48 protein-coding genes and 1 other annotated feature (2 of these 49 only partly in view) are annotated in these 57,671 nt (G+C 40.8%); of the genes, 9 read left to right on the top strand and 39 right to left on the bottom strand.

Annotated elements, in window-relative coordinates; all coding sequences use genetic code 11:
* The 18 genes from G585_RS16675 to G585_RS0100955 all read right to left on the bottom strand — a co-directional run.
* Positions 1–834, bottom strand: the 5' portion of a protein-coding gene (locus G585_RS16675; RefSeq protein WP_022772352.1) for a bifunctional metallophosphatase/5'-nucleotidase. The gene continues 696 nt to the left of window position 1, outside the view; only the first 834 of its 1,530 coding nucleotides appear in the window; its start codon is at positions 832–834; its stop codon lies off the left edge, out of view.
* Positions 835–849: 15 nt separating this feature from the next.
* Positions 850–1,503 carry a ribulose-phosphate 3-epimerase gene (rpe, locus tag G585_RS0101035; RefSeq protein WP_022772351.1) on the bottom strand — a complete coding sequence of 218 codons (654 nt, stop codon included), beginning with the start codon at positions 1,501–1,503 and terminating at the stop codon, positions 850–852.
* The gene (locus tag G585_RS0101030) at positions 1,503–2,444 is read right to left on the bottom strand and encodes a transketolase family protein (protein WP_022772350.1); all 942 of its coding nucleotides are present in this window, start codon (positions 2,442–2,444) and stop codon (positions 1,503–1,505) included. Before G585_RS0101030 ends, rpe begins: the two co-directional genes overlap by 1 nt.
* Positions 2,441–3,268 carry a transketolase gene (locus G585_RS0101025; RefSeq protein ID WP_022772348.1) on the bottom strand — a complete coding sequence of 276 codons (828 nt, stop codon included), beginning with the start codon at positions 3,266–3,268 and terminating at the stop codon, positions 2,441–2,443. The genes G585_RS0101030 and G585_RS0101025 overlap by 4 nt, the downstream gene beginning before the upstream one ends.
* A 40-nt stretch (positions 3,269–3,308) precedes the next feature.
* Positions 3,309–4,004, bottom strand: a complete 696-nt coding sequence (locus G585_RS0101020; RefSeq protein WP_022772347.1) for an L-ribulose-5-phosphate 4-epimerase — start codon at positions 4,002–4,004, stop codon at positions 3,309–3,311.
* 84 nt (positions 4,005–4,088) lie between these two features.
* A complete protein-coding gene (locus G585_RS0101015; RefSeq protein WP_022772346.1) occupies positions 4,089–5,684 on the bottom strand; it encodes a xylulokinase in 1,596 nt (531 codons plus the stop codon).
* A gap of 101 nt (positions 5,685–5,785) precedes the next feature.
* Entirely contained in the window at positions 5,786–7,117 is a 1,332-nt protein-coding gene (locus G585_RS16670; protein WP_022772345.1) for a carboxylesterase family protein, read from the bottom strand.
* The gene (locus G585_RS0101005; protein ID WP_022772344.1) at positions 7,114–8,565 is read right to left on the bottom strand and encodes an MFS transporter; all 1,452 of its coding nucleotides are present in this window, start codon (positions 8,563–8,565) and stop codon (positions 7,114–7,116) included. The genes G585_RS16670 and G585_RS0101005 overlap by 4 nt, the downstream gene beginning before the upstream one ends.
* 5 nt (positions 8,566–8,570) lie before the next feature.
* Positions 8,571–9,398, bottom strand: coding sequence for a DNA-3-methyladenine glycosylase family protein (locus tag G585_RS0101000; protein WP_022772342.1), 828 nt, complete (start codon positions 9,396–9,398; stop codon positions 8,571–8,573).
* Between the two features lie 18 nt (positions 9,399–9,416).
* Positions 9,417–9,863: a restriction endonuclease gene (locus tag G585_RS0100995; protein ID WP_022772341.1), complete on the bottom strand. Its 447-nt coding sequence runs from the start codon at positions 9,861–9,863 to the stop codon at positions 9,417–9,419.
* On the bottom strand, positions 9,863–10,951 hold the full coding sequence (locus G585_RS0100990) for a PTS transporter subunit IIC (protein WP_022772340.1): 1,089 nt from the start codon (positions 10,949–10,951) through the stop codon (positions 9,863–9,865). The genes G585_RS0100995 and G585_RS0100990 overlap by 1 nt, the downstream gene beginning before the upstream one ends.
* Before the next feature lie 129 nt (positions 10,952–11,080).
* A complete protein-coding gene (locus tag G585_RS0100985; protein ID WP_022772339.1) occupies positions 11,081–12,850 on the bottom strand; it encodes a class I adenylate-forming enzyme family protein in 1,770 nt (589 codons plus the stop codon).
* A 325-nt stretch (positions 12,851–13,175) separates the two neighbouring features.
* Positions 13,176–13,790, bottom strand: a complete 615-nt coding sequence (locus tag G585_RS0100980) for a helix-turn-helix domain-containing protein (protein ID WP_022772337.1) — start codon at positions 13,788–13,790, stop codon at positions 13,176–13,178.
* A 259-nt stretch (positions 13,791–14,049) separates the two neighbouring features.
* Positions 14,050–15,576 carry a 23S rRNA (uracil(1939)-C(5))-methyltransferase RlmD gene (gene rlmD, locus G585_RS16665; RefSeq protein WP_022772336.1) on the bottom strand — a complete coding sequence of 509 codons (1,527 nt, stop codon included), beginning with the start codon at positions 15,574–15,576 and terminating at the stop codon, positions 14,050–14,052.
* A gap of 4 nt (positions 15,577–15,580) precedes the next feature.
* Positions 15,581–16,075: a tRNA (cytidine(34)-2'-O)-methyltransferase gene (locus tag G585_RS0100970; RefSeq protein ID WP_022772335.1), complete on the bottom strand. Its 495-nt coding sequence runs from the start codon at positions 16,073–16,075 to the stop codon at positions 15,581–15,583.
* Positions 16,076–16,080: 5 nt separating this feature from the next.
* Positions 16,081–17,517 carry a HAMP domain-containing sensor histidine kinase gene (locus G585_RS0100965; RefSeq protein WP_022772334.1) on the bottom strand — a complete coding sequence of 479 codons (1,437 nt, stop codon included), beginning with the start codon at positions 17,515–17,517 and terminating at the stop codon, positions 16,081–16,083.
* The gene (locus tag G585_RS0100960) at positions 17,518–18,219 is read right to left on the bottom strand and encodes a response regulator transcription factor (protein ID WP_022772332.1); all 702 of its coding nucleotides are present in this window, start codon (positions 18,217–18,219) and stop codon (positions 17,518–17,520) included.
* A 16-nt stretch (positions 18,220–18,235) separates the two neighbouring features.
* A complete protein-coding gene (locus G585_RS0100955; RefSeq protein WP_022772331.1) occupies positions 18,236–20,635 on the bottom strand; it encodes an endonuclease MutS2 in 2,400 nt (799 codons plus the stop codon).
* Between the two features lie 133 nt (positions 20,636–20,768).
* Here G585_RS0100955 and G585_RS16660 point away from each other — a divergent pair, with 133 nt between their 5' ends.
* Both G585_RS16660 and G585_RS0100945 read left to right on the top strand, forming a co-directional pair.
* Positions 20,769–22,118 carry a S1C family serine protease gene (locus tag G585_RS16660; RefSeq protein ID WP_022772330.1) on the top strand — a complete coding sequence of 450 codons (1,350 nt, stop codon included), beginning with the start codon at positions 20,769–20,771 and terminating at the stop codon, positions 22,116–22,118.
* 28 nt (positions 22,119–22,146) lie between these two features.
* On the top strand, positions 22,147–23,091 hold the full coding sequence (locus tag G585_RS0100945) for a 3'-5' exoribonuclease YhaM family protein (RefSeq protein WP_022772328.1): 945 nt from the start codon (positions 22,147–22,149) through the stop codon (positions 23,089–23,091).
* Between the two features lie 48 nt (positions 23,092–23,139).
* On the opposite strand, the gene G585_RS0100940 is transcribed toward G585_RS0100945, so the two are convergent.
* From G585_RS0100940 to G585_RS16655, 5 genes are read right to left on the bottom strand one after another with little or no spacing between them, the layout of a single operon-like run.
* A complete protein-coding gene (locus tag G585_RS0100940; RefSeq protein ID WP_022772327.1) occupies positions 23,140–24,057 on the bottom strand; it encodes an ArsR/SmtB family transcription factor in 918 nt (305 codons plus the stop codon).
* A 30-nt stretch (positions 24,058–24,087) separates the two neighbouring features.
* A complete protein-coding gene (locus G585_RS0100935; RefSeq protein WP_022772326.1) occupies positions 24,088–25,248 on the bottom strand; it encodes a pyridoxal phosphate-dependent aminotransferase in 1,161 nt (386 codons plus the stop codon).
* On the bottom strand, positions 25,245–25,733 hold the full coding sequence (locus G585_RS0100930) for an Lrp/AsnC family transcriptional regulator (RefSeq protein WP_022772324.1): 489 nt from the start codon (positions 25,731–25,733) through the stop codon (positions 25,245–25,247). The genes G585_RS0100935 and G585_RS0100930 overlap by 4 nt, the downstream gene beginning before the upstream one ends.
* A 26-nt stretch (positions 25,734–25,759) precedes the next feature.
* The gene (locus G585_RS0100925; RefSeq protein ID WP_196802871.1) at positions 25,760–26,698 is read right to left on the bottom strand and encodes an AIR synthase-related protein; all 939 of its coding nucleotides are present in this window, start codon (positions 26,696–26,698) and stop codon (positions 25,760–25,762) included.
* 44 nt (positions 26,699–26,742) lie between these two features.
* The gene (locus G585_RS16655; protein WP_022772322.1) at positions 26,743–28,350 is read right to left on the bottom strand and encodes a VanW family protein; all 1,608 of its coding nucleotides are present in this window, start codon (positions 28,348–28,350) and stop codon (positions 26,743–26,745) included.
* Between the two features lie 67 nt (positions 28,351–28,417).
* Here G585_RS16655 and G585_RS16650 point away from each other — a divergent pair, with 67 nt between their 5' ends.
* The 3 genes from G585_RS16650 (at position 28,418) to galT (ending at position 32,023) form a co-directional block, all read left to right on the top strand.
* Entirely contained in the window at positions 28,418–29,077 is a 660-nt protein-coding gene (locus G585_RS16650) for a hypothetical protein (protein ID WP_022772320.1), read from the top strand.
* A 155-nt stretch (positions 29,078–29,232) separates the two neighbouring features.
* Positions 29,233–30,414 (top strand): galactokinase, encoded by a 1,182-nt coding sequence (locus G585_RS0100910; RefSeq protein ID WP_022772319.1) that lies wholly within the window; start codon positions 29,233–29,235, stop codon positions 30,412–30,414.
* Positions 30,415–30,487: 73 nt separating this feature from the next.
* On the top strand, positions 30,488–32,023 hold the full coding sequence (gene galT / locus G585_RS0100905; RefSeq protein WP_022772318.1) for a UDP-glucose--hexose-1-phosphate uridylyltransferase: 1,536 nt from the start codon (positions 30,488–30,490) through the stop codon (positions 32,021–32,023).
* A gap of 186 nt (positions 32,024–32,209) precedes the next feature.
* On the opposite strand, the gene G585_RS0100900 is transcribed toward galT, so the two are convergent.
* Complete coding sequence (locus G585_RS0100900) at positions 32,210–33,082, bottom strand: glycosyltransferase family 2 protein (RefSeq protein ID WP_022772317.1); 873 nt, start codon at positions 33,080–33,082, stop codon at positions 32,210–32,212.
* Between the two features lie 190 nt (positions 33,083–33,272).
* On the opposite strand from G585_RS0100900, the gene G585_RS0100895 reads away from it, so the two are divergent.
* Positions 33,273–33,494 carry a hypothetical protein gene (locus G585_RS0100895; protein ID WP_022772315.1) on the top strand — a complete coding sequence of 74 codons (222 nt, stop codon included), beginning with the start codon at positions 33,273–33,275 and terminating at the stop codon, positions 33,492–33,494.
* Here G585_RS0100895 and G585_RS16645 read toward each other — a convergent pair.
* The 3 genes from G585_RS16645 to G585_RS18625 all read right to left on the bottom strand — a co-directional run bounded on the left by G585_RS16645 (position 33,488) and on the right by G585_RS18625 (position 37,815).
* Positions 33,488–35,338, bottom strand: a complete 1,851-nt coding sequence (locus tag G585_RS16645) for a helix-turn-helix domain-containing protein (RefSeq protein WP_022772314.1) — start codon at positions 35,336–35,338, stop codon at positions 33,488–33,490. The two genes, G585_RS0100895 and G585_RS16645, sit on opposite strands and share 7 nt — an antisense overlap.
* An 80-nt stretch (positions 35,339–35,418) precedes the next feature.
* Positions 35,419–36,579 (bottom strand): toxic anion resistance protein, encoded by a 1,161-nt coding sequence (locus G585_RS0100885; RefSeq protein ID WP_022772313.1) that lies wholly within the window; start codon positions 36,577–36,579, stop codon positions 35,419–35,421.
* Positions 36,580–36,645: 66 nt separating this feature from the next.
* Positions 36,646–37,815, bottom strand: a complete 1,170-nt coding sequence (locus G585_RS18625) for a 5-bromo-4-chloroindolyl phosphate hydrolysis family protein (protein ID WP_022772312.1) — start codon at positions 37,813–37,815, stop codon at positions 36,646–36,648.
* Positions 37,816–37,954: 139 nt separating this feature from the next.
* Between G585_RS18625 and G585_RS0100875 the strand changes: the two genes are divergently transcribed.
* Positions 37,955–38,869 carry an AraC family transcriptional regulator gene (locus tag G585_RS0100875; RefSeq protein WP_022772310.1) on the top strand — a complete coding sequence of 305 codons (915 nt, stop codon included), beginning with the start codon at positions 37,955–37,957 and terminating at the stop codon, positions 38,867–38,869.
* Here the strand turns inward: G585_RS0100875 and G585_RS0100870 are convergent.
* From G585_RS0100870 to G585_RS0100825, 10 genes are all read right to left on the bottom strand, one after another.
* Entirely contained in the window at positions 38,866–40,320 is a 1,455-nt protein-coding gene (locus G585_RS0100870; protein WP_022772309.1) for an Mbeg1-like protein, read from the bottom strand. The genes G585_RS0100875 and G585_RS0100870 overlap by 4 nt on opposite strands.
* 14 nt (positions 40,321–40,334) lie before the next feature.
* Positions 40,335–41,000 (bottom strand): hypothetical protein, encoded by a 666-nt coding sequence (locus tag G585_RS0100865; RefSeq protein WP_022772308.1) that lies wholly within the window; start codon positions 40,998–41,000, stop codon positions 40,335–40,337.
* A gap of 12 nt (positions 41,001–41,012) precedes the next feature.
* Positions 41,013–42,467: an EAL domain-containing protein gene (locus G585_RS0100860; RefSeq protein ID WP_196802870.1), complete on the bottom strand. Its 1,455-nt coding sequence runs from the start codon at positions 42,465–42,467 to the stop codon at positions 41,013–41,015.
* A 518-nt stretch (positions 42,468–42,985) separates the two neighbouring features.
* Entirely contained in the window at positions 42,986–45,457 is a 2,472-nt protein-coding gene (locus tag G585_RS0100855) for a glycogen/starch/alpha-glucan phosphorylase (RefSeq protein WP_022772305.1), read from the bottom strand.
* Between the two features lie 172 nt (positions 45,458–45,629).
* On the bottom strand, positions 45,630–47,645 hold the full coding sequence (locus G585_RS19815) for a flagellin N-terminal helical domain-containing protein (RefSeq protein ID WP_022772304.1): 2,016 nt from the start codon (positions 47,643–47,645) through the stop codon (positions 45,630–45,632).
* The gene (locus tag G585_RS0100845; RefSeq protein WP_022772302.1) at positions 47,636–48,010 is read right to left on the bottom strand and encodes a hypothetical protein; all 375 of its coding nucleotides are present in this window, start codon (positions 48,008–48,010) and stop codon (positions 47,636–47,638) included. The genes G585_RS19815 and G585_RS0100845 overlap by 10 nt, the downstream gene beginning before the upstream one ends.
* Positions 48,011–48,028: 18 nt before the next feature.
* A complete protein-coding gene (locus G585_RS19650; RefSeq protein WP_022772301.1) occupies positions 48,029–49,360 on the bottom strand; it encodes a flagellin N-terminal helical domain-containing protein in 1,332 nt (443 codons plus the stop codon).
* A 458-nt stretch (positions 49,361–49,818) separates the two neighbouring features.
* On the bottom strand, positions 49,819–50,304 hold the full coding sequence (locus G585_RS18615) for a helix-turn-helix transcriptional regulator (protein ID WP_022772300.1): 486 nt from the start codon (positions 50,302–50,304) through the stop codon (positions 49,819–49,821).
* A gap of 146 nt (positions 50,305–50,450) precedes the next feature.
* Positions 50,451–51,257 (bottom strand): hypothetical protein, encoded by an 807-nt coding sequence (locus G585_RS0100830; protein WP_022772298.1) that lies wholly within the window; start codon positions 51,255–51,257, stop codon positions 50,451–50,453.
* 3 nt (positions 51,258–51,260) lie between these two features.
* A complete protein-coding gene (locus G585_RS0100825) occupies positions 51,261–51,803 on the bottom strand; it encodes a helix-turn-helix domain-containing protein (RefSeq protein ID WP_022772297.1) in 543 nt (180 codons plus the stop codon).
* 139 nt (positions 51,804–51,942) lie between these two features.
* On the opposite strand from G585_RS0100825, the gene G585_RS0100820 reads away from it, so the two are divergent.
* Positions 51,943–52,401 (top strand): DUF3592 domain-containing protein, encoded by a 459-nt coding sequence (locus tag G585_RS0100820; protein WP_022772296.1) that lies wholly within the window; start codon positions 51,943–51,945, stop codon positions 52,399–52,401.
* A gap of 69 nt (positions 52,402–52,470) precedes the next feature.
* Here the strand turns inward: G585_RS0100820 and ileS are convergent, their stop codons facing one another.
* Both ileS and G585_RS0100810 read right to left on the bottom strand, forming a co-directional pair.
* The gene (ileS, locus tag G585_RS0100815) at positions 52,471–55,662 is read right to left on the bottom strand and encodes an isoleucine--tRNA ligase (RefSeq protein WP_022772295.1); all 3,192 of its coding nucleotides are present in this window, start codon (positions 55,660–55,662) and stop codon (positions 52,471–52,473) included.
* A gap of 133 nt (positions 55,663–55,795) precedes the next feature.
* Positions 55,796–56,032: a binding site (T-box leader), on the bottom strand.
* Between the two features lie 55 nt (positions 56,033–56,087).
* Entirely contained in the window at positions 56,088–56,774 is a 687-nt protein-coding gene (locus G585_RS0100810; protein WP_022772293.1) for an MIP/aquaporin family protein, read from the bottom strand.
* 207 nt (positions 56,775–56,981) lie between these two features.
* On the opposite strand from G585_RS0100810, the gene G585_RS0100805 reads away from it, so the two are divergent.
* Positions 56,982–57,671, top strand: partial view of a glycoside hydrolase family 28 protein gene (locus tag G585_RS0100805; RefSeq protein ID WP_022772292.1) — the 5' end (the start) only. Its footprint extends 876 nt past the window's final position; only the first 690 of its 1,566 coding nucleotides appear in the window; it begins with the start codon at positions 56,982–56,984; its stop codon lies beyond the right edge, outside the window.

Here is a 57,671-nt window from a genome sequence, read left to right as displayed (position 1 = left end):
CTCAGCATATTTTGCATCAGGTTCTTTTACCGGAACAAGCCTTGATGTGATATCCCAGGCTCCATCCTTCCTGTCAGCAAAAACCTCGCAGTACTTCATAGCCTTTGCTGGTGGCTGAACGCCGTAACTTCCATCTATGCTAATACCCTCGACAGCCATATGCTGATGGCCTGTAAGAACAATGTCAAAGCCAAGCTCTCTCATGATCTTGCATGCCTGATTCTCTGTTGTATCAGATAAAAGCTCTCCGGATGAAAGATCTTCCTCGAAGCCTCCGTGGTAAATGCAAACTGTTATGTCGCATTTATCCTTCATTATTTCAAGTTCATTTTTTACTGCCTCAACAGGATCAGAAACTACAAGCTCTGTAAGGTGGTCCTTCTGCTCCCAGACATTAACGTATCCTGTAACAGCTCCTGTGATTCCGACTTTGGTGCCATCCTCAAGTGTATGAATCACATGTTTCTTTATTCCAAGGGCATCTCTCTTATCCTCTACATTTGCAGAAATAAGTGTTGCATTCATAGCAGTAACAAAATCGAGGATAGCATCATAACCAAAATTAAAGTCATGATTGCCAAGTGTATAGTAATCAAGCCCCATAGCGTTAAAGCCTTCTGCTGCAGGGTTGAAATCGTATTCGTCCTTATGCTCCAAATAATAGGAAAGAAGAGGTGTTCCCTGAAGAGAATCTCCGCCATCCAAAACAAGTGTATTTCCGTCTTTGGAAATTTGTGCAGCTATGCAAAAAAGCCCCGCATTCTCGGGGCAATTGGTAGCGTAGTTAATTGGATACACATGTCCATGTGTATCAGATGTAAAAATGATGTGCATTAATTAAAAATCCTTTCATCTGCCTATTATAGCTTTGAAGTTACTTATATTCTCTGTTATGTTTCCTTTGAATATACTTGATCCAGCTACAATAACATTCGCTCCAGCGTCTATAACTTCCTTTAAATTGTCACAATTGATCCCGCCATCAACTTCCAGATCAGTTGAAAGACCTTTTTCATCTAACATCTGTCTGGTTGCGCGGATCTTATCCATTGTTTCAGCAATAAATTTCTGTCCACCAAAACCTGGTTCAACAGTCATTATAAGAATCATTTCAACCTTGTCAAGATATGGAATGAGTTCATGGGCTGAAGTGCCTGGTTTTATGGATAATCCGGCTTTTTTACCATATTTATGGATTTCATCAATTACTGCCTGTGGATTTGAGGTGGCCTCAAGATGGAAAGTTATAAGGTCTGCTCCGGAATCTACAAAATCCTTTATATACCTGATAGGATCTGTGATCATAAGATGCACATCAAAGACTTTGTCAGTTACCTTTCTTATACTTTTGATAACCGGCATACCATAGGAAATGGATGGCACAAATGTGCCATCCATAACATCAATATGAATATACTCTGCTCCGGCCTTGTCAGCTTCTGTGATCTGCTGTCCAAGCACGGTAAAATCTGCAGATAAAATTGAAGGGCTTAAAATTATCATTACTTAAGGAATTCCTTTACTGATGCGTATACACCCTCGCCGTCAAGTCCATACTTATGAACAAGTTCTGAAGCTGTTCCTGACTCGCCGAATGTATCCTGCATTCCGAGTTTCTTTACAGGAGTAGGTGCAAGTTCAGAAAGTGCATCGCATACAGCGCTTCCAAGTCCGCCTATAACGGAGTGTTCCTCAACTGTTACAACTTTGCCTGTCTTCTTGGCAGATGCTGCTACAAGCTCTTTATCAAGAGGCTTGATTGTGCAGATATTGATTACTTCTGCTGAAATACCGTCTTTAGCAAGCATTTCTGCTGCACTTAAAGCTGAATCTACGCAAATTCCTGTAGCTACTATTGTAACATCTTTTCCTTCTCTGACAACATTTCCTTTTCCAATTTCAAATTTGTAATCAGGTCTGTCATTAATGATGCTGCATGCAGCACGGCCAAATCTGATATAAACAGGGCCTTCATGCTCAACTGCTGCACGTACGCAAGCCTTTGCTTCAATGTCATCAGCAGGGCACATAACAACCATTCCAGGAATAACGCTCATAAGAGCGAAATCTTCGTTACACTGATGGCTGGCTCCGTCCTCACCAACTGTGATTCCGGCATGTGTTCCACCAATCTTTACGTTAAGATGAGGATATCCTACTGAGTTACGAACCTGCTCAAATGCACGTCCTGCTGCGAACATTGCAAAAGAACTAACGAAAGGAATCTTTCCTGTTGTTGCAAGTCCTGCTGCGATACCCATCATGTTGCACTCTGCAATACCACAATCAATGTGTCTTTCAGGGAATTTCTTCTGGAAAACTGCTGTCTTTGTAGAAGCTGCAAGGTCAGCATCTAAAACTACAAGGTTAGGATACTCATCACCGAGTTCTGCAAGAGCATTACCATAACTCTCTCTTGTTGCTATTTTCTTTACATCGCTCATAGTGCTGCACCTGTCCTTTCTAATTCTTCCATAGCAAGCTTAAACTCTTCATCGTTAGGAGCTTTGCCATGCCAGCCTACCTGATTCTCCATAAATGAAACGCCCTTGCCCTTAACTGTGTGAGCAATGATAGCTGTAGGCTGTCCCTTTGTATTCTTAGCTTCTTCAAAAGCTTTTCTTATTTCATCAAAATTATGACCATCAATGTTGATTACATGGAAGTTAAATGCTTTAAACTTCTCATCGATAGGATAAGGAGAACATACCTTATCAATAGGTCCATCAATCTGTAATCCGTTGTTATCTACGATTACGCAGAGGTTATCAAGCTTTCTGAATCCGGCAAACATAGCTGCTTCCCAAACCTGTCCCTCTTCAAGCTCTCCATCACCAAGGAGTGTGTATACACGGAATGACTTGTTATCAAGCTTAGCTGAAAGAGCCATACCACAAGCTGCTGAGATTCCCTGTCCAAGAGATCCGCTGCTCATGTCAAGACCTGGAAGATACTGCATACTTGGATGTCCCTGAAGTCTTGAACCAAGCTTACGAAGAGTTGTAAGCTCCTCCTTAGGGAAATATCCTCTCTCTGCCATTACTGAGTAAAGGCCAGGAGCACAATGTCCCTTTGAGAGAACGAAACGATCGCGGTCAGCATTCTTTGTGTCCTTAGGATCGATATTCATTTCTTCGAAGTAAAGATAAGTAAAAATATCTGTTGATGACAGAGATCCGCCCGGATGTCCTGCCCCAGCTGCATGAAGTGCTGTGATAACACTTTTTCTGACTTCATTAGCTGTTTTTTGAAGTTCCTGATTGGTCATAATTATTTTTCCTTTCTATTTTTCTGCCCTCGCTAAGTGATTACTTTTGCCCATAATAAGCATTGGCGCCGTGTTTACGGTAATAATGCTTATCCTGAAGTTCTTGCGGAGCTGGCTTCACTTCCGGATTAATAGTTTCGCACCTATAGGCCATTTTTGCAACCTCTTCTGTAACTACTGCGTTATGAACTGCTTCATGCGCATCCTTGCCCCAGGTAAATACACCGTGGTTTTTGCAAAGAACTGCAGGTACAGCCACAGGGTCTTTTCCCATGCGCTCAAACTCATTCACAATAAGATGTCCTGTGTTCTCTTCGTAAGCAGATTCGATTTCTTCCTTAGTAAGGCATCTTACACATGGTATCTCACCATAGAAATAATCCGCATGAGTTGTTCCGTAGCAGGGAATGCTTCTTCCTGCCTGAGCCCAGCTTGTAGCATAGGATGAATGCGTGTGAACAACACCGCCTACTTCCTTAAATGCTTTGTAGATCTCAACATGTGTAGGTGTATCGGATGATGGGTTTAATTTTCCCTCAACCTTATTACCATTAAGATCCATAACAACCATGTCGTCAGGAGTCATGGTGTCATAGTCAACGCCGCTTGGCTTGATAACAAAGAGACCGCTCTCTCTGTCAATCGCACTTACATTTCCCCAGGTAAAAGTCACAAGTCCATATTTAGGTAACAAAATATTTGCTTCATAAACTTTTTTCTTTAATTCTTCTAACATTTTTCTACGCTCCAATGTTTATTCTATTATCAGACCGCTAATTAATCTTCGTAATTATTGCGATAGGCTTATCAATTTATAACATTACTTTAATGAATCAACTGCTGCTCTCTCTATAGCCAGACCTGCGCTGTAGTCCTTCATAAAATCATCAAAGCCTGCTACATCTCCTTTATTTGGTTCGCAGGTCTCAACTTTTCCACTTGCAAATACCTTATCAGAAAGATATTTCTCAAGAGTCTCACCATCCTTTTTCTGCATCATGAAGCCTGCAAGGATTGCCTGTCCCCAAGGACCACCCTCTCCTGCTGTCTCCATAAGCTTGATAGGAGTATTGAGCGCTGCTGCCATTACTCTGTCGCCAACGCCTCTAACCTTGAAGAATCCGCCCTGTCCAAAGAAGAAGTCTGCCTTAACATTTTCTTCCTTCATAAGGATGTCATTTCCTGACTTTAGAGCACCAAGTGCAGTATAAAGATGTGTTCTCATAAAGTTAGAAAGGTTGAACTTATCATCAGGTCTTCTTACAAACAGAGGTCTTCCCTCATTAAAGCCTGTAATACTCTCACCTGAGAAGTAGTTGTAAGCAAGAAGTCCGCCGCAGTCAGCGTCGCCTTCCATAGCCTTGCGGTAAAGTGTTCCATATAAAGTATCATCATCGATGTCTTTTCCGATTGCTCCTGCAAACTCTCTAAACAGAGATACCCATGCGTTGAGATCAGATGTGCAGTTGTTGCAGTGAACCATTGCAACCTGCTCTCCTGATGGTGTTGTAACAAGGTCAAGCTCAGGATATGCCTTTGAAAGGTCATGCTCCAAAACAACCATTGAAAATACTGAAGTTCCAGCAGAAATATTACCTGTTCTAACTCCAACTGAGTTGGTTGCTACCATTCCTGTTCCGGCATCTCCTTCAGGAGGACAAACCGGGATACCAGCCTTCAAATCTCCTGATGGATCCAGCTTTTTGGCACCTTCTTCTGAAAGAACACCAGCTCTTTCACCTGCAGGAAGTGACTTTGGAAGGATGTCAGAAAGTTTCCAGTCAAAAGAGTATGGTGCTACCAGTTCATCAAACTGCTCAACCATCTTTTTGTTGTAATCGCATGTTTTTGAATCAATAGGGAACATTCCGGAAGCATCGCCAACTCCAAGAACTTTTTCTCCTGTGAGCTGCCAATGAATATATCCGGCAAGAGTTGTAAAGAAATTAACTTTTGAAACGTGCTCTTCCTTATTAAGAATAGCCTGATAGAGGTGGGCAATGCTCCATCTCTGTGGAATATGATATCCGAAAACCTCTGTAAGTTTGTCAGAAGCTTCCTCTGTTATTGTATTTCTCCATGTTCTGAATGGCACAAGAAGGTTTCCCTCTCTATCAAATGCCATATAACCATGCATCATGGCAGAAAAGCCCATAGCCCCCACGCTTGTAAGCTTAATGCCATATTTCTTTTCAACATCATCTTTAAGACCCTTATAGCAATCCTGAAGGCCGCCCCAGATATCATCAAGTGTATATGTCCAGATTCCGTTGTCCAGCCTGTTCTCCCAGCCATGTGAGCCGGATGCTATTGGATTATAATTTTCATCTGTTAAAACAGCTTTGATTCTTGTAGAGCCGAACTCGATTCCAAGAAAAGTCTTCCCCTCTTCAATAAGCTTTTTTACTTCACCCATACCTTTTCTCCTTTTACCCCATTCTTTTACTTATATAACTAATATTTTAGTTTTTGGTAAACACAAGATAATTATATACAGATTCGCTCTTTTGTGTACACTTATTTTGGATCTCCCCTAAAGGTATTTCGAATCAGCAAAACAGGATTCGCCCGCTTCATTCTAAAGCCACCACTGGAGATATATAGGGGCTTTCCGCCTTTTTTCCAAATCGGTCTCCCCTCTCCGTTGGGATTACCGGTTCTTACAAATGCTGCCACGTAATCTATAATCAGTTCTGACGCAGCCTTATCCTTCTCGCCATAAGGTCGGAAGCTCTTATCAAGAGTTCCAAAGAAATACCTCAGATCCGAAGAATGAAAGGCACCGTTATCATCTCCCGGCGCATCAATATCAAAGAAATAGCGATATCCCCTGTTGTTTTTTATAAATTTCCAAGCCATGTGGTAAAGGACCACATTGAACATATCGTTGGATGTAGTTCCCGCCATATAGTCAATGCGCAGAGGATGTTTCACAAGCTGCGCCGTATCTTCTTCCAACAGATAGCCATCCACAACCGGCTGTGTGTTGACCAGATTGTCATTCCGCTTAGTTTTGATAACTTCAACAGCGGCCATCACATCTTTTTCATCTAAGTGACGGAATTCTTCTAAAGTCTTTACTCTGGCTATTTTCATTACTTCTTTCCAGTATTCTCTGGTTTCAGAAGAAAGCTTTGGCCTAGCTTTCTTAGGAAAAAGACCTCCACCAGAGAGCATGATAGCACGCTTAAAGAGACCTTCTGCTTTTTGAGAAAGACAGAGGTATTGCAGAGAAATCGCTCCAGCGCTTTGTCCCATAACCGTGATATTTTCAGCATCGCCGCCGAAGGAAGCGATATGTCTTTTTACCCATTTAATGGCAACTAAAATATCATCCAGGCCAAAGTTACCATCGCGGCCATTCTTTTCCTGTATTTCCTCATGCGTCATGTATCCAAAAGCACCTACACGATAGTTGATGCACACAAGGATGATTCCGCGCTTTGTGTACCCTGCTCCGTCCAAATATCCTTCAGAGTTAGCCATAGAGTTAAACCCGCCGCCATGGATAAATACCAGAACAGGGGCATTCTCAGCATCTTTTGGGGCATAGATATTCAGATTCAGACAATCTTCGCTATAAGTGAAGTTCAGCCCCTCTCTGAATTCCCGATGATAAAAAAGTCGCTCCGGCACATCAAGATGGGGAAAGTAGGTACGGTACTGAGTACAGGCATCGCCGAAGTGCGTGGCATCATAGGTGCCATCCCACTTTTCTACAGAAGTCGCGTAGGAGAACCTCTCTGCCCTCGCATAGCGGATTCCAAGGAAAGCTACATCTCCTTCTCTCTCCAAACCACGGATTCTGCCTAAATCAGTTTCTTTTTCTATAAATTTATTATCACTCATAGATTATCAACTCCAAAGTATGCTTCTTTTTTTGCCTGAAGTTCTGTTACTTTCTCCTTTGAAAGCGGATACCAGATGATAAGGAAAAGAGCCATGAGAGCAAACATTACCGCAGGGATCAGGGTTGCCAGTACGTACATTAAAGACAGCTGCGCCCCGGTAAACTTGAATTCCAGTGTACTTGCTGTGTCGTAATATCCCATTGCCAAAAGAGCTGCATTTACCGCAATGGCTGAGATTACCTGCCCCAATTTGCGGAAGAAATTAAGAAATGCATAAGCGGTTCCATTATCCTTGCTGCCGGTTGTAACCTCAATCTCATCAATAGCATCACCTGCCATAGCCCACAGCTGCAAAACAAAAAGGTTCAAGCCAAATCCTGAGAAAAAGCAAAGAAGCATAAAAGGCATCAGTGCTGCTGATGGATTCATAAATTTTAGGAAAAACATCAAAAAGTTCGCTGCTGATGCAACGATCATACCTACGGAAGTAATCTCTTTTTTGCCATACTTTCTGGCAAGCTTTGGAGTAAATGCCATCAGTATTGCCATTGGAATATAGGTAAGGATAGTCGGAAGTGATACAAAAATTCCGCCCTTTCCAAAATAGTAGCGGATAAGATATACATAGTAGCTTTGAGTAAACATCTGCCCTGCCAAAAGAAGCATTGCTACTACAGAGATAGAAAGCATTGACTTGTTCCCAAAGATAAGCTTTAGAGCCTTGCCTGCAGCGCCCTTTTCATGGTGCTTTGGCTCCGCCTTCACTCTCTCTTTTGTACCAAGGAATGCAAATAGAAGCGCTATCATAGATAAAAGAGCCATGACAATAACGCCGGTTAAAAGAACATCATATTTTACGATGGATTGACCTGTTGTTTTATCAGTGCTAAAGCAAAGCATTGAAAGCACCATGACAGGCATAGAACCAAGAGCCGCACCAACAGCACGAAATACTGACAGTTTGGACCTTTCTTTGTCATCCAAAGTGATAACACTTGCAAGGGAGCCGTAAGGAATCTGCAGCATGGTATAGATCATTCCCCATGCAACATAGGTCACTGTAGCATAAATATAGGCCGGAAGATTATCTCCCGGTGTACCAAAACCCGGGAATTTACAAAACAACAGAATAGATGCTATAGCAAGCGGTATTGCCACGCGAAGAAACCACACACGATATCTGCCATGTTTAGAGACCTTCGCTGTATCGCAGATACGCCCCATTATTGGGTCGTTCACAGCATCCCAGACTCTTGTCAGTACAAACATGATCATGATAAAGAACGGACTTAAGATAAGTACATCCGTATAGTAGGTCTGAAGGATTGAAGTCACCAGCCCAAACACCAGGCATCCACCCGCATCCCCCAATGCATAGCAGACATACTCTGCGGTCCTAAGGCCACTGGCCCTTTGTATCACGCTTTTTTCTTCATTTTTCCCCATAGAAATTACCCTCCTGTTCTTGAATAGAAAAACAAATACTGCTGCATAACCCCATTAAAAGGAGCATAGCTTTCAAAAGAAAAGCCTTTTTGATAATGTGCATCAAGAACCTTTTTTATCCACACATCTATTGGGAATGCATCCAGCCTGTGATAGCCAAAAAGAATCTCACAATTTGCAACCTTAACCCCAACACCAAATAATTTAAGGAGATTCTCCATCAGCTCTTCATCAGACAGTTTTCCCCATCTATCAAGATCCACAGCGCCGCTTGCCACATCAAGTGCCGCCTGATGAACATACTTATCTCTATATCCAAGACTACAGGATGATAGCTGCTCCATTGATAAAGCTGCTATTTTTTCAGGAGTGGGAAAAGAATATATTTTCCCAAACTCTTCTCCCTCATCAATTACTTCCCCAGCAAGAGCGCAGAGTTTTTCAATTGAGGCCTTGATAGCAGGTATATTTTTTCTCTGTGATATGATAAAAGAAATAAGCATTTCCCACGGATCCTGCCTCAAAATCCTTATTCCTTTGCCGTATTCTGAAGCATTATAAAGATATTCATCTTTGGTTTTATCAATCCTTGCGCGAATATCGCCATAACTAATGTTAAGGTCAAAATAGTTCTTCCAGAAAGAATCAAATTCTTTTTGGTCACAGCTAAACTCGTACCTGTTTTCGTCAAGTTTTTTAACCAGCACATGTTTGTCTAATGCTGCAACGCTGTAGTGCTCCTGCGACTCTTCTCCGCACTTGTTAAACCTGAAGCACTGACCGCTGTCAGCTATTTTCCCAAGATCAAAATCATCTTTAATTTCTATTATCACTTTTTGCTCCTGTTTTTCTCATTTCTTTTCCATGTTATCCACATAGCCCCTGTCCCAAAGCATGATGTTAAGCTTTGTAGCCAGTTCCACAGCAGGCTGTGTGAAATACTGATTGGTCATGACAACACCAACCATCCTGCCATAGTAGTCGCGCCCCGCGTATATCTCCTGGATAGCCTTGACTCCAATTGGCTTATCGTAGCATTTACACTGAAAAGCGTATGTCACGCCATCTTTTTCAGCAAGAATATCAGCTCCAAAATCGCCACTGCCCTTAGTCACTTCAACTTCAAGAAAGCCGTTGTCTTTTAACAGATCCGCGCAGTAATACTCGAAGTCATGCCCCTCCATTTCGTCCATAGGAAGAGGGCGCATTTTATGTCTTTTAATTAAATAAAGTATAAGGACAGCAAGTAAAACCACCGCTGCCCCTATAACTGCATAAATTATATTATCTCTAAACATTAAAGTTTCATATCTCCGTCTTTTACCCAGCCAAGTTTTTTAACACCTGCATTTATTATAAGTGAAAAAACAGCCGGAAGCACTATGGAAATCATCAAAAGTCCGAACCAGTCAAATCCTGTGATAGCAGCCTTGGCACCATTTGCCACATCGCCAACCCACCCTGTATAAACTCCGATAGGTCCTACCATTCCGCAGGTTCCCATTCCTGATGAAACCGGAGCTCCATTCATCTGCAATTTGAAAAGACATGTAGCAATAGGGCCTGTTATGGCTGATGCAAGTGTTGGAGCGATCCAGATCCTAGGATTTTTAATGATGTTTCCCATCTGAAGCATGGATGTTCCAATTCCCTGTGAGATAAGTCCGCCCCACTTATTTTCTTTAAAAGAAATAACTGCAAAGCCGATCATCTGAGCACAACACCCTGCTACAGCTGCTCCGCCTGCAAGTCCTGTAAGACCAAAGGCTGCGCAGATTGCTGCTGAAGAAATAGGAAGTGTAAGAGCCACACCAACAAGAACAGAAACCAGAATTCCCATAAGGAATGGCTGAAGCTCAGTTGCCCACATAATGAGGTTTCCTATCCACATAGCAGCTCTGCCAAGAGGTGGTGCGATGAGCCATGAGAAGAATACTCCAACGCCAATAGTTACAAGAGGTGTGACAAGAATATCAATCTTTGTCTCCTTGGAAACTGCTTTACCAAATTCTGCTGCAAGTATTGCGACGAACAATACAGCCAAAGGGCCACCTGCTCCACCAAGAGCATTAGCCGCAAATCCAACTGTGATCATTGAAAAAAGAACCAGTGGCGGGCACTTAAGAGCATATCCTATAGCTGCTGCCATTGCAGGTCCGCTCATTGCTGTAGCAAGACCACCAACTGTATAGTCAGTACCGGCTATGGTTGCCACTGTTTTCATCAAAAATGGAACATGGAACTGAGTACCAATTGTGTTGATGATAGTTCCAATAAGAAGCGAACAGAATAGTCCCTGAGCCATGGCTCCAAGTGCATCAATCCCGTATCGCTTTAAAGAAATCTCAATGTCTTTCTTTTTTAAAAAATCCCCAATTTTTCCCATCATTTCTCCCTTTTCTAGTATTTAGTTTTATGCAATCCACCAAATTATACTATATTGCTTTAGAGAAATGAACTATTATTGTTTTATTTATTAATCTTTAAGTTTCTTAGAAACTCTTTCATCTATAACTTATGCCGACCAGCTTCCTTCCTCAATCTGTTCTTCCAGTCTTTTATAATCTATTTTCTCTGTGCCCGGCACCGTAGGAAGCGAATCTACTACAATCACTTTTCTTGGAATCTCATATTCTTTCAGCGTTTCAACCCCATTAGTTGTCTGAATGCCGTTACTGCAATAATAGCAAATCTTTTCTTCAAGATTCTGTATTCTTTTTCCGCTTTTTTGCAGTGTTACAAAAGCCCAGTTTATGTATAACTCATCATCATCCACAACCTTCACCACTGCACAATCTGCTATTCCTGGGATACATGAAATAAGTCTTTGAACATTATCCATATATACCTTATGCCCCGTGCTGCGGATATAAAATCTGGACTTTCTTCCTGTAGGCGTGAAGTATCCATCTTCATCTATATATCCTATAGTACCGGTGCGGAAAAATTCTTTTCCATGGTACTTGAACTTTGCAATCCTTGTTTTGTCAGGCTCATCAAAGTATTCTTTGAATACATGCTTACCTGAAATGCAAAGTTCTCCTTCTTCGTAATATCTCTTTTCCTTTATAATGCCTTTGGCTCCACTTAATTCGTTTTTATCATCGAGTGTTTTATCAATGATAAGAGGTATAGAGCCAACCAGCACTTTCCCGGCAGTAGACTGTTTTAGCGGAACTCCTACAGGAGTAGATCCGATACTGACAGTCTCAGCATTTCCACAGCCGTTGCCAATTTCTACATCAGTGCAATTATGCATTTTAAAGAAATCATACCCAATCTCAGCATGCTTTTCAGTCATGAAATCTCCACCTGAGATAAAATGGGAAATCTGTGATAAGTCCATCTTGTCTGGTAAGAATCTCATGGTGACATCTAAAACAGCAGGTGACCCAAATACAATATTAGGCTTCTTTCCATAATAATACCCAACCGTGTCACTATCCCATCTCGGAGTCATGATGGCTTCTTTCCCCCACAAAAGCGATGTTAAAAGAGATGTAACCATGCCATAGGGATAGCGAAGAGGTACGCATGTCATGGTCTTAGTGGCATGAATATTTTCTGTATGACTTGTCTTTCCTGCATAGATCTGAGCAGCCAATATGTTTTTGTTTGTAAGCACCACTGCCTTAGGCTGGCCCGTTGAACCACTGGTATAAAGAATCATTGAATCAATATTTCCATTTGGAAGGTGGAATGTGTCCTTCTGCTCTTTTGCATAAAGACCAAGTGAGTGGAAATCTATAATCTCATCGCTAACACGCTCAACCATGCAAAAATCTCTGGAATCAACAAGATTCTCTGAAAGCTTTACAATGTGTTTTACATTAGATTTTTTAAGGATTTCAGTACAATCAGCCTTAAGATCAGAAAAACATATGAAAACAGGTGAATTGTACATATCCAGATAATGATAAATATCTTCTTCACTTGAATATGTATCAATGAATGTAGTAACTGCTCCCAATTCATTTAAGGCAAGAAAAGAGACAATTGCCTGATAGTTGCTCGGCAATGAGATAGTTATAATGTCGCCTTTCTTAATCCCAATCCGTTTAAATGCAAGATAAAGAGTATGTGAATCATCAATAAGCTCCTGATATGTTGCTTTCAAATTATCGCAATCTATAGCAGGATTGTTTCTGGTTTTCCTGCTAAGCAATTTCAGAATCGTAACAATGTCCACATTAGGAACAAATGGTTTTCTCTCAAATAGCTTACTGCCCCTACTCTGCGGCAAATCAATACTGGGATATCCACTAAGTTCACGCTCTGTTTGCATTGTTAATTACCCCCTGTTACTTGTCAACAAAACAAATCCGCTTTCCAAAATATAAAATATCTGTTTAGAATTTATTAATATTTTTTTTATAAATGCGAATGAATCTTATCATAAAAATATTTATCTGTAAACTTAAAATCAATATACAAAAAGCATTCCGATCAGTTTCAAACTGACAAGAATGCGACATCTATTTATCCAGATTGTCACAACAAAGATATTATATACAATGCTATAAGCACGCGTAAATACTAATGGGCGACCACGAAGCATAAAAAGGCTCCTTGCCACTGAACCTAATCAGTAGCGAGGAGCCTTGGTCTGCTTACTCTTCTTTTGTAAGAACTTTTTTCTGCCAGCTTCTTTTTCCACACTCCGGGCATTTCATATACCTTGTCCGTCCCATGTGCATAGCAAGATTTGTCTGCCAGTATGTAGGTACATATCTGTGGTGGCAATTCTGGCATTCATAGTATCCGGCCTTTTGCTCAATGCCCACAGCGATAAAAGCTACCGTAAATATCATTATTAGAGCAAACACGATAAGTGCAATCCGCAGCCAGACTGGCATCTCTAAAAATGAAGCCACAAACACCATGATCAGTCCGGCAATGACGGCAGGAATCGCAATCCAGTATTCCGTCTGAAGCATCTGCCTGTTCTTTTCTTCAACCTCCCGCCTCATTGCCAGCAGGTTTTCTTCTGCCCGTTTGTCATATGCTTCTGCCATAATTCTTTCGCCCGACAGGAGTTCGTTGACGTTAATTTTCAGAAGTTCACACAGCTCCAACATAATCCCGGAATCTGGCATAGACTTTCCAGTCTCCCATTTTGATATCGCCCGGTCACTGATTCCGAGCTTCTCGGCAAGGACTGCCTGAGTCATGCCCTGTTCCTTTCTGCAGGATGCTATGAATTTTCCAATTTTGATTTGATCCATATCGGGCACCTCCTTTCATGACTCAAACATAGCCGGTATCATCATATTTTTACACGAACCGTAGGTTGATTTCCTGCAACTCTACCGCTGGTTGAGTGCAGAAAAGCTCATTTTACTTTAACTTCGCATATAGAAACAAATCATAAATTTGCCCATTTTTATAAACAGCACTCTTCTGTATGGCTATCTTTTATTCTGCATATTCTTTCCACTGCAGCCCAAAGAGAGGGAATTGGCCCCCAGTGACGGGGTTAAGGGGTCAGAATAATGACCCACTAACCCCGTCCCCAAGTGGGCCATTAGATAGTGCAACGACAGTCTCAACATGGCCGGACCAACTGAACATATCGCAGGCACGGATCTTATTGAGTGCGTAGCCGCCATCAGCAAGAATGCGCAGGTCTCTGGCGAGGGTTGCTGAATCACAGCTGACATATACAATGCGGTCAGGGCTCATCTTGAGCATCGTCTCAAGGCACTTCTCATCACAGCCCTTGCGAGGCGGATCTACGACTATCACATCAGGATGGAGAGCTTTCACATGGTCTTCTTCGCCACTCATACCTGCTTCCGCGATTGTTCCGTCGTTCTTGGCTTCCTTACTTAGCCTCTCATAGAATTCCGGAAGCACTTCCTCTGCCTTTCCGCAGAAAAACTCCGCGTTATCAAGGCCGTTTCGCTTAGCATTTCGCTTGGCATCTTCAATTGCATCAGGAATGATCTCTACGCCGTAGACTTTCCCTGCAGTCTTTGCCATAGCCAGAGATATAGTTCCAATTCCGCAGTAAAGATCCCATACCGTCTCATTCCCTGTTAAGCCGGCATAGGTAATTGCCTGCTCGTAAAGCCTTTGAGCCTGCTTTGGATTAACCTGGTAAAAAGAAAGAGGTGAAATCTCAAACTCAAGACCGCACAGAGTATCTGAGATTGTGTCCTTTCCCCAGATAGTATGGATCTCTGTTCCCATAATAACGTTGGTCTTATCAGTGTTTATGCTGACAGAAATGCTGGTCATACCGTTAATATTCTGGAGTTTCTTAACAAGCTCATTCTGAGCCGCTATAAATTCATTGCTATTTCCAACAGCTTTTCCTCTATAGTTAATAACAAGGCACACCATGATCTGTCCGCTTGTAAAGCCCTTCCTTATGAGAACATGCCTTACAAGCCCCTTGCCTGTCGCCTCATCGTAAGCTGCAATTCCATGTTTTTCCATGTGTGCAAGCACAACATTAAGAATCTCTTTATTTTCCTCAACTCCGATAAAACAGTCATCCACTGGAATAATACTGTGGGTTCTTCCTGCATAATAGCCTGCAACAGGCTTTCCATTCTTGCCGGTTCCAATTGGGTACTGGGCCTTGTTCCTGTATCGCCAAGGCTCCTCCATACCGATTATTGGCTCCATGATGCTATCGATAAAAGACTCGTCAAATCCGCCTAAGCGAACAATATTATTCCATACCTTATTCTGCTTAAACTCAAGCTGCCTCTCATAGGTCATGTTCTGAAGCTGGCATCCGCCGCACTGTCTCGCAATAGGACATCTTGCTTCCTGCCTGTGCACAGATGGCTCCAAAACCTTCTCCAAATGAGCATAGGCATAGTTCTTTTTTGCCTTCATTATCTTGGCACTAACTTTATCACCTATTACCGCATCTTTAATAAAGAGGGTATAGCCGTCAACCTTGCCTATGCCCTCTCCGTCATTTCCTATGTCAGTTATTTCTACCGTAAGCAGATCATCTTTTTGATATTTGCAATCTGTCTTTGTTACTTTTCCCATACAATCACTCTTTCCAATGAAGCCTGTGAAGTTCGCCTTCTCTCTCAAGCCCTTTAAAATCATTCTGCCTGAGGGCTTCATATAAAACTATCGCTACTGAATTAGACAGGTTCAAAGACCTTATGTCCTCTCCCATGGGGATTCGAATGCAGGTTTCTTCGTTGTCCACCAGTATCTCCTCTGGAATTCCGGCGCTTTCTTTGCCGAACATTATATAATCATCCATGCCAAAAGAAACATCGGTATAAGAGTGTTTTGCCTTTGTCGTAGCATACCAGATCCTGGCTCCCGGATGCTTTGCCTTGAAATCTTCGTAGTCAATATATTTGGTAACGTCAAGCTTAGGCCAGTAGTCCATCCCCGCTCTTTTAAGTGCCTTTTCATTGATACTAAAGCCAAGTGGCTCAATAAGATGAAGACTTGTGTTTGTTGCAACGCATGTTCTTCCGATGTTTCCGGTGTTCTGTGGTATCTCCGGCTGATGTAAAACTATATGCATTTAAATTACTCCTCGTCATCAGCATCCATTACTGCAGACTTTGGAAGTGAAAAGATAAACTCTGTTCCAACGCCCGGAGTACTGATAACATTAATATTTTCTTCGTGGGCCTTTATTATTTCTTTTACGATAGAAAGGCCAAGGCCTGTGCCCTTCTTATCCTTTCCTCTTGAAGAATCAGATTTATAGAATCTGTCAAAAATAAGTTTCTGATCCTCTTTGGGAATTCCAATTCCGCTGTCCTTGACTGAAACGAAAACCTTGCTGTGTTTCTCTGTGGTTTCAATCTTGATCGATGAATCATGATGACTGAATTTTATGGCGTTATCCACAAGATTATAGAGCACCTGCTGGATCTTATCCACATCCGCATTTACCAGCATCTTCTCATCTGTAAGGATCAGCTCAATGGCAATCTTTTTATTTCTGCAGGTTCCTTCAAAAGACTCTGCGACTTTCCTGATAGTCTGGTTTATATCAAAATCAGATTTGTTGAGCATCATACCCTTTGTGTTTAAGTTGTTCAGGGTAAGAAGCTCATTGGTAAGTTTGGTCAGCCTGTCAGTTTCATTGATTACAATTCCAAGGTATCTCTCGTGCATCTCCTGCGGGATTGTGCCATCCTGCATTGCAACCAGATATCCTCTGATAGATGTAAGCGGAGACCTGAAATCATGAGAAACATTGGCAATAAATTTCTTTTGATCATCCTCTGCGCGTGCAATTTCGCCCGCCATATAAGACAGAGATGCTGCCAGATATCCCATTTCATCTTCAGACTCAACCGAAAATTCATATCCCATATTTCCTGCTGCGTACTGCTCCGTCGCCTTGGTTATCTTTCTGAGCGGAATATATACAAGCTCCGTAAAAAAGATAAGGATTATCAGGGACAACAGGAAAAGAACTATCAGCATAAGGTAGGATATATTCAAAAATTCATTGGCCGATTCCACCAGGTCCGATACAGGTTCATGAATAACGACATACGCCTGAACCTTATAGTTGGCAGTTATGGGCGCAAATACACTTATGACATCTTCGTTAAAAGAGCCCCAGAAATTGCCGGTCGTATAGTATGACCCGCCAAGCGCAGAAGGATTAAAGCCTTCTATCACTATTTCATCTCCGGGTCCTATTACTCTCGACGAATCAAGGACAAGTCTGCCTGAAGGGTTGATTATCCATATGGGTTCATTATCCATATATTTGGACAATGTGACCATTTGTGTATGTACTGCTTCCAGCGAAGTTTCACTATTGTAAAGATCTGCCGCGTACGTGTTTGCAATCTGAGTGGCAACCTGATACATGTTGTCAGTTTTATCTCTTCGCAGTCTCTCATAGGTCATGCTGTAAACGAATGTGGCAACAATAACAAACCCGAATACACCAAACAGAAGATAGGCAAGAAGAAACTTCAGATAAAGAGTTCTCTTCATTTATTCTGTTACCTCAAACTTGTATCCTATTCCCCAGATTGTTGCAAGACGCCAGTTCTCGTGATCGCTTAATTTCTCACGAAGTCTTTTTATATGTACATCTACAGTTCTGGTATCGCCAACATATTCATAGCCCCAGATCTGATCAAGAAGCTGCTCTCGTGTAAACACGTGGTTTGGTGAAGCTGCAAGGAAGTATAAAAGCTCAAGCTCCTTAGGTGGCATATCCACACGCTCGCCCATGTAATTTACCGAATAATTGGTCATATTGATTTCAAGATCAGGATATCTTACTACCTTGTCATTAGACTCAGGAGCTTCCTGAACCTGAGGCTTAAAGCGCCTTAATACCGCCTTTACTCTTGCCACCAGTTCTTTTGAATCAAAGGGCTTCTCCATGTAATCGTCAGCGCCCATCTCAAGACCGAGGACCTTATCAAACACCTCTCCCTTTGCGGAAAGCATGATGATAGGTGTCTGTGACCTGGTCCTTATCTCTCTGCAGACCTGGTATCCGTCAATTCCCGGAAGCATCAGATCAAGCAAAATGAGATTTGGTTTAAATGTGTCAAAAGTGTTGATCGCAGATTCGCCGTCATTGCATATCTTTGTCTCAAAGCACTCTTTTACCAGATACAAAGATATGAGCTCTGCAATGTTGTTGTCATCATCAACTATAAGAATTTTCTGTTTGCTAACCATCTTTTCCCCCAAAAATTTATTTAATAAAAGTTACTATTGTAACACCGGCATCGCCTTCGCCGAATTCCCCAAGTTTAAAGGACTTCACGTAAGGAACGCCCTTCAAATAATTATGTACTGCCTGCCTAAGGATACCTGAACCCTTACCATGAACAACTCTTACATTGTTAAGATGTGACATGTAGGCATCATCCAGATACTTATCAAGAGCCGCAATGGCGTCGTCGCTGTTTTTACCGATAAGATTTATCTCCGTCCTGATGCTGGCAGCACGTGAAAGATCCATCTTTGAACCTGAACTTCCGCTTGTCCTGCCATAGAACTTCTTCATAGCCGTCTTGGCATCATCATCCTTTATAAGAACCAGATCCCTGATGTTGGCTTTGGTCCTCATGATTCCGCACTGCACATAGAGATTGCCATCCTTGTCAGGCTTAGAGCTGACTGTTCCTTTAAGTCCCATGGATACGATCTTTACTGACTCCCCAAGCTTAAGCTGAGACTCTTTTAATATAGGATGAGTTTCTTTTGCCTTTTCAGCCTTCTTGGAAATCGCCTTATTTTTGTCAGATATCTTTTGTCCGACATTGGTCCTTGCTCTCTCAAGGTCCTGAATTGACGCGTTTGGTCCTGCTTTTCTGAAAGTCCTTATGGTCTCATCAGCAAGATCCTTTGCTTCCTGCAAAATAGCCCTGGCCTCTTCGTTGGCCTCTCTTATGATGTCATCCTTGCGGCTGTCGAGCTTTTCAGTCTTTTCCTCAAGCTGAGACTTAAGCTGCTCAACTTCTTTTTTGTACTCGGAAATCTCAAGTCGCTCATTCTCAATGATCTTTCTGCTCTTCTCCAGGTCAGCCAAAAGATCTTCAAAGCGCTTATCCTCAGTGCTGATCTGCTCCTTAGCGGCTTCGATTATCCTGTCTGGAAGCCCAAGCTTTGAAGAGATGGCAAAGGCATTACTCTTTCCGGGAATTCCGATAAGAAGCTTGTAGGTTGGTTTCAGTGACTCTACATCAAATTCACAGCTGGCATTCTTAATTCCGGGAGTGTTAAGGGCATAAACCTTAAGCTCGCTATAGTGAGTTGTTGCAAGTGTCCTTATCCTTCTGCTGTGCAGGTCGTTAAGTATTGATATGGCAAGAGCCGCTCCCTCTGTGGGGTCAGTACCTGCTCCCAATTCATCAAAAAGACAAAGTGAATTCTCATCAGCTTTTTCAAGAATCGATACTGTATTGGTCATATGTGATGAGAAGGTAGAAAGAGACTGCTCAATACTCTGCTCATCTCCAATATCAGCAAAGACCTCATTAAACACTGACAGTTCTGACTTATCCCCTGCAGGGATTGCAAGTCCGGCCTGTCCCATAAGTGTCAAAAGACCTACAGTCTTAAGGGTAACAGTCTTACCACCTGTGTTTGGACCTGTGATAATGAGCATGTCGAAATCTCTTCCGGCATAAACGTCAATAGGAACCACCTTATCTTTTGCAATAAGAGGGTGTCTTCCCTTCTTGATATCAAATGCATGCTGGTCATTGAAAACAGGTGTTGTTCCATTTATCTCAAGCGCATAGGAAGCCTTTGCAAAAATGAAATCAAGATCAGTCATGATATCAGCGTTGTACTTGATTGAATCTATGTGCTCTGCAACTTTAAGGCTGAGCTCTAGCAGGATCTTTTCAATCTCAGCACTTTCCTGAAGACCCATTTCTCTGAGCTTATTGTTAAGCTCTACAACTGCTGCCGGCTCTATGAAAAGAGTTGAACCGGATGAAGACTGATCGTGAACAATACCATTTATCTGTGATTTGTACTCCGCTTTAACGGGAATGCAGTACCTGCCGTCCCTCATGGTGACAACAGCATCCTGAAGATATGTCCTCATTGAGCCATTAAGCATCCTGCCAAGCTGCTCATGTATTCTGTCATTGGTGAGCATTATGCCTCTTCTGATATGCTTGAGCGCAGGGCTTGCATCAGAGCTTATTTCATCCTCAGACACTATGCATCTTCTGATCTCAGCTGACACAAAAGTAAGGGGCTCAAGAAGTTCAAAAGACTCTGTGAGAGAGTCCCCTGTCTCGTCATCTCTTGTGGGTCTTCCATAGGTCTTTACCCTGTTAACATTGTCGAGAAATGCAGCTATCCTCAAAAGTGACACCGGCTCAAGAGCGCTTCCTATCTTAAGTGCCTTAAGAGTTCCCTCAAAGTTCCTGTTATCACCAAAAGAAGTGGATCCCTTTTTGAATATTCTTGAAATGGCATCAGAGGTCTTTTTCTGATTATTCCTTATCTCATTTATATCTGAAGAAGGAACGAGCTCTTTGCAGAGCTTTCTTCCAGGCTCCGATGTGGCGTGATCCGCCAGTTTTTCTATTATTTTATCGTACTCAAGTACGTGTAATGCTTTTGCGTTCATAAATACTAGTCCTTAACATATGCTTTTTTACACAATTACCCAAAGTACAGTTTATCATTTATACCCCCTCATGGCTAGATTTAACATATAAAAACGTCTATAATAAGTTAAATGTTTATTGGGGGAATATGAAATGCCACTTAATCCTGAAGATAACAAAAACGAGAATCTGGCCAATACTGATTTTATCAGTGAAAAGATAAAACAGCGTCCTATAAATAGAAAAAAGCTTCTACGTCGCACGGTCATCACCGTTTCACTGGCAGTTATATTCGGAATGGTCGCTTGTCTTACATTCCTTATACTTCAGCCGGTTTTCAGTGACAAACTTTATCCCGAAAATGAACCGGAAATGATATCCTTTCCCGAGGAAAAGCCAAGCGAAGAGCTGACTCCCGAGGAAATGTTTGCTGATGACAATCAGATAGCCGCAAGCGAAGCTTTAAGCCTTGAGGAGAGTCAGAAGGATCAGATTGATCAGGCAATTGCCTCCTATTCTTTTGACGCTTACGACTATGAAAAAATGATCACTTCTCTTCGAAAGGTTACTACTCAGGTAGAGAAAAATATCGTAAAAGTAACTGCCATCTCAAGCGACTCCAACTGGTTTACGGATTCCTATGAGACAAAAGGCTCCACATCCGGACTCATTGTTGCTGACAACGGCACAAATCTTTATGTACTGGTTCCTTCAGCATCCGTGTCTGATGCTGAGTCAATCGGCGTAACTTTCTGTGACGGAGCTACAGCAACTGCTGAGATCAGTCTGATCGACACTATTACAGGGCAGTGCGTGCTTACAGTCCGCAGAACGCAGCTTGCAGAAGGCACAAGACAGACAATTTCTCCGGCAGAACTTGGAAGTTCCAGCGCCGGGAGCCTGACCGGTTCTCCTGTTATAGCAGTTGGTAGCCCTATAGGTATTCAGGACTCAATAGCTTATGGAATTGTCACTTCAGAAAAGAGTCCTATGAATCTTGTAGATTCCTGCTATAAGCTGATCACTACCGATATCTACGGAAGCAGTGATGCTACCGGTGTTCTCATTAACTTAAAGGGACAGGTCATCGGTATAATAGATACATCCCACAATTCTACAGACATGACCAATCAGATCTGCGGAATCGGAATCACTGAATTAAAGCCCCTTATCGAGGACCTTTCAAATGCCAGACCAAGGCCTTATCTTGGAATCCACGGCGCAACAGTTCCTCTCGAAATGCAGAATACCCAGAATCTGCCTTCAGGAGCTTACATATCAAGCACCGAGATGGGTTCACCTGCCATGAAAGCCGGCCTTCAAAGCGGCGATATCATCACTTCTTTTAACGGTTATGATATCAACACCTATGACCACCTTATAACAAGGCTTGCAGGCTGTTCCCCTGATGATGTAATATCAATTACAGTCATGCGACAGGCTCCAAATGAGTACATAGAACTTGAGATAGAAGCAACAATGTCAAGCTCTACAACTAAATAGATTTAATTTTAGAAATGAGGATTTTTTAATGAAGTTTATCAAAGATCTAACACCCGGTGACCGCATTGCGGACATCTACATGTGCAAGCACAAGCTCAGCGCAACAACCAAAAACGGAAAAGAGTACTACTCTGTAACTCTCCAGGACAAGACAGGCACTATCGATGCCAAGATCTGGGAGCCAAACAGCGACGGAATAGATGAATTTGATGACACAGATTACATTGACGTATTCGGAGAAGTAACAAGTTTTAACGGAGCTCTCCAGATCAATGTAAAAAGAGCCAGAAAATGCCACGAAGGCGAGTATGATCCATCTCTCTACCTTCCTGTTTCTTCCAAAGACATCGATGTTATGTACAAAGAGCTCCTTGGAATAATAGGAACTATCCAGAATCCATATCTCAAAAAGCTCCTGGAAGAATTCTTTATTCAGGATGAAGCTTTCATCACAGCTTTCAGAAAGTCCAGCGCTGCCAAGACTGTACATCATAGCTTCATAGGCGGACTTTTAGAGCACACACTCAGCGTAACAAAGCTCTGCAACTTCTACTGCACAGCATATCCGGCTCTTAACAGAGACCTTCTTTTAACAGCTGCCATCTGCCATGATATCGGAAAGACAAAAGAGCTCAGTCTCTACCCTGTAAACGACTACACTGACGAAGGACAGTTCCTTGGTCACATTGTTATGGGAACAGAAATGATCGGAGAAAAGATCCGCGGAATCGAAGGTTTCCCTGTTATCCTCAAGCAGGAGCTTCAGCACTGCATACTTGCTCACCATGGCGAACTTGAATATGGTTCTCCAAAGAAGCCTGCCATCATCGAAGCTGTTGCTCTTAACCTTGCCGACAACACAGATGCCAAGATGGAGACATTCACTGAGATTCTTGGAAATATCACTACTCCAGGCTGGCAGGGATTCAATAAGTTCTTTGAGTCCAATATTTATTCAACAAAAATGGAATAAAACAAGACGCAAAAATGCCACTTACCTTGAACAGGAAGTGGCATCTTTTTATTCTATAGCACTATATCCAATTTTAATATTGATATCCTGATTATAATTGCCAAAGCCCTTGCCAAAAATGGTAAGTCCTCCAACATGCTCCGCATCCTCAGGAACTTCAAGTTTAAGTTTCAATTGACTCTTGGCTGTGAGTCCAAGCTCATCTATCACCACATCTGAAATCCTTCTTCCATCTACGAATGTTCCATCATGATTTATAACAAGAGTCTTAAGCATTCCATACTGATTCCAGTTTGGGAACCACCAATCCGGTGTAAACAGCCCCTTAACATCTCCAAAATCTCCAGGCGATGTCCATGTTCCAAGCAGAGTCTCATTCAGATAAAAATAAATATCTGAGGGCCATACATTATTTACTCCCGGAGCTTCTGAACTCAGCTCTGCGGAAATACATATCTCATCAATCTTTTGATTGGCAGGAACAAAATTGGGAATCATATACTCAACATACCCTTTGGTAAACCAGAGTATATCCGCCTCGAATCTGTCAGGATGAGCAAAGTATCTTGTGTCATCAACTTCACCGATAAGCCTGCTTGAATTGGCAAGTCCGCAGGTAGGATAAACTGAATAATCAGAAAACAGCCCCACCTTGATATCAGTGGTGTAAATATTATCGTTTACAGGCTTATCCTGAAGTTCAATCAGAATCTTATCCAAATGAACCGAGCACACCTTTTGATTACCATGCCCGGGCGCTTCAGAAGATACTGCAACAACGCCGCATTCCTCAAGTTTTTTAATATGACTCGTCAACGCCCCGTTTGTGATTCCAAGCTTACAGGCAAGATCATTCATATTTAGCGATCCCTCGTTTAGAAGAATCTTGATTATTTCCACCCTTACATCTGAACCAAGAGCCTTAAAAAGCTCTAACCCATCATCTATGGATTTAATATGAAGCATTTTTCACACTCTCTTTCATAAATGGTATATTCAATTAATCTTCTTAATGAAATTCTCAAGCCTTTCCATAGCAAGCTTTAAATTATCCAGTGAATATGCATAAGAAATACGAATAAATCCTTCGCCGCAGTCACCAAAAGCTGTTCCCGGAACTACAGCAAGTTTCTCCTCTTTCAGAAGTCTTGTACAGAATTCATCGCTGCTCATTCCAAACTTCTTTATGGAAGGGAATACGTAAAAGGCTCCAAAGGGCTCAAAACAAGGAAGTCCAAGTCTCTTAAACTCATTCAAAAGATATCTTCTTCTGTGATTGTATTCCTCACGCATGATCCTTACATCTTCATCACCGTTTTTAAGGGCCTCAACCGCAGCGTACTGACTGGTTGTCGGAGCACACATGATCGCAAACTGATGTATCTTTACCATCTGCTTCATGATCTCTTCAGGTCCGCATGCGTATCCAAGTCTCCAACCGGTCATTGCATAAGCCTTGGAGAAACCATTGATAAGAATAGTTCTCTCTTTCATTCCAGGGAGAGATACGATTGAAACATGCTTGCCATTGTAAGTGAGCTCACTGTATATCTCATCAGAGATAACAAAAAGATCTTTTTCAATAACAACCTTTGCGATAGCTTCAAGGTCTTCTTTTCCCATTACTGCACCTGTAGGGTTGTTTGGGAATGGAAGAACCAGAATCTTAGTCTTGTCAGTAACCTTCTCAAGCACTTCCTCTGCAGTAAGTCTGAACTGATTTTCCTCTTTTAACTCTATGATCACAGGAACAGCGTCAGCTAAAATAGCACAAGGCTCATAAGAAACATAGCTTGGCTGAGGAATCAGAACTTCGTCCCCCGGATCCACCATAGCTCTAAGAGCCAGATCAATCGCCTCAGATCCACCTACTGTAATGAAGATCTCTTTTATCGGATCATAAGTTACATTCTGTGTTCTTTTGATATAATTTGAAACTTCCTGTCTAAGCTCCTTAAGTCCGGAGTTGGATGTATAGAAAGTTCTTCCTTTTTCAAGGGAATAAATTCCCTCATCTCTTATGTGCCATGGAGTATCAAAATCAGGCTCGCCCACACCAAGAGATATAGCGCCCTCAGTCTCCTGAACAATGTCAAAAAACTTTCTGATTCCTGAAGGCTTGATGTCTACTACCTTTTTTCCTATTGGATTTCTCATGGTGTAATGATCTCCCTTGTGTCTTCGTACTTTTTGGTCAAGATAGTTCCGTGATCCTTATACTTCTTAAGGATGAAGTGTGTAGCTGTACTAAGCACGTTATCCAAAGTAGCAAGCTTGTTGTTTACAAAGCCTGCAACCTCCAAAAGGGATTTACCTTCAACAATAACCATAAGGTCAAAACCGCCACTCATAAGATAAACGCTTGTAACCTCAGGATATTTGTAAATTCTTTCAGCAATATTATCAAAGCCCTGTCCTCTTGTAGGTGTAACCTTAACCTCTATAAGGGCATTGACCTTTTCTATGTTGGTCTTAGACCAGTCGATCATTGAATGATATCCGCAGATAACGCCCTCTTCTTCAAGAGCTTTCAGCTCATTGGCAACAAGTATCTCTTCCGCCCCCAGAAGAACACTGAGTTCATGTACATCAATGCGGCTGTTTTTCTCAATAATGCTTAATATCTCTTCTCTGGTATTCATAAACAAAAAGCTCCTCCAAATTATCTTTATCCAAGGATTTTATGGATCTCGTCAGCCTGTGGCATCTCCAAAAACCTTGATTCATCTTCATTAATTATATCTTTTCTATTACCTTCCTGCAAAAAACCTATGACAGAAGCAGGTATTCCCGCATTCTTAAGATCATCTACAAGCTTTTCTCCGTCATCTGCGGCAAAAAGAAGCGCTCCACCTGATAAAAGCTGATAAGGATTTATCTCAAAAAACTCGCAGATCTCAACGGTTTCCTGTCTCAAAGGTATGCTCTTCAAATTTACTTTTAGTCCACAGCCTGCGCGTTCTCCCATTTCCCAAAGAGAAGCAAAAACTCCGCCATTTGAGAGATCATGAACTGCACTGACTCCGGACTTAATGGCGACTGCAGCCTCTGACTCTACAGACATATATTCCTTAAAATCTATAGCGTCATTTATAAAGGGCGCCGGATACTTAGTTGTAAGATCCTGCTTTTTTTCTTTTGCCAAAAGAGCTGTTCCCTCAAGGCCTACCCACTTGCTTATTACTAGTGCCTGTCCCGCTTTGGGCTTTCCAAAAGAAATATCATTTTCCTTATATCCTACGCAGGTTGCTGTGATGACAGGTCTTTTTACTGCTGCGGAAACCTCTGTGTGACCACCAGCATATAATGTTCCCGCAGCATTACAGCCATCTATGCAGTCCCTTACTATTTCCTTTAATTGCTTTTCTTCTATGTCTTCACTTAAGAGAATGCTTACATCCACGTGATCCGGTGTGATTCCCTGCGCAGCCAGGCCATTTGCCGCCTTAACCACAGCATAATATCCCACCTCTTTAGCATCCAAAGCGTAAGTGGCTACAGATGAGAATACTTTTTTAGATTCAGAAAAAGCGCAGTCTGCCCCTACAGCTGCGCCTGTTTTTTCTTTAAATTCTGTTTTTATAAGTTTTAAAACTGAACGCTTCAAAGCATTCTCAGTTATTTTTCCAATTCTCATATAATTGCCAATGATCAGCCTTCTGTCTGTATAGTTTCTGCAGTATCTGTTCCTTCAGCACTCTCTGCCTGCTGCGCTTCCTGTGCCTCTGCCTGCTGCTGAGCAAGCTGTGCATTTGCCGCATTAACGGCATCTGCTGCCGCCTGAGCTGCTGCAGCTTCATTTTCTGTTCCTGCTGCACTTCTGGCTGCACCAAGTGCTCCGGCAACCGCCTTAACGGTAGCCACATCACCTGTAGCTATTGCTGTGTTTATCTGTGCCATAGCAGTCTCATCAGCTCCTGCTGTACCAATTGTAACAATCTTAGGAACCATCTTATAGTTACTACTATTTATAACTTCTCTGCTCACTTCGGAGCCATTTTCAGTTACAATCTTCCAAAGCTGAGCCTTGTATCCAAGATGAGCTGACTGTGTTCCAACATAACCAACAGCCTGTGAGCCGTCACACACGAACTGATCCGCTGAAGCAGGTGTTGTTTCAAGCACTTCACTCTTAAAGCTTACCTTGCGTCCGGCGTCTCTTGTCTCTACTCCGTATATCGTAAAGGTAATGTGCTTGTCAGATGTTGTTGAACCTTCAATATATATAGGATACTCGGTATTATTAACAAACTTGAAGTTCTTTCCACCAGATTCTGCTATTGCAGCATCTGCAGAAGGCTCTACATAAGTAACTATCATTGAGTGGTTGTGACGCTCAGTAACTTCAAGCTCCGCCAAAAGAACTGCATTATAAAGTGTAGTAGAAACCTGGCAGATTCCTCCGCCAACGCTCTCAACTACAAGTCCGTTCAAATAAGAACCCGCAGGGAAATAGCCATTTGCTTCAGTAAATGGAGTAATTGTATCAAGTACAGAGAACTCTTCTCCCGGATAAACTGTAGTGCCATTTATAAGCGAACAACCATTTGCTACATTGGCACTTCTGGCAGCACCTGAGGTTTTATAGCTTGTGGTAAAGGTACCAAGAACATCTTTTACCTTTGCCAGATCCTCTGCGCTTCCAAGAGGCTTATCTTCCTTAACAGAAAGTGTGATGGTAGCATTCTCCGGCGTGAGCTCATTTTGAATAAAGCTCTTTATTACAGAAGCAGATGCCTCTTTGTCCACAATATAGCCTGTCTGGCCATCAGTAACTACGAAGCCCTCGTCTGTTTTCTTTAGGCTGTAGTTGACTTTCTCCTGGTCAAAAGAACTGCTGCATCTGTCAATAATAGCTGCAAGAGCCTCATCATCAAAACCATATTCGATTTCAAAAACATGATTGGATTTCTCAAGATCTTTTAAGGCTTTGTATCTCTGGATGATATTCCCCTGATGTCCAAGGGCATATGCCTCTTTCACTACATCAGTGTTTTCCCATGTTATTCCAAGATCAGAGCCGAATATCGTAAGATTCTTATCTTCACCAACAGTAAGCGTTATTTCTGAATTTTTCTGACTTTCAACCAATGACGAAACTGCCTGTCCCGCCTCATCAACAGTCATTCCTGAAACATCAAGCGAACCAATATATACACCACTTGCGATTGTCTTAGAGTCAGCAGCGTCTACAGGCGTTCCTGGCCAGATTACAAGAAAAGACAAAAAGAGGACCAATCCTCCAAAAAATTTTTTCATAATGCTTCCTCTGTGTTATGATGAAAATAAGCATAACTTATTACGGTTAACTGAAAGGATATTATAGATGAAATTACCTTTTTTAGCAAGTTTCATTATACTTGCTGTCTTTTTTAATATCAGCATGCGAAGGGTATCCAGAAAGATAGAAAAAAAGGAAGCTGACTTCTGGGAAAAAGAACGAGAAGCCAACAGCGTAAGACGAAAAAGCCTGGAAAACCTTGAATATATACATATTCCTTACCACCTGCTTCCCTTTGATACCGCAGGAGACAATGAAGCGCTTCAAAAAGCCGAAGATGAATTAAAGGCACTGCAATTTGAAAAAATAGTCAATTTCACCGGAATCAGCAATACCGATCTAAAGCTTGAATATGGAACTGCCAATATTACCGCCCTTACTCAATACGATCAGAATTACACCACTTTAGTACGTGCCCTGCAAAACTGGGGAGAGCTTTTATATAACGCAGGAAGATTTGAGGACGCTGCCAATGTCTTGGAATTTGCCGTTAAAACAAGAACCGATATCTCCGGAACCTACAGACTTCTTGTAGACATGTACAAAACAAAGCTTGGCCTGAATGAAGAAGAGATTCAGAAAAAGATCGATGGTCTCATACCAATTGCCAAAAACCTAAACTCATTAAGCAAAAATCAGATTCTTAACATGCTCGGTGTTGAGACTCCCACTCAAAAGAAAAAAGCTCCACTTGTAACTTTTTGATGTTTATTTTCCGGCTCTCCTATTACAATAGGGGAGCTTTATTTTTAACATTTTGACAGGCTTATAAAACAAAGAGATATTTATTATAAGTAGTTTAAAGGGGTAATATATAGTCACAAAATACATATTTGTCTGGTTAAAACCAAGGAGGTTATATGATCGATCAGGAAATGAAAAAAGCTGTTCTTGAAAGCTTCGAGAAGGCTTATGGAAAAAAAGAAAATGTAAAAGCATACTTTGCTCCGGGCAGAGTTAATCTTATAGGAGAACATACAGACTACAACGGAGGTCATGTTTTCCCTTGTGCTCTTACCATCGGTACTTATGCAGCAGCTGCAAAAAGAGATGACAGAATGATTCAGCTCTTTTCTTTAAATCAGGATAAGGTTGGTGTTGTTTCATTTTGCCTCGATGACACAATTGCTCCTTCAGAATCTGCAGGCTGGACCAATTATCCTATGGGAGTTGTCTGGGCCTTTGAAAAAAGAGGCATGAAGCTTGATACAGGCTTTGACATGGTGATCTACGGAAACATCCCTAACGGATCAGGACTTTCATCATCTGCATCCCTTGAAGTTCTTACAGGTTTTGTTTTAAGAGACCTCTATGGATTTGAAGTAACAAACCAGGAGCTTGCTCTTATCGGTCAGTATTCTGAGAACAACTTCAACGGCTGCAACTGCGGTATCATGGATCAGTTTGCAGTAGCAATGGGACAAGAAAACAGCGCTATCTTCCTTGATACAGCTGATCTTTCTTTTGAATACGCACCAATTAAACTTGACGGTGCAAAGATCATCGTTACAAACACAAATAAAAAGCACAAACTCACAGATTCTCAGTACAACGCTCGTCGCAGCATGTGTGAAGAAGCTCTTTCTATCCTTCAGAAAAAGCTTGATATCAAAGGGCTTGGCGATCTTTCCATCGAAGAGTTCGAGGCTAATAAAGATCTTTTAACAGATCCTGATATGCAGAAAAAGGCTAAACATGCAGTATACGAGAACCAGCGTACTATTGAAGCCGTTAAAGCCCTTAAGGATGGAGATCTTGAGCACTTTGGAAAGCTTATGAGACAGTCCCACGAATCACTTCGCGATGACTATGATGTAACAGGCATTGAGCTTGATACTCTTGCAGAAGAAGCCTGGAAGGTTCCCGGTGTTATCGGCTCACGTATGACAGGCGGCGGCTTTGGTGGCTGCACTGTTTCTATCGTAAAAGATGAAGCAATCGATAACTTCAAAAAGACTGTTGGCGAGAACTACAAGAACAAAATCGGCTACGAAGCAACATTCTATACAGTAGAAATCGGCGGTGGCCCTGAAGTTATCTGATCTGATTTTTAATAATGTCAGGAGCAAAATATAGCTGCTCCTGGCATTTAAGCTTTAAATATGAGGAGTTATCATGGATATACAAAACGCAATCAATAACCTTGTTGCATATGCCCTTAAACAGGGCCTTATAGAAAAAGAAGATTTGATCTACGCTATCAATTCAATTCTTATTGATCTTGGAATAGATGCTGCTGATTATGAAGCAGCAGACATTGAAGCCCTGGCAAAAGAGCTTCCATCTGAAGAGATTGAAAAGGGAACATTCCTTGAAAATGTTCTTAAGGTGCTCGATGACTATGCCGCTGCCAATGGTATTTTAGAAAATGACAGCATTGTCTACAGAGACCTGTTTGATACAAAGCTCATGGGCGAGCTCACAGACAGACCAAGCAATATCATCAAAAAATTCAATGAAAAGTTCGCAGAAAGTCCTGAGGCAGCTACAAACTTCTACTATGAATTTTCAAAGAACACAGATTACATCAGAAGATACCGCATTTCCAAGGACATGAAATGGATCGCTCCTACAGAATACGGCGACCTTGATATTACAATCAATCTCTCAAAGCCGGAAAAAGACCCTAAGGCAATCGCCGCTGCAAGAAATGCCAAGCAGTCAGGCTACCCTAAATGTCAGCTTTGCTGGGAAAATGAGGGCTATTCAGGAAGAGTTGATCACCCTGCAAGAGAGAATCACAGGATCATTCCTGTAACAATCCAGAACTCAAAATGGGGATTCCAGTATTCTCCATATGTTTACTACAATGAGCACTGTATCGTGTTTAATTCAAAGCACATTCCTATGAAAATTGAGCATGATACTTTCTGCAAGCTCTTTGATTTTGTTAAACAGTTCCCTCACTACTTTGTAGGGTCCAATGCGGATCTTCCAATCGTTGGTGGTTCAATCTTAAGTCATGACCACTTCCAGGGCGGACATTATACTTTTGCTATGGCAAAGGCCCCTGTTGAGAGAACCTTTACAGTTAAAGGCTTTGAGGATGTTAAGGCAGGCATTGTAAAATGGCCTATGTCAGTTATAAGGATTTCTGCTCCTGAGGTAAATAGGGTAATTGCACTTGCTGATGTGATCTTAAATAAGTGGAGAAGCTATACAGACGAAGCAGCATTTATCTATGCTGAAACAGATGGAACACCTCATAACACTATTACTCCTATCGCAAGAAAACGCGGCGAAGACTTCGAGCTTGACCTTGTTCTTAGAAACAATATTACAACAGATGAGCATCCTCTCGGTGTATACCACCCTCACGCAGAGCTTCATCATATTAAAAAGGAGAACATCGGTCTTATTGAAGTTATGGGCCTTGCGGTACTTCCTGCAAGACTCAAGAAGGAGATGGCTGATCTTAAAGAAGCAATCCTTTCAGGAAAAGATATAAGAAAAGACGAAGTTCTTGAAAAGCACGCTGATTGGGTTGATGCCTTCAGCAAAAAATATGATCACATCGATAAAACAAATATCGATGGCATTATCCAGAACGAGATTGGTGAAGTATTCATGCATGTTCTTGAAGACGCCGGAGTTTACAAAAGAACTCCAGAAGGACAGGAAGCTTTCGATCGCTTTGTAAAAACTCTATAATGAAAAAAAAGAATGTCGCTTGCGACATTCTCGCGCCGAGCGCGGTTGCATTTATGCAACATTTTCCATTCGCGCGAGTGCGCTTCCTTAGCGGAGCGATTTTTTATATCATAGGAAGCAATTCCTATGATATAAAAAATAAGACTCAGTCATCTGACTGGGTCTTATTTTTTCCCTTCATAATATTTAAAACGCCTTTGGCACCGCAGAGTCCTGACCAATGATAAATCTCATAAAGGAGATTGGTCCTAAAAAAGTTGAAAGGCGGGACTTTATCTCACTGTTATAAATATCATTTTCAATCGCCATCTCTTTTTTGAGATTATAGACTGTAACTATATTTTCCCAATTTTGTGGACCATAGGATTTCTTTTTTCTTATTGCTTTATAGCTTGAATAATCATATCGATACAGTTTTTTCTCGGAAACAACGCATTTATCAGCCTTCATAAGCGCATGAAGCATAATTATCTCATCATCATAATAGCGGATCTTTTCTCCGGCATATTCTTCCATGCCACATAGTGCTTCCCTCTTGATCAGTGTATTCCAAAGGTAACCTGTATAAGAATTGTCATCACTATCAAGTTTTCCAAAGAGCATTTTCCCAAAGGAATCAATTACCTTTTTGCTTGAGTAACTTCCTGGGAACATCTCTGAATCATAAACCTTTGTATCAAAACCTTCTCTTTTGATTATTGCTCCAAAAAATATAATATCAGCATCATTTGCAGCTGCCACAGAGTGCATTACTGTATATCTTTTTTCAGCGCAGACATCATCGGCATCGATAAAGCTTACATACTCTCCCCTGGAAACTCTGATACCCTCAAGCTTTGCCAGAAAAAGACCTCTGTTATCCTGCTGCTTATAAACTATATTGGGACATTTCCATGCATAATCCATACATATATCTGGTGTATTATCTGTCGAGCCGTCATCAATTATTATAAGCTCATCATTCTCTCGAAGGCTAAGTAGAGCGTTTTCTATACATTCTGCTATTGTTTTTTCTGAATTATAAACCGGTAAGATCACACTGATATTCTTTTCACTCATAAATATTTAGCCTCCTTTCATCAAATATAAGTTCTGTTGTTAATAACATAATAAAATTTTACAGTGCTAAAGAAAAGTGACAGAGTATTTTACAAAAAAACCATAAAAGTAAAATACTCTGTCACTTGAAATCATGTTATTTTTATTTTATTTTTATAAATAAACTAATCTTATTGGGAGGACACAAAAAATGAAAAAAATTAGTAACTTACTTGTTCTTGTACTTGTTATTTTTAATCTCACAATTACTATTTCATTTCCATTCATTACTGTTTCATACAATACAAATACAAACACTGAGACAACAACTGTTTCTGTAAGTGATTTAGTTGGTGAAACATCTGTATCTGAGGAAAATATCGTTACTCTTCAGTCACACTTTCCTACTCATCGCGTAAATGTTAATCAGTAATGCTTCCAATCTTTATCTTCATCAATCATTTGTTTGATTGAAATATAGAAATCTCTATGGACAGAGTTGTTGATAAAATCACATATGCGAATAATTTTATCAATGCTCTGTTCATAATACATCTTGCTTTCTGCTATTATTTTGGCTTCATTTCTTAGCAACATATACATAGCGCCATGTAGTTCAAACAATCTATGACTCTTCAATTCTAACAGAAGTAATTTTTTCGCTATTTCTTCAACCTTTTCAATATTATTTTCATCACTGTATACATCTGCAATCCATATCATTATAGCCTCATAAAATCCATAATTTGCAGGGTATCCTTCGGATTCATGTTCATTGCAATAATTATCCAAAAGCTTCATCAAATGACTGTTTTCATTTTCATCCATAGTGTACTCTACTATGCCCTTTAACAGCATCAGCTCCGCATGAAGAAAATATCCAGCTTCGATTTCGGAAATTGGAATAGACAGAGTCAGTTCCAGATCTTTTTTCATTTTCTCTACATACTGTTCTGTATTAATCTTACCCTCAACCATAAGCAAGTCGTATTTTACACTGTCCCAAACTTGGACATTTGTAGCATAAGAAAAATCTATCATGTTGTTTAATTCATCATATGTTTTTCTAAAATCACTATTTATCGCGTTATTGATGGTGTTGATCAGCAAATGATACTTGTTCAGCACTTCTTTATCAGTTGTGATAATATCTGACCTCGTGTAATCGCAGTTGAGATTAAGTTCTTCCATAATAGGCCTCAACACAGCCTTCTGCGCCGAAATTGCTCCATTTTCAATACGCATTAGTGTCCTGTAAGAGCATTTTACTCTGTCAGCTAGTTCTTCCCTGCTTATCTGAAGCATCTGTCTTCTGGATTTTATTACATCGCCTATACAGTATATATCTGAATCCCTATAGATGTAGCAGTTATAATCCATATGACCTTCGACATCATTCTGGCTATAAATATTTGAAAACAGCTCCAAAAGCCTTTTCGAATCATCATAAACTTCTTCAAGGCCTTTTTCTTTCGATATTCTTAGCTTATCTTCAAGAATCTCAAATATGTAATAGCTTCGGCTCTTCTCTTTTAAGTATTCTAACGCCCTGTCGTATAATTTCATCAAAGAATCTTTATCAACCACATTGTAGTTATCTACCGCTGCAATTCTTCCAAGTGCAACAACACCGGCAGTATAAACCTTTGACTTTCCCATAGCATCCATTGAGGATTTTTCGAGGTGATCGAGTACTGACATACATATTTCTGCAAGCATAGAGATTTCTTCAGTTGAATCTGAGCATTCTGCTCCGGACTCAAAAAATTTAAACAGCAAAAAGTATTCTAAAATCGCCCATACTCCAAATTTCTTTTCTTTTACTTCTTCCAATATCATAGTAAGAGAGCAAGCTTTTTTATACATCTTAAGGACTTCGCACCACGGCGCCTTCCTAAAGTGTAGGCATCTTGCCTTCATGTCATAATAAAACTGAAGCTCTAATTTATTCAGGTTTAGATCTTCATCGAAAATCACCTGATCAATCTGCTCTTCTGCTTCAGCAAATTTTTTGGACTCTATGAGCTTAATAAGCTCCATTCTCTTTTGATATCTTTTGTATTCATCAGGCTGCAAAAAGTCCTCATAGCCTTCTGATGAAATACCCAGTCTGGACATGATACGGTTACGCATCATATAGTCAGGAAGAGTTGTTCCTTTTTCAATCTGCGCCATCATACTCTTTGTATAAAGCCCTTTTCCAGTCTCCTCAAGAGATACGTTTGCCGCTTCTCTGGTCATCTTCATAAATGCATGGAACTTTATGTCGTCTCTCATCCTGTATTACCTTCCCATATAAGTAAAAGGAGCATAGAATCATTGATGGTTCTACGCCCCCTCATTTATATTCTTAAATCTTAGTTCTTTGCAGCTTCCAAAAGCTTATCTTTAAGCTGATTCTCAATCTGAGCAAGCTCTGCCTCGGCTTCTCGACGCTTTGTCTTGCCTTCTGTCTGAATCTTTAACACTTCATCGAGAGTTGAGATAAGAGACTCATTTGTATGCTTAAGAGTTTCAATATCAACAATTCCTCTCTCTGCTTCTTTTGCACTCTCAATAGTAGCTGTCTTAAGTGCATCTGCATTCTTTCTAAGGAGCTTATTGGTCATATCGTTAACTTCGCGCTCTGCCTGAGCAGCCTGAGTTGCATGCTCAATACCAATGGCGATTACCATCTGGTTCTTCCAAAGCGGAATTGTATTTACGATTGTTGACTGGATCTTTTCAGCCATTACTGTGTCAGAACTCTGGACCATGCGGATCTGTGGACCTGTCTGCATTGCAATTGTTCTTGTAAGTTCCAGATCATAGATCTTTTTCTCAAATCTGTCGCACTTGTTAGCAAAGTCTTTTGCCTTCTCAGCGTCCTCAGGAAGACCTGATTCTGCAGCCTTTTTCTGAAGCTCTACAAGAGTAGTGTTTCTCTCTTCTTCAAGTCTCTTTTTACCTGCAAGGATGTACATTGTAAGCTCTTTGAAATAATTGAGGTTAAGATCATACATTCTATCCAAAAGCTCAACGTCCTTCATAAGTGTTACCTGATGCTTCTCAAGTTCGTTACTGATTGTCTGGACATTTGTCTCAACCTTGCTGTATTTGGCCTTTAATGACTCAATCTTGTTGGCACTCTTTTTGAATAATGCCTTTAAGCCTTTTTCTTCCTCTTCAACATCGAAGTTCTTAAGCTGTGTAACAAGGTCAGTGATCATATCACCAACTTCGCCCATGTCCTTGGTCTTGACATTATCAATTGCTTTCTCTGAAAAATCTGCAAGCTTTTTCTGTGTGCCAACACCATAGTTCATGATGCCTGTTGAATTAGAAATATCAATCTGCTTGCTGAACTCATCTACCTGCTTAAGCTCTTCAGCTGAAAGCTGAGCTTCCATCGCAATATTTCCGTTGTCTTTTTTCTCCTCTTCAGGTGCCTTAGCTGTAGCTGTCTGAGCCTGCTCCTCTGCCCCAAATGTCAGTGATGGTGCAGCTGGTGCTGCATCAAATTCTAAATCTACTCCCATTTTTTCCTCCTAAATCCTCATACAATACAATTAACAGCTGATTCGCTGTTCATATCACAATTTTAATCACTCTGACCTTGGCATAGTCTGCATCGCCATGCCGCCTTCACTTGTAAGTCCATCCTGCGCCATCATGGTCTTCATAACAGAAATATCTGAAGAAATATCCCATGCCATATCCTGGAACAGACTGTCTAAAAGCTTCTCAAAAGCTTCATTTATCGTATCCATTGCGGAATCTATCTCATTTTTGGTCTGCTGAACGTTCTCTCCCTGAACCGTCTGTCTATCCAATTCCACATATGCTTCCAAAAGTTTTTTGGTAGTTGGAAGATAATAGTTCATAAGCTTGTGAAGATCATCAGCGCTCTGAGGGTTCTTTTTCACCTGCCCAAAGATCCTGTTCATGATGCTCTCAAGTCTGTAAAGCTTATTAGACATATCTTCCGTATCAGGAATGATATCATTAGTAGCTCTAACGTACTGAATGTATTCCTCACCGTCAGCAAGGATTGCTTCTACTCCTGTAAGGTTTTCTCTGGATCGGCTGTCCAAGTTTATTGCCGCCTTCTGCTGATCAAGCTCTCTTTTTTCTCTCTCAAGTCTGTCTTTCTCAGCACCAAGGTAAAGCTGATAAGCTTCATCTGTTATCATACAGGTTGTTTCTGTAGCATCAAGCCTTGCTCTTGGCAGATAACCTTTTTTTATCATCTTCTTAATATCTTTTAACACTTCAGAATCTGACTTGAGAGCAGCCTTGGCAAGATCTGAGATCTTGAAATATTCGTTGCTACCCACAATATTGCCATACTGATGAAAAAGCTTGGCAAATTTAAGTTTACTTATTCCGGCCAAAACAACTATCGCATTCACTGCCAAAAGACCTGCAGCCGGAATTCCATATGCCATACCTCCCAAAACCCCACCTACAATAGCAAGCGGAAGTATGCACGCAAATATTGAACCCCCAATTATAATATCTAAAAGACCATTATATTTACTGACTTTTTTGGCGAAAAACGGATACTTTTGGGGTTGAGCTGTCCTTGTATAGCTCTGATTCTGATAAGATCTGTTTCCGCTTGTGTATGTTGTTTTTGTTTCAAAGCTTACTGACTTTATGGTGTTTGTAATATCACTGGCAAGCCTGCTATAATCGTTTTTATCTATGGCCGCGGTCACACTTTTTAAAATCTCACCGCTGGCTCTTATTACTTCCTGAGTATTATTATCCACAACTAGCCTCCACTGCATACAGATAAATCGCAAATGCAAGTATATTTTACAGTAAAAGAAATAGACATTCAACTTATGAAAACGCAAATTATACGCATTTATTTATGCTATAATACCGATTAACAGAAAGGATAGACAAATGGAAAAAGCATATAAACTTCTTTTTAATACTGAAGAATCAGATGACCTATATGTATATTGCTGCGGAATGTCCAAAACTGAGGCTCACCATAGCTTTGGCCCAGCGCTCAAACCTCATTTTATGATCCACTACATCATGAGCGGCAAAGGCTCTTTTTCTATTGGCGGAAAAAACTATCCCCTGGAAGAAAATTACGGATTTTTGATCGTACCCGATGAACTGGCTTATTATGTGGCTGATGAGGAAGACCCCTGGACATATACATGGATAGGTTTCGGTGGAAAAAAAGCTGAATCAATTGTTTCGCAGCTCGGCTTATCAGTACAGCAGCCAATATTTAAAAGCGATAAATCCGAAACAATTTACAATCTTATAAAAGATATGATGGACCACAACACTTTCAGTGTTGAAGACGATTTACGTCGAACAGGTCTTTTAGCAATGTTCCTGTCTGTACTCGCTTCAGGTTTAAGCGTCACGCCCAAAAGCGATTCCGGAACAGACAATGACTATGTCACAAAAGCTCAGGCCTTCGTAAGAAGTAATTACTGCAATCCCATAAAAGTAACAGACATAGCGGACTATGTCTGTATCAATCGAAGTTATCTGTATACACTTTTTCAAAATCGTCTTGGGATATCGCCACAGCAGTATCTTTCAAGCTATCGTATTGCAAAGGCTACAGAACTCCTTCAACTGACATCCTTATCCATTGAGTCAATTGCAATTTCCTGCGGCTACTCCGATCCTTTGGTCTTCTCTAAGGCATTCAGGCAGGAAAAAAAGCTTTCGCCATCACAATACCGTAAATCTCTTCCCAAAAGTGATACCAAGGCCGGAAGCAAAGAACACTTAAGGCAGGTTGAGCAGTTTATAAAGGAGCGCTATATGGCCTCAACTGATCCGAACTAAATTTGCGGCTTTATTACAAACAGAAAACTTATTATAAGTATTACTATAAGTATCAGCGCACTTTCAGCAATTAGGCGGATTTTTCTCTTTGAAATAACAAAACCTGATTCTGCTCTTATGACTATGCTTTCATCTTCAGCATTAAGATCCTTTCCACTATAGCGCAGAGGATTGATCTTTCTCATTTTTTGTGCCACCAGAACTAATAGCCCAAACAATTCCTGATGACTTCTTAGAAATTCTGTTATACTCTCCGGTGCATGTCTCATTTTTAATATACTAAGGACTGCACCAGGCTTTTTTCCTATAAATTCCATGAGAATGTCGTGATTGGTTATGAAGTCCACCAGCCCCAGCATTTCTGTGTTAAAACCATTTTGACTGAGCACCTCTCTTAAGGACGCTACTATTTCAGGTTTCTCAGCCTTATATCTGAAAACATATGCAATAAGCTGCGCTGCACTATCTGAGTATTTTTCATCTGAAAAAGCATATATCAAATTATCCGTATTGCCACCCTTGGCATTTACAATAACGTTTCCCAGCATCCTGGCCACTTTTTCTCTGGTGGTCATCCTGACTGACCTGATAAAGCTATTTAACATTTCATCCAGATCCGACATTTTCTTGTCCTGACCGGAAGCTTTCCACACTGACATTCCTCCTATGCTGTCATAAAAAACAATTGCATTTGCGCAATGATTCTCCGCAAATCCCAGCCTTCCATAATTTGTTCCAAGATAAAACTGTTTTTTTCCAACATCATTCAGAAGAATATTTACAAAGTCGCTCTCTGCAATTATATTGGTTATCTTATGCTGATTCTGTCTGATCCTTACTGCATACTTCTGTATAAACTCGTCAGAAAAGCCCTGCCCGTCAAAAGAAAAGCAGCTATCCACACGGTCATCCATGATAGTAATGAATTTTGATTTGTTACCGCCCTTGGAGTGGCCTGTTACTGTAATAATGTCACATCCGCTAAAATCCAATGTTCTGAACCAGGAAAGAGCATTACTCTGATACTCTGTAGGAACCTGATACAATCCTGAAACATTGTCTATCCACTCAGCGTCACTTTGCGTTCCTTTAAATGCCACTATAGCTTCATTACAAGACGGATCAAAAAGATATGCGCTTCTTCCACCACCAGCTGCTTCGCTTTCATAATGGACTTCTTTTATCACTATGTTTTTAAGGTGCTCGTTGGGCCTTATCGCCCACATGATTTCCTTATACTCTGCCCCGGTAACTCCGGTGCTGTATTCTTTATCGTTTTCAATTTGGGCAGCATTTCTAAGAACCCCATTGATGTAATCGCCAATGGTTCTCGATTCCTGATTCTTTGAAAGAAATGTACCTCTTGGACCACCAAGATTTTCACAATACAACAGGTTGTTGATAAGTACAATCTCTTCAACAGTCATATTACTAGCACATTCACCGCCCATACAATAATCCCCTATTAGTGATCCAGTGAAAAACTGTCAGAAAAAAGTCTGTCTTTTACCGGATCAGCTTCAAAATCCTTGATAACTACAATGTATACTTCTCCACAAATACCTTCGTTTTTTAATGCGTTTTCCACTTGCTTTATGGTCTTTTGGTAGTTTTTATCGACTATTTTGGTATCATCCAAAAAAATTTTTATATCATTTCCAGCCAAAATTTTTCCATTCAGAACTTCCTTGGCAGAAATATCCTCTTTGTATTCGTTCCCCAAACACTCCCAAAAACTAATTTCTATCTTGATTATCGGGATTTCCTGTTTGGAAAGTATCTCTTTTAACTGCTTTAATGCTTCATTCTTGATTATTTCCCCATAAAAATCATCCTTTATTTCATACTTATCCCCTATTTCTTTTGATGTGGCAATAAAAGCTGAATCTCTTTCTACTTCCAGGGCCTTATAATACCACTCATTATAATCACGGATGGTTCCCGCCTTGGGATCACATCCTGTTATTTCAAAAGTGTAGGAAGGATATTTTTCTCCCAGATATTTTTTCACTTCTCTCATTTCTTCAAGCAGTTTAATATCTGCGTCACAAAGATTCCCACTCTCTATCTCTTCTGAGCAAAAAGAAATTGCTGCTAATATTCTCTTCTCATCATTCGTTAATTCAACCATATTCTTATCCCCTTATCTCGCCTTACAATATGCCAGTAATTCATTTTTAGTTATTGGCTTGGAAAAATAATAACCTTGAAGATAGTCAACTCCAAGCTGTTTTAATTTCTCAATATGTGCTTTTGTCTCAACTCCCTCAACCAGTATCTTTCTTTTCATCTGCTTCAGCATATGCACACAGCTTTCAAGAATAATCTGGCCCCTTTCACTAAGCTCCGAATCCCAAAGAATACTCTTATCTATCTTCACGATATCAAAATCAAGTGTAAATAGTGAGTGCATGTTGGAATAACCTGTTCCATAGTCGTCCATGGAGAACTGAAACCCGTTTTCTTTCAGTTTTTTTATGACATCACTCAAAAGCTCATAATCATTGGCTGATACAGACTCTGTTATTTCAAAATTGATAAATGACCTTGGAATGTCATACCTATTAACAATATTTAATATCTTTTGAACAAATCCATCACTCATGCACTGGAGAACCGAAAGATTAACATTTATACAGTCCATGCCCATTTTCATGGGTTCTCCGCTTTTAATAAATGCACACACCTGTCTCAGAACAAAATCGTCTATTTCATCGATATATCCTGTCTGCTCCGCTATCGGAATAAATTCATCAGGATAGATATCTCCCAATTCCTTATCATGAAGTCTTATTAGTGCTTCCGCTCCATGGAGCTTAAGTCCATCCATACTGTATGTCGGTTGATAATATACTTCAAATGCGCCCTCTGAAAGTCCTTTTGAGATAGCTTTCTCAACACCTGATCTCCTGATCAAAAAGCCAAGCGCCTCATCTTTTAGTACGGTTCCATCCATATCCTTAGGAATCGGGCACTCTGCCATGTAAAGAACTTCATCTAAAGAACGGATACCACTTGGCACTGAGGACAGCATAATGACTGGCTCAAGTTTTATTGCCATTCCTCCCACAAGCCAGTCATTTTCAAATCTCTCATTAATTTTTTCAGCGATTCTTAATATATCCTTTTCAGCCTTCTTATTACTGTCATACCTAAATATCATGATAATAGTATTGGAATTTACATGATAAATACACTGCCTTGAAACCACTGTCTTTAAGAATGAGCTCACTTCACAAATAATGTCTTCTGAGTTAGATACTCCAGTAAGCCTGCTTATGGCATCAATGTTGCTTATTTTCATGCATATAATGTCAAGACATTTCTTTGTGGCAAGTGCACGAGCAACATCCATTTTCAAGGCATTTCGGTTGTATACTCCTGTCTCTGCATCAATTCGGTCATCTTCATTTTCAACACTCAGCATTACTCCCATTAATGCCAGGGCTTCACAGAAGAGCTCACTCTTTATCCCTATATAAAAATACTGAACAGAAATGCCCAGAAGCGTTATTCCAAAGAAATAAACAAGCGCATATCTGCTGCGTCTTCTCAAAGCTTTCCACGACAGCATCAGATTAACAAACGCTACTATCATAAAGGCCAACGCGATTATATACAGGATTCCTTCAGCCCAGTTCCTGTAAAAGCGCATATTTTCATAATAATATACATAATGAAATATTGGATTTGTGATGACAAAAAAACCACTTACCCCAAAGAGGATAACACTTAGAATTTTGGCGATTACAGGGATTTCAGAACGACTCCCCGTAACCACCATAACATAATTGAACAACGCCGGTGCCAGCGCCGTATGAATCAAAAAATATAAGAATTGAAATACTAGCAGAAGCTCGTAAAACAAATAAAATGAATTCTGATAAGACTCAAAAATCTCACTGCACAAACACGTAAAAGCGTTGATGATAACCAAATTGTTCATCAAAAGAAAGAGCCTATTTTGCTTGAGATCAGTTCTTTTCTGTATTTTGGTATAAACAATTGAGGTCAAGGTCACTAAAATTGCTGCACAATAGAATGCCATGTGAAACAAATTATCATATGTCATTGATTTGCCCTCGCTAATACAACACTCAACGCCTACTTCCGGTATTACATTTCAAGCTTATCAAGATGCCATACATCGTCAACATACTCCTGAATAGTTCTGTCAGATGAGAATTTTCCGCAGCTGGCAGTATTAAGAAGTGCCATTTTTGCCCAACGCTTCTTATCCTGATATGCATCAGATATTCTCTTCTGGGCTTCAAGATATGACTCAAAGTCCTTAAGGATAAAGTATTGATCTGCCTTGTTGGAATTAACTGTGTTTAAAAGGCAGTTATAAAGCGGTCTAAAGAGCTCTCTGTCTTTAGAAAAAGTTCCATCTACCAGCATATCAAGAACTTTCTTCACATTAGGATTGCTGTTGTAGATGTCCATTGGATTGTAGCCGCCATTTCTCTCATAATCCATAACTTCCTGCGAAGTAAGACCAAAGATAAATGCATTCTCTTCACCAACTTCGTTAACAATCTCAACATTTGCTCCATCAAGAGTTCCAAGAGTTACTGCTCCGTTAAGCATCATCTTCATATTACCTGTACCGGAAGCCTCTTTTGAAGCGGTAGAAATCTGCTCTGATACATCTGCTGCCGCAAATATAAGCTCTGCATTTGAAACTCTGTAGTCCTCAATAAATACAACTTTGATCTTTCCACCAATATCAGGATCATTATTTACAACATCGGCTACTGCATTGATTAGCTTGATAGTAAGCTTTGCTGTAAGGTAACCGGCTGCTGCCTTGGCGCCAAAGATATATGTTTTTGGATAGAAGTCTTTATTAGGATGTGTCTTGATATCGTTATACTTATGAATAACCTGAAGGATATTAAGGAGCTGCCTCTTGTACTCGTGAAGTCTTTTTACCTGAACATCAAAGATTGACTTAGGATCAACTTCAACTCCGTTGTGTTTCAGGATATATTTGGCAAGGCGCTTCTTATTCTGAAGCTTGATATCCATAAACTCCTGCTGAGCTTTCTTGTCGTCAGCAAAAGCTTTGAGTTTCTCCATCTGTGACAGGTCAACGATCCAGTCATCACCAATCTTTTCTGTTACCCAGTCAGCCAAAAGAGGATTGGCATGCATAAGGAATCTTCTCTGGGTGATACCGTTTGTCTTATTGTTGAATTTCTCAGGCATCATCTCATAGAAATCCTTAAGCTCTCTCTTTTCAAGGATCTCTGTGTGGAGCCTTGCAACACCGTTAACTGAGTGTCCGCCTACAATCGCAAGATGCGCCATCTTAACCTGGTTGTCATAGAGAATAGCCATGCTTCTGATCTTGGCCTGAACATCGATTCCTGCTGAACCCGAGTACTGGCGCATGATCTGATCAACAAATCTTCTGTTGATCTCATCAACAATCTGATAAATTCTGGGAAGAAGTCTCTGGAACAGGTCTACAGGCCACTTTTCAAGAGCTTCTGCCATGATCGTATGGTTGGTGTAGCAGCAGGTCTTGGTTGTTACATCCCAAGCCTCATCCCATGAAAGATAGTATTCATCCATGAGAAGTCTCATAAGCTCAGCAACTGCAACAGTTGGATGCGTATCATTGAGCTGGAATACATTTTTTTCATAGAACTTTCTAATGTCCTCATGATGTTTTAGATATCTCTGAAGAGCAGTCTGAACTGAAGCAGATATAAAGAAATACTGCTGCTTAAGTCTCAGCTCCTTTCCTGCAATATGATTATCATTTGGATAAAGAACTTCACATAGCTGGCTCGCAAGATTCTCCTGCTCAACAGCTTTCTGATAATCACCCTTATCAAAAGAATCAAGCTGGAAGCACTGAACCGGCTCTGCATCCCATATTCTGAGGGTATTGACCACTCCGTTTCCATATCCAACAACCGGAAGATCATAAGGAACAGCTCTTACCACCTGATAGCCTTCCTGCTTGAACATGGTTCTTCCACGCTCGTCTGTATACATATTTACATAGCCGCCAAACTTAACTTCTTTAGCGTACTCATTTCTTCTAAGTTCAAATGGATTGCCGTTCTCAAGCCATGTATCAGGGACTTCTACCTGATAACCATCCTGAATTTTCTGGCGGAACATTCCATATTTATATCTGATTCCACAACCATAAGCAACGTATCCAAGAGTTGAAAGAGAGTCCAAAAAACATGCGGCAAGTCTTCCAAGTCCACCATTTCCAAGGGCTGGGTCCGGTTCCTGATCCTCAATGAGATTAAGATCGATATTTAGCTCTTCAAGAGCTTCTTTTACCGGCTTATATGCCTGAAGGTTTATCAGGTTATTTCCAAATGCCCTTCCCATAAGAAATTCCATTGACATGTAGTACACGATCTTGGGGTCCTGCTCAGCTGCTTTTTTCTGTGTAGTCATCCAATGATCTACAATTGCATCCTTTATGGCATAGGCTGCTGCCTGGTAAAGCTCTTGCTCAGTAGCTTCTTCCATGGTCTTTCTGTAGAGGGTCTTTACGTTGTACTGAACACTTCTTTTGAATAGATCCTTATCAAACTTTAGTGGTTTTTTCTTCATGTTGCCTCCTCATAGAACTGATTGCATTCCATATTTTTATTTCATAAAAAAAAATGGTATACGAAATAATTTTACCGCATATCCGTATATAATTCCATAAAATCCAACAAAAAAGACATAAAAAAAGCCTCCGGACTTCCCTGTCCATGAGGATTCACATTTGTTTTTATTATTATTGTAATAACGCTAACACTCCCTGATTTGTCTGATTGGCCTGCGCCAGCATCGCCTGCCCCGCCTGCTCAAGAATCTTTTGATTTGAATATCTGACCATCTCCTCCGCCATATCCGTATCGCGGATCAGAGACTCAGCGCTCTGGGTGTTTTCTACTACATTGTCCAGATTCTTTATGGTGTGATCAAGTCTGTTCTGAAGTGATCCGTAGTAGCTTCTGACACTGTTTACATTCAAAAGTGCTTTTTTTACTGTATCAATTGTTGACAGGGCCTTGTCCCTGGTTGAGATATCGAATACCCCGTATTCGGTAAGGGCGTCTAGGCTGATATTGAAGCGCTTTAGTTCTATTCTGTCTGTCGGCGAGTTCTCTGATCCGACCTGTAAGTATAGAAGACCATTTCCCTCAGGATTATCACCGCCACTACCGCTTCCTCCGCCACCTCCACCTGTAGTTCCGGGCTCTTTTTCTGGGATTGTATATCCTGTGCCAAAATAATTGGCATATTTGGTGTTATCTGAATTTATTATGTAGTTCTGAGCGCTTGTACTTAAGCTCGAAGGTGCAAATACCGTTGCTTCTGATTTTGAAAGATCATCAAATATGGACCCAGCTCCTGTTGTTCCTTTTGCAGCTAAAAGATTCTTAATAAAAGCCAATGGTTCTGCTGCCCCGGACTTTACCGCATTTTCAAAAGCTGATTGGCCGCCTGCGTAATTAGTCAGGTTCTTGATTGCCGTATCAAAAGAGGCCGGTGTGGTTGCCATATAGTTCATTAGTTTATCAAGACCACTTGCTATATTGGCCGATGTTACCGCTGTATTTCCATATTTTGCAGAAACGGCATAGCCAAGGTACATTGTGGCAAGATACCCTGCTCCATATGGGCCAAAACCGCCAGACTGCTGCGTTGTCTGCGTGAGCACTGACATATAATTCGTTATAGCTGCATCTGTAGATGAACTGTTCAAATAATTGGAAACCCAGCCGTTATCACCACTTGACGTCTGAGCTGCACCCTCAACAAACCAAGCCGGGAATCCGGAAAACATTCCGGATGTAAGTGTGTCATACATTGCGAGATGGGTCATTTCATGGGCTATTACTGCCGCCAGGTCGGCCTTTTGTGCATCAGTCATCGATGAATAGTTGGACATCGAATAGTCTGATGAATCTACTGTCATCCAGTAAGTCATTGTTGTAGAAGTCCCGTTACTTGAAATTTCCAAGGAAGCACTTGCTAAAGTATTGCCGGCTTCATCGATATTTGAGAGGTTTAATCCCACCTGAATTGTCTGAGATGCTGCATTTGTAAAAAGACTTGGAAAATTATCATACAGATTTGCTACTGCATTAGCAGCTGCATCTTTGATAAACTGTGCAAAAGCCGTATCTGCATAGGTTGTATCCTGGCCAACTGCAGAGCTTTCCTGAAGAGCCACCTTATTGCCACTGTTATCCACGAAATCAACGGTTATTTCTATGGTACTTCCATTTGGAAATCCTAAAGCAACCTTGTTACCTGCAGTAACTGTATTGGGAGCATATCCATCATCTGCGAATATGTCAATGTTATTAAACTGCGTAGTAGAATGCACTCTGTCAATTTCTTCGCCAAGTTTTTTAAGTTCCTGATTGGCATGATTTCTGTCATCATTCAAAAGAGTATCATTAGCAGCTTTTACAGCAAGCACATTAGCTCTTTGAAGCATGTCACTAACTTCATTTAGCGCCCCGTCTGCAATCTGGCACCATGAAACGCCGTCCTGCGCATTATCAGACGCCTGAGTAAGACCTCTTATCTGCCTTCTCATCTTTTCCGAAATAGCAAGTCCTGCCGCATCATCAGCCGCTCGATTGATCTTGTATCCCGATGAAAGCTTTTCAGATGATCTGGCTGTAAGTCCGGTTGAAATATTCAGTTGTCGGTTAGCATTTATACCTGCTATATTATGCTGAACAACCATCTGATTTGCTCTGACCTGACCCTTTGCTCCATTAACTAATCCCAATGCCCTACTACAGTTAATTCCATTTTTCTTTTACAGATTGGGCAGGCGTGATCCTCAGTTAATAAGTTCACTTCGCTTCCGCATCTGCACTTTGATCTGTATACCCCGCTCTTTCCATCAGCTGAGTTTAAAGTCAGCACTCCACATTCCACTATTTTTTTACAGGAAGGGCACCAGGCTGCTTCTTTTCTAACAAACCAGGTCATTCCCTTATTTCTATCAAGCGTATTCTTGAGTTTTTGGGTCATTCCCTTATTGAACAGGATATCTATTATCTCGATGTTGCAAAATCTTATCCCTGCTCCTATTTTTATATCCTGCTCGATATTGCAGTTTTTACACCTTATCTTTACTATATTTCCCATTGTTTCCCCCTGGCCATATCACTGAAGAAGTGCCATTACACCCTCCTTGCTCTGATTAGCCTGCGCAAGCATTGCCTCTCCTGCCTGCTTCAAAATGTTATTATTTGAATTCTTAACCATTTCAGCAGCCATGTCCGTATCTCGTATCTCAGATTCAGAATCCTGTGTATTCTCTACTACATTGTCCAGATTTTTGATAGCATGCTCAAGGCGATTCTGGTAGGAACCCATACGGCTTCGCTGCTCGCTGACAAACCCCAGGCCTTCCATTACACTATCTATTGCCTCAAGTGCCTTTTTCTGGGTTAAAACACTGAGTGAATCTATTTTACATGTCTTTGCACTTATATATGGCAGTTCAATTGCTATCAGATTTTCAGAGGTTTTATCTGAACCCACCTGAAGAATTAAGTCTCCGCCTTTATCATCTATTGTCTGCTTTTCAGTTGCCACACCATTTCCAAATTCTCCCCTTCCTGTGCCCGGTTTTGGTTTTGCAGTAGTTCTATTATCGTGAATATACAGCGTTCCATCTCCACCATTTTTGAACGTTGTGAAATGGCCAGTATTAAGTGAAGCTATCTTTGAAACTAAATCATCTGCCGAGTTACAGTCAGAGATATCAACGTTAAAGATATAGTGATTCCCACTTGTTTCCTTGCTATCTCCTTCTCCAACGTTAAACTTTATGCTGTAATGATTTGTACATGTACAACATGTAGTATAAAAACCTGTCCCATCCAGCTCGTTTTTCTTATCTTCAGATCCGTCAAAAGAGCTGAAGTCTACCTTGGATGACACATATGAATTTTCCCCCTCAGTATATGTTCCGGACATATATCCGCCATCATTATCTGAAATTGCAGCCCATGAAGGCATTTGAGTATTTGTATCAATATCTACATCACTACCTGTATCCGTCTCACCTGTAATTTTTCCTTTTAAGACATATTTTTCATTAAATTTTGTTTTTCCGCTTATCGCGTCTACTTCCTCTTTAATCTTGTTTATCTCTAACTGAAGATATGCCCTGTCCTGCTGTGTCATTGTGGCATTTGCTGCCTTTACAGCAAGTTCATTGCATCTTTGCAGCATGTCCTCAACTTCTGCCATTGCGCCATCTGCAATCTGAACAAGGGAAATGCCATCCTGTGCATTAGCTGACGCCTGTGACAATCCTCTTACCTGTCTTCTCATTTTTTCGGAAATTGCAAGATTCGCTGCATCATCAGCAGAACGATTAATCTTATAACCAGAAGACAGCTTTTCAGACGACTTAGACTGCATCCAAGTCGTCATTCCAAGCTGTCTATTAGAATTTGTAGCTGTTAAATTGTGCTGAATTACCATGGCAAAGATCCTTCTATTATCCCACTAAAGTCGGGGTTTCCTAAACACAAGCATCCTTGCATGTAACGCCGCATCCTTACGGCTATTAATAATATCGGATACATTTGAATAAAAATTACAGTAATATAAAAAAAAGACGGTACTTTTGTACCATCTTTTTTCATAATGTATATAATAATTTAATAATCCAAAGTAGTAGTGCGGCCATTTCTAGCAGCGATCAGCCAGGCACCGGAGAAGAACTCTCATGATTTCCACATATGGTCTTTTCATATCTTTCCCCACCGCGCCTTAGCGCATCGTATACTCTATCACACGTCCGTATCTCACACAATTGGCACGCCGTACAAAAAAATGTGTATTAATTATGTATATAACGTTTACTATTGGCTTTAAAACTTATCATTTTATCGTGCACTTACGAATCGATAATATTCTTATCGTTATTTTGCACAATTTCAATCTTCATTACGCCTCTCACTCTTCACAAGAAGTCTTAGGCCTTCTGTAGCTAACATTTTCCCTTTCGGGGAGAGGAGGTGATAATAATACACCAGCTCAATATCGTCCGGATCCATCCACTTCTTTAATTCTCTGTCAGTCATATCCTCGCAATTGTTTATAAATTCAACATAAAGCGGATCAAGTGATGAAGATGCAGGATTATCAAAAAGCATCCCATCAAAGCCTGCTTTTCCTTCTACACTTAGTCTCTTATATTTTTCACTATCAGAGATTGCTGAAAGCCTCACCAGATCTATGAGTGGATATTTATAAAGACGGGACAATTTTTCCAGAACATCATTAGACGGCCTCGTAAATCCGGTTTCATAATGAGAATAATTAGCTCTTGTAGTCCCAATGTATTTGGCTACGTAACTCTGAGTATAATGATCTCTTTTTCTTAACATTCTAAGATGTTTTGTTAATGGTGTATCCGCCATGATAATCTCCCAAAGTGCTTAATTATCAATATATCTATATAATTAAGGCTAGCTCAGGAAATATCAAAATGTAATAGCTTGATATGATTATTATCATTTTGCGCAAAAATGATATGTATTTTATCCTTTTAGATTGTAGTATTTCTTCATTTAAAAAGATATTTATATCTTCTTTTCATCTCCAGAATCACCTCCGCAGCACGCTCTTTTTCCTCGACAGTATAATCATTATCCATAAAGCAAGCATCTTTTACATCTTCTTGTGAGAAGCAAAAAGAAATATTTTGTCCATAAAGCTTTTCTGATATTTCGAGCTGTTCCTCAAAAGAAGTTGAAAAAGTTTTAGCATTCGCATCATTTATCATTTCATATAAATCTCCGTTCAAAGGATAATCCATCTTTGTATCTGAAAGAAGGCCTGCTCCATTATCAAATACCGGACACAATCTAAACTCATGCTTATCATTCATAAGAACTGCTATATTATGCGTATGTCTGTCTTCATTAAGGAATAGCGCATCAATAGTAAGCAATTTGTTCATATAAGCCCCAAAACCTGTAAGCCCTGTAATGCGCTCGGTCTGATTAACTATCAGTTTTAGTCTTTCTTCATGGCTCTGAGTTCGATATATCAACTTATTAAGCGACTCTCCAAAATTATCCGCAAAAAGCCTTTCAAGAGTAATTAATTTCCATCCATCGGTGAAATCAATGCTTTTACAGCCTCTATAAGTATTTCCCTTATAACCTATTGTCTCAAAGTCATAGCTCACATACTCATCTTTTTCAAGGGATGATTTTGTTAAAAGAGCTGATATTACACATTCTGCCAATCCCTCATAGCCCATATTATCAGCCTTGTACCACACCCCATCTCTCTCAAATTTGAGTTGATTACCTTTTGAAGACTTTCGATTTTCTGTTTTTATATCTTTATCAAAAAGCTCTACCATGCCTTACCACTCCAATTTTATCCAAAAGTCATCGTCAGCCATACGGCCTTGAGTTTTCTCAATTATCATGATTGGATCATAAAAAGGTATGTCTAATCTTTTTAGCTCTAGTTTGATTTTATCCCTGCTCTCCGGAAAACACCTGGATTTTATAAACTCTACATATTCGTCATAGGTGGGCTCAGTATTAACTCCAAATGCTCTATACAATGGATTGGAAATATAGTTGTGAATTAACACCTTCTTTTCCATCTCGTCAACATCAATTATTGTGCACACGAAATCATGATACATGTACCACAAACGCATTTTGTATTTTTTCTGTGGAACCGAAAGATCTTCCGCCAATCCATGATTCTTTATAATTAAATCTGATAACACCGTAATAGGACCCGTTATTTGTTCATCTGTAGATTCCCATCTTTCAACTGTACGCTTCGAAACATTTACAAACTCCGCAAATTCTTTTTGCGTCATTCCCAAAATCTCTCGCACGAGCTTTATTTCTTCTGCGGTTACTCCTGTAGGAGTTATGTACTTTGACATAGCTTAGTCCTCCATAAATTATTATTACCACATTTTTGTCGGTTGTTCAACTTAATTTTACCGTCAAAAATGTGGTAATAATAATTGTTTTTCCCTATCAGGTAAAGTGGTATTATCTTCTAGGAGGTGAAAAAAAGTTATGTTACTAACAATTGCAAGCATCGTTTTTACTATGAAAATCAGCACCACAATGATAGTTGGTATGGGACTTATAGCTGGGGGAGCTCTTTTTTCCTATATCGCATACAGAATAGTAAAGTCTACTAAAGAGATGATCAAAAATTGCAGCGGCGCATGCACCGGTAAAGTCATTGATTATTATAATGACACTGACCACGAAGGCCACAGAATATACATACCTGTTGTTCAGTATGAAGTGGGCGGCACGGAATATACTATAGAAGGTAGCCAAAGCCACCTGGAAGAGAATCTTCCTCCAATCGGAGATATTTTGCAGATTCTATATAATCCTCAAAATCCGAATCAGGCGTATACTGCTACAAATTTTACTGGCGAAAAGATAACTTCTACAATATTTATTATCACCGGCATCATTCTTTTCCTGGTTGGATTTTTCATTTTATTTTTCAGTTTGTAAACTCTTTTTGTAAAAAGAAACACCCTATAGAGCAATGCCTGGCATTAACTCTATAGGGTGTATTTATTATCAAACTTTCTCTACGCCGATTGTAACTTTCTCGCCGTTGATATCCCACTCTTTTGCATTTGCTACATCAGAGCCATAGACAATCTCATTAGCAAGAACCTTTGTTGAGATACTGCTTTCATTAGCCTTTATGATCTCAGCAAGCTTGTCATTGCCGTTTAAGGAAACCTTGATGTGATCCATAACTTCGAATCCTGAATCCTTACGCATTGTCTGAACCTTACTGATCACTTCAAGTACGAAACCTTCATTCAAAAGTTCTTCTGAAAGGTTTGTATCAAGAACAACTGTGATACCCCAGTTCTCCTGAGAAATGAAGCCTTCCTTCTGAGCCATCTCAATGAGAAGATCTTCCTTAACAAGCTCTACATCAACGTCATTTACTGTGAACTTGATGCTTCCGCCTCTGTTAAGCTCATCCATTGTGGCATTTCCATCAAGGCCTTCAAGATAACTCTTGATAGCTCCGATGTTCTTACCATACTTAGGTCCTAAGGTCTTAAGCTGTGGCTTGAATGTATAGCTTGTGAAATCACGAACATCGTCTGTAAAGCTTACATTCTTAACATTGAGCTCTTCTCTGATGATCTCAGTATAGAACTCGCCAACAGTCTCTTCTGCTTTTACATACATCTGACCGATTGGCTGACGATTCTTGATGTTTGCTGCATTTCTTGCTGCACGTCCAAGAACAACAATATCAAGAACTTCTTCCATATCTTTCTCAAGCTTTGTATCGATCATGCTCTCATCAACCTCAGGGAAATCGCAGAGGTGGATACTTTCAGGAGCATCCTTGAAGCTATTTCTTACGAGGTTCTGATAAATCTCCTCAGTCATGAATGGAACCATAGGAGCTGCTGCCTTACATACAGTTACAAGTGCTGTATAAAGAGTCATGTAAGCAGAAATCTTATCCTGCTCCATTCCCTTAGCCCAGAATCTTTCACGTGAGCGACGTACATACCAGTTAGACATCTCGTCTACAAAGCCATCAAGTGCCTTGCCAGCTTCAGGAATACGATAGTTTGCAAGGTTCTCATCTACAGCCTTTACGCAGCTGTTAAGCTTTGAAAGAAGCCACTTATCCATAACTGTGAGCTTATCTGTCTCAAGCTTATAGTTTGCAGCATCGAATCCATCGATGTTTGCATAAAGTGTAAAGAACGCATATGTGTTCCAAAGTGTTCCAAGGAACTTACGCTGTCCTTCCATAACGGCATCTCCAGAGAATCTGCTAGGAAGCCATGGAGCACTGTTAGTGTAGAAGTACCATCTGATAGCATCTGCGCCATATTTTTCAAGTGCATCGAAAGGATCAACTGCGTTGCCCTTTGACTTACTCATCTTCTGTCCGTTCTCATCCTGCACAAGGCCGAGTACTATAACATTTTTAAATGCAGGTTTGTTGAAAAGAAGTGTTGCCTCTGCGTGAAGTGAGTAGAACCATCCTCTTGTCTGGTCTACAGCCTCTGAAATAAACTCAGCAGGGAACTGCTTCTCGAAGAGTTCTTTATTCTCAAATGGGTAGTGAAGCTGAGCAAATGGCATTGCTCCTGAATCGAACCAGCAGTCGATAACTTCTTTTACCCTGTGCATCTTCTTGCCGCACTTAGGACATGTGATCTCAAATTTATCAATATATGGTCTGTGAAGCTCACAAGTTTCTGCTGAAGGATCTCCTGAAAGCTCAGCGAGTTCTTTCCTTGAACCAACAGAAAGCTGATGTCCACAATCATCACACTCCCAGATATTAAGAGGTGTTCCCCAATATCTGTCACGTGAGATGCCCCAATCCTGGATATTCTCAAGCCAGTCACCAAAACGTCCCTTACCGATTGACTCAGGAACCCAGTTGATCTCTTTATTGTTGCGGATAAGGTCATCCTTAACTTCTGTAACTTTGATGAACCATGATGAACGAGCATAGTAAAGAAGTGGTGTTCCACATCTCCAGCAGTGAGGATAATCATGCTCCATCTTTGGTGCACCAAAGAGAAGTCCTCTCTTATCAAGGTCTTTTAATACCTCTGGATCTGCGCTGATAGCACCCTCATCCATTTCCTTCTGTGTAGGCTTACATCTCATGCCAGCAAAAGGAGTTTCAGGTTTAAGGCGTCCCTCTGAATCAACCATCTGAACAAGAGGAGCATCATACTTACGACCAACTCTTGCGTCATCTTCACCGAATGCAGGAGCGATATGTACAATACCTGTACCATCTGTCATAGTTACATATGTATCGCAGTAGATAAAGAAGGCCTTCTTGTGCTGTTTCTCTGTCTCATCAGCTGCGCACTGATAAAGTGGCTCATACTCTTTGTACTCAAGGTCTGTACCAACGTATGTCTCAAGAACTTCATAAGCCTTTTCGCCTTCTTCTTTTGCAAGGCTTCCAAGTACGTTATCTGCAAGTGCCTGAGCAAGATAGTATACGTTGCCATCTGCTGCCTTAACCTTGATGTATTTCTCATCAGGGTTTACGCAAAGTCCGATGTTTGAAGGAAGTGTCCAAGGTGTTGTTGTCCATGCAAGGAAGTAAGCATCCTCGCCCTTAACCTTGAAACGAACGATAGCTGAACGCTCTTTTAATGTCTTATAGCCCTGTGCAACCTCGTGTGATGAAAGAGGTGTGCCACAACGAGGACAGTAAGGAACTACCTTAAAGCCCTTGTATAAAAGACCTTTCTTCCAAATCTCATTAAGAGCCCACCATTCAGACTCAATGAAATTGTCATCGTATGTGATATATGGGTGTTCCATATCAGCCCAGAATCCGACTGTGCCTGAGAAATCTTCCCACATTCCTTTATATTTCCAAACAGATTCCTTACATTTTTTGATGAAAGGCTCCATTCCGTACTCTTCGATCTGCTCTTTGCCATCAAGACCAAGCATCTTCTCAACTTCGAGCTCAACAGGAAGACCGTGTGTATCCCAACCAGCCTTACGTGGAACTGTATATCCCTTCATTGTACGGTATCTCGGGATCATATCCTTGATAGCACGGGTAAGAACGTGTCCGATATGTGGCTTACCATTGGCTGTTGGCGGGCCATCATAGAACATATACATTTCACCCTTACTTCTGGTGTCAACACTCTTCTGGAAGATGTTTTCTTTTTTCCAGAATTCTTCAATCTTTTTCTCTCTGCCGACGAAATTCATGTCAGTTTCGACTTTTGTGTACATAATTTGCTCCTTTCATCATTACTGGGATTCTCACTAAGCTCGACATAGTCTCGCTAAGTGTTCACCCATGGCTCACACCAGGCTCGATAATACCTCGCCAGGTGCTCTGCTCAAAAAAAAGCCCCGTCCTTGTAAAAAGGACGAGGCTGTAATTACACTCTCGTTATACCACCTGTTTACACATACGCGCCATTTAAAATGGTTGAATACGCTTCCCGTTAACGATGGGATACTCGTCAGGATCTACTATAGGTTCAATCCTGCAGCTCAGAAGTGATTTTCGATAGCGCCTACTCGCACCGGCTCACACCAACCGCCGGCTCTCTGAAAGCTTTCATACACTGCCTACTGTCTTCGTCACAGCTTTTTTATTCTTAATAACGTTCATATAATACTACTTATTTTTTTACCATGCAAGATAAAAATTACTCTTCAAGATAATTATACAAAAGAGCTGCAATTGCTGCCCCTGCAAGTGGTCCAACAATGAATACCCAAAGGCTTGCAAGAGGTGCTGAATTTCCTGTAAATGCTGCAAATAATGCAGGGCCAAAACTTCTTGCCGGATTTACAGATGTTCCGGTAAGTCCGATTCCAAGAATATGAACAAGAACAAGAGTAAAGCCTATGATAAGTCCGCCAAAAGAGCCGTGACCTGCTTTATCTGATGTAACACCGAGAATAGTAAATACAAATACAAATGTAAGAACTATCTCAACGCAAAGACCTGCCAAAGGATTGCCATTTACACCGGCCAGCCCGTTTGCGCCAAATCCTCCTGTCTTATCAGTCACGCCGCCAACTCCAAAGATAATTGCCAGGATCCCTGATCCGATTATTGATCCCAATACTTGAGAGATCACATAACCGATGAAATCATTAAGTGATAACCCGCCTCTCATAAATACACCGAGTGAAACTGCCGGATTGATATGGCACCCTGATATATTACCAACACAATAAGCCATGCCAACGATAGTCAGACCAAAAGCAAGCGCAGTCAGAAGATATCCACTGCCATTTGCTGCGTCGCACCCGACAAGCATCGCTGTTCCACAACCAAGCACTACTAATACCGCTGTCCCAATACACTCTGCTAAATATTTCTTCATACCTTTTCCCTCCTGATGTAAAAAATTGCCGCCCCATCGGCAAATTTCAAGCTACAACTGTATTATAACCCTTTTGTTTAGGATTTTGCATATTATTTTAATGTTTTTTCGTATGGTTGAAACTGCGTGATTTAAGGTCATTTTCAGATAGATTCATTTTTTCTCTGCACGTATGATGGATTTATACATTAGAAAAGAGGATTTCCTATGAGTATTTGTTTTGATTTTCTTTTAGATTACAGAGTTGCCGATACCTTCGCAGAAATCTTTTGGGATCTTCCGCTAGATGCAGATCCTGCTTGTGAGTACCTGGTGGTAAATGCCGAGACTCTTGACACCATAAAGACTAATAAGACCCACGCTTCTCTCACAGGTCTTACTCCTGATACTTCCTATGGAATATCGGTTTATATCGTATATTCTCCTGATAAGGATGGATCAGGCAAAAAAGATCCGGTTCTTCTGGGGGATCTTAAGATCCACACCAAAAAAACACGTGAGAGGATCGACATCACAAAAGCTCCGTACTATGCGGTAGGCGACGGAAAAACATTAAACACCGATGCTATCCAGGCCGCTCTCGATGCCTGTGATGAAAAGACATCTCTCTATATTCCCGCCGGAACATTTTTGACAGGCGCTCTAAATGTTCATTCAGACACAGAAATATACCTTGATGAGGGAGCTCTTTTGCAGGGATCTGAAGAGCCTTTCGACTATCTTCCCAAGATAAAGAGCCGCTTTGAAGGTTATGAAATGGAGTGCTACAGGAGCCTTCTTAATATGGGTGAGCTCGATCATGACGCCGGATACAATTGCGAAAATGTACTGATTCATGGAAAAGGAAGCATCATGGGCGGCGGAGCTACTCTTGCGAAAGCCATCGCCAGAATTGAG

Origin of the sequence: Butyrivibrio sp. AE2015 (genome assembly GCF_000420825.1) — a bacterium.
Taxonomy (GTDB): domain Bacteria; phylum Bacillota; class Clostridia; order Lachnospirales; family Lachnospiraceae; genus Butyrivibrio.
This window is presented reverse-complemented; position numbering and strand designations above follow the sequence as displayed.

What these genes read in the sequence shown, in the direction of transcription:
- G585_RS0100895 (WP_022772315.1), top strand. Translation starts at nt 33,273, where the DNA reads ATGAAAAAAATTAGTAACTTACTTGTTCTTGTACTTGTTATTTTTAAT.
- G585_RS0100945 (WP_022772328.1), top strand. Translation starts at nt 22,147, where the DNA reads ATGAAGTTTATCAAAGATCTAACACCCGGTGACCGCATTGCGGACATC.
- ileS (WP_022772295.1), bottom strand. Translation starts at nt 55,662, where the DNA reads ATGTACACAAAAGTCGAAACTGACATGAATTTCGTCGGCAGAGAGAAA.
- G585_RS0100990 (WP_022772340.1), bottom strand. Translation starts at nt 10,951, where the DNA reads ATGGGAAAAATTGGGGATTTTTTAAAAAAGAAAGACATTGAGATTTCT.
- G585_RS16670 (WP_022772345.1), bottom strand. Translation starts at nt 7,117, where the DNA reads ATGAGTGATAATAAATTTATAGAAAAAGAAACTGATTTAGGCAGAATC.
- G585_RS0100820 (WP_022772296.1), top strand. Translation starts at nt 51,943, where the DNA reads ATGTTACTAACAATTGCAAGCATCGTTTTTACTATGAAAATCAGCACC.
- G585_RS16655 (WP_022772322.1), bottom strand. Translation starts at nt 28,350, where the DNA reads ATGAAAAAATTTTTTGGAGGATTGGTCCTCTTTTTGTCTTTTCTTGTA.
- G585_RS16645 (WP_022772314.1), bottom strand. Translation starts at nt 35,338, where the DNA reads ATGAGAGACGACATAAAGTTCCATGCATTTATGAAGATGACCAGAGAA.
- G585_RS0100875 (WP_022772310.1), top strand. Translation starts at nt 37,955, where the DNA reads ATGGAAAAAGCATATAAACTTCTTTTTAATACTGAAGAATCAGATGAC.
- G585_RS0100995 (WP_022772341.1), bottom strand. Translation starts at nt 9,863, where the DNA reads ATGTTTAGAGATAATATAATTTATGCAGTTATAGGGGCAGCGGTGGTT.
- G585_RS18615 (WP_022772300.1), bottom strand. Translation starts at nt 50,304, where the DNA reads ATGGCGGATACACCATTAACAAAACATCTTAGAATGTTAAGAAAAAGA.
- G585_RS0100955 (WP_022772331.1), bottom strand. Translation starts at nt 20,635, where the DNA reads ATGAACGCAAAAGCATTACACGTACTTGAGTACGATAAAATAATAGAA.
- G585_RS0101020 (WP_022772347.1), bottom strand. Translation starts at nt 4,004, where the DNA reads ATGTTAGAAGAATTAAAGAAAAAAGTTTATGAAGCAAATATTTTGTTA.
- G585_RS0100980 (WP_022772337.1), bottom strand. Translation starts at nt 13,790, where the DNA reads ATGGATCAAATCAAAATTGGAAAATTCATAGCATCCTGCAGAAAGGAA.
- G585_RS16660 (WP_022772330.1), top strand. Translation starts at nt 20,769, where the DNA reads ATGCCACTTAATCCTGAAGATAACAAAAACGAGAATCTGGCCAATACT.
- G585_RS0101030 (WP_022772350.1), bottom strand. Translation starts at nt 2,444, where the DNA reads ATGAGCGATGTAAAGAAAATAGCAACAAGAGAGAGTTATGGTAATGCT.
- galT (WP_022772318.1), top strand. Translation starts at nt 30,488, where the DNA reads ATGGATATACAAAACGCAATCAATAACCTTGTTGCATATGCCCTTAAA.
- G585_RS0100930 (WP_022772324.1), bottom strand. Translation starts at nt 25,733, where the DNA reads ATGAATACCAGAGAAGAGATATTAAGCATTATTGAGAAAAACAGCCGC.
- G585_RS0100825 (WP_022772297.1), bottom strand. Translation starts at nt 51,803, where the DNA reads ATGTCAAAGTACATAACTCCTACAGGAGTAACCGCAGAAGAAATAAAG.
- G585_RS0100985 (WP_022772339.1), bottom strand. Translation starts at nt 12,850, where the DNA reads ATGCAAACAGAGCGTGAACTTAGTGGATATCCCAGTATTGATTTGCCG.
- G585_RS0100965 (WP_022772334.1), bottom strand. Translation starts at nt 17,517, where the DNA reads ATGAAGAGAACTCTTTATCTGAAGTTTCTTCTTGCCTATCTTCTGTTT.
- G585_RS0100830 (WP_022772298.1), bottom strand. Translation starts at nt 51,257, where the DNA reads ATGGTAGAGCTTTTTGATAAAGATATAAAAACAGAAAATCGAAAGTCT.
- G585_RS0100935 (WP_022772326.1), bottom strand. Translation starts at nt 25,248, where the DNA reads ATGAGAAATCCAATAGGAAAAAAGGTAGTAGACATCAAGCCTTCAGGA.
- G585_RS0100900 (WP_022772317.1), bottom strand. Translation starts at nt 33,082, where the DNA reads ATGAGTGAAAAGAATATCAGTGTGATCTTACCGGTTTATAATTCAGAA.
- G585_RS19650 (WP_022772301.1), bottom strand. Translation starts at nt 49,360, where the DNA reads ATGGTAATTCAGCACAATTTAACAGCTACAAATTCTAATAGACAGCTT.
- G585_RS0100910 (WP_022772319.1), top strand. Translation starts at nt 29,233, where the DNA reads ATGATCGATCAGGAAATGAAAAAAGCTGTTCTTGAAAGCTTCGAGAAG.
- G585_RS0100960 (WP_022772332.1), bottom strand. Translation starts at nt 18,219, where the DNA reads ATGGTTAGCAAACAGAAAATTCTTATAGTTGATGATGACAACAACATT.
- G585_RS0100940 (WP_022772327.1), bottom strand. Translation starts at nt 24,057, where the DNA reads ATGCTTCATATTAAATCCATAGATGATGGGTTAGAGCTTTTTAAGGCT.
- G585_RS0101005 (WP_022772344.1), bottom strand. Translation starts at nt 8,565, where the DNA reads ATGGGGAAAAATGAAGAAAAAAGCGTGATACAAAGGGCCAGTGGCCTT.
- rlmD (WP_022772336.1), bottom strand. Translation starts at nt 15,576, where the DNA reads ATGGGAAAAGTAACAAAGACAGATTGCAAATATCAAAAAGATGATCTG.
- G585_RS0100810 (WP_022772293.1), bottom strand. Translation starts at nt 56,774, where the DNA reads ATGAAGAAATATTTAGCAGAGTGTATTGGGACAGCGGTATTAGTAGTG.
- G585_RS0100860 (WP_196802870.1), bottom strand. Translation starts at nt 42,467, where the DNA reads ATGATAGTAGCGTTTGTTAATCTGATGCTGTCGTGGAAAGCTTTGAGA.
- G585_RS0100855 (WP_022772305.1), bottom strand. Translation starts at nt 45,457, where the DNA reads ATGAAGAAAAAACCACTAAAGTTTGATAAGGATCTATTCAAAAGAAGT.
- G585_RS0100970 (WP_022772335.1), bottom strand. Translation starts at nt 16,075, where the DNA reads ATGCATATAGTTTTACATCAGCCGGAGATACCACAGAACACCGGAAAC.
- rpe (WP_022772351.1), bottom strand. Translation starts at nt 1,503, where the DNA reads ATGATAATTTTAAGCCCTTCAATTTTATCTGCAGATTTTACCGTGCTT.
- G585_RS0100865 (WP_022772308.1), bottom strand. Translation starts at nt 41,000, where the DNA reads ATGGTTGAATTAACGAATGATGAGAAGAGAATATTAGCAGCAATTTCT.
- G585_RS0100845 (WP_022772302.1), bottom strand. Translation starts at nt 48,010, where the DNA reads ATGGGAAATATAGTAAAGATAAGGTGTAAAAACTGCAATATCGAGCAG.
- G585_RS0100885 (WP_022772313.1), bottom strand. Translation starts at nt 36,579, where the DNA reads ATGGGAGTAGATTTAGAATTTGATGCAGCACCAGCTGCACCATCACTG.
- G585_RS0101025 (WP_022772348.1), bottom strand. Translation starts at nt 3,268, where the DNA reads ATGACCAATCAGGAACTTCAAAAAACAGCTAATGAAGTCAGAAAAAGT.
- G585_RS0101015 (WP_022772346.1), bottom strand. Translation starts at nt 5,684, where the DNA reads ATGGGTGAAGTAAAAAAGCTTATTGAAGAGGGGAAGACTTTTCTTGGA.
- G585_RS0100870 (WP_022772309.1), bottom strand. Translation starts at nt 40,320, where the DNA reads ATGGGCGGTGAATGTGCTAGTAATATGACTGTTGAAGAGATTGTACTT.
- G585_RS16650 (WP_022772320.1), top strand. Translation starts at nt 28,418, where the DNA reads ATGAAATTACCTTTTTTAGCAAGTTTCATTATACTTGCTGTCTTTTTT.